Source organism: Kitasatospora sp. NBC_01246 (assembly GCF_036226505.1).
GTDB lineage: Bacteria > Actinomycetota > Actinomycetes > Streptomycetales > Streptomycetaceae > Kitasatospora.
Genome location: NZ_CP108484.1, coordinates 1311609 through 1368736 on the forward strand (window position 1 = coordinate 1311609; position 57128 = coordinate 1368736).

Below are 57128 nucleotides of genomic sequence, written 5' to 3' on the forward strand. Positions count from 1 at the left end.
CTTCTCGCTCGCCGAGCTCTTCCTCGGCGGCGCGCTGCGACCGCCGCGGCCGCACTGAGCCCTCCACCCCACCCACAGCACCTCGGACCACAGGCCCGCACCAGCGGCCGGAAACCGATACCCATGAGCAGCACCGTCCTCACCCGCCCCCGCCAGCGCTGGATCGGCCTCGCCGTCCTCGTCCTGGCCGTGACCCTGGTCGCCGTCGACGCGACCGTCCTGTCCCTCGCGATACCGTCGATCAGCGAGACGCTGCGCCCCAGCGGCACGCAGCTGCTCTGGATCGGCGACGCCTACTCCTTCGTGCTGGCCGGCCTGCTGGTCAGCATGGGTTCGCTGAGCGACCGGATCGGCCGCAAGAAGCTGCTGCTGGCCGGCTCCACCGCGTTCGGCGCCGCCTCGCTGCTGGCCGCCTACGCGCCCGGCGCCGGCTGGCTGATCCTGGCCCGCGCGCTGCTCGGCGTGGCCGGGGCGACCATCATGCCGTCCACCCTGTCGCTGATCCGCAGCCTCTTCCCGGACGACCGCGAGCGGGCCACCGCGATCGGCATCTGGGGCGCGGCCGCCACCGCCGGCGCCGCGCTCGGACCGGTGGTCGGCGGGGTGCTGCTGGAGCACTTCTGGTGGGGCTCGGTGTTCCTGCTGAACATCCCCGTCCTGGTGCTGCTGCTGGTCTTCGGGGCCTGGCTGCTGCCGGAGTCCAAGGACCCGAAGCCGGGCCGCTGGGACGTGCTGTCCGTGGTGCTCTCGCTGACCGGGGTGATCGCCGCCGTCTACGCGATCAAGGAGGCCGCCGCCCACGGCGTGGCGCGCTGGGACGTCCCGGTCGCGGCCGTGCTGGGCGCCGCCGCACTGACCGTCTTCGTCCGCCGCCAGCTGCGCCTGGCCACCCCGCTGCTGGACGTCCGGCTCTTCTCGGACCGGCGCTTCACCGCGGCGGTGCTGGCCTCGCTCACCGCGCTGGTCGGGCTCTCCGGCGTGGTCTTCGTGACCTCGCAGTACCTGCAGCTGGTGCGCGGCTACGAGCCGCTCAAGGCCGGTCTCGCCGAGCTGCCGGCCTTCGCCGGAGCCGTGGTCGGCGGTCTGCTGACCGCTCGGCTGGCGCGGCGGGCGGGAGCCCGGGCCACCCTGACGCTGGGCCTGCTGGCCATGGGCACCGGCATCGGCCTGCTCGGCTGGGTGCAGCAGGACTCCACCTACCTGGTGCTCGCCGCTGCCTTCCTGATCGTCGGCACCGCCGAGGGCGTGGTCTACACGCTCGGCGCCGACCTGGTGCTGGGCGCCGCGCCGGCCGACAAGTCCGGCGCCGCCTCGGCGGTCTCCGAGACGGCCTACGAGCTGGGGACGGCGCTCGGCATCGCCCTGGTGGGCTCGGTGGTCGGCTCGCTCTACGCGAGCGGGCTGACCGTGCCGGCCGGGGCGGGCCAGGCCGCCGCCACCCAGGCCGGCGAGTCGCTCGGCGGCGCGGTCGAGGTGGCGCACGGTCTGCCGCAGACGCTGGCCGGTCCGCTGCTGGACAGCGCCCGCGACTCCTTCGTGCACGGCATGAACATCGCCGCGATCCTGGCCGGCGGGCTGCTGCTGGCCGCCTCGGCGCTCGCCTGGCGCCTGCTGCGGGGCCTGCCGAAGGCCGCCGACCAGGACCGGGCCGAGGCGGCGGCGCGGCAGCCCGACCGCGAGACGGCGGCGCTCTGACCCCGGCCTGCCCCCGGGCCGCGCGCGGGACCTCGCATCCCTCCCCGGGGTGCGAGGTCCCGCGCGTCGGTGCGCTCAGCCGGTGCCGAACGGCAGCTCCAGCTCCGCCCAGACCACCTTGCCGTCCCTGGTCAGGCGGCTGCCCCAGCGCTGGGCCAGCTCGTTGACCAGGAACATCCCGCGGCCGCCCTCGTCCTGCTCGGCGAACGGGCGCAGCTGCGGCGTCTGGCCGCCGGAGTCGGCGACCTCCAGGGTGAGCACCCGGTCGCGGAAGAGCCGGAGCCGGCGCGGGGTGTCGGAGTACAGCAGGGCGTTCGTGACCAGCTCGCTGACCAGCAGCTCGGCGTAGTCGGAGAGCGCGGACAGGCCCCAGCCGTCCAGGGTCGCGCGGGTGAAGCGGCGGGCCGTGCCGGGCAGCCGGCCGCCGCCGGTGAGCGAGAGGGTGGCGATCCGGTCCGAGGGCAGCGGCAGCACCCGGGCCATGATCATCGCGATGTCGTCGTCGGTGCCGTCGGTGACCAGCGCGCCGAGGACGGCGTCGCAGTTCTCCTCCAGGGTGCGGCCGGGGCCGGAGAGCGTGCGGGCGAGCAGGTCGATGCCGTCGTCGAGGTCCTGGCCGCGCCGCTCGACCAGGCCGTCGGTGTAGAGGGCCAGCAGGCCGCCCTCGGGGAGGGTGAAGCCGATCGACTCGAAGGCCACGCCGCCGACCCCGAGCGGGGCGCCGGGCGGCACGTCGATCCGGCGGGCGGTGCCGTCCGGCGCGACCGAGACAGGGGGAAGATGGCCCGCCGAGGCCACCTGCACCGTCCGCTCCAGCGGGTCGTAGACGGCGCAGATGCAGGTGGCGAACTGGCCCTCGCCGATCCCCGAGGCGGTCTCGTCCAGCCGGGTCAGCACCTGCTCGGGCGGCATGTCCAGGGTGGCCAGGGTCCGGGCGACGGTGCGCAGCTGGCCCATCGTGGCGGCGGCCCGGATGCCGTGGCCCATCACGTCGCCGACCACCAGCGCGACCCGGCCGCAGGAGAGCGGGACGACGTCGAACCAGTCGCCGCCGACCTCGCTGGTCATGCTGCTGGGCAGGTACCGGTAGGCGATCTCCAGGCCGAGCGTGCGGTGGATCTCCTGCGGCAGCAGGCTGCGCTGGAGGGTCAGCGCGGTCTCGCGCTCGCGCCGGTAGAGCCGGGCGTTGTCGATCGCGATCGCGGTGCGGGCGACCAGTTCCTCGGCGAGCGCGACATCGGCGTCGGTGAACGGCTCGGGGTTGCGCATCCGGATGAACTCGGAGCCGCCGAGCACCATGCCCCGGGCGGTCAGCGGCACCATCAGGTACGAGTGGATGCCGGCGCCGATGCCCGGTGCGACCCGCTCCTCGGTGGCGACCAGGCCGCGCAGCACGTCCTCGTCCACCTGGGCGCGCAGCAGTGGGCGGCCGCTGCGCAGGCACTGGGTGTAGCTGCGGTCGGGGGCGTACTCGGAGACGTCGCCGACGGTGTCGACGGCGTGGGCCAGGCCGGACTCGTAGGACTCGCCGACGGCCACGGCGCGCAGCTGGACGGAGCGGTCCTCGGGGATCGCGGCGGGCTCGGCGCCGCGCAGCACCGGCTCCAGCAGGTCGACGGTGGCGAAGTCGGCGAACCGGGGGACGACGGCCTCGATCAGCTCCTCCGCGGTGCGCTGGAGGTCGAGCGTGGTGCCGATCCGGGCGGTGGCCTCGGCGATGGTGGTGAGGCGTTCCTGCGCGCGGGCGGCGCGGGCCTCGGCCTGGAACCGCTCGGTGACGTCGATGATGGACGAACAGACGCCGAAGACCCGGCCGGTGGAGTCCTCCAGCCGGAAGTAGGAGGCGGACCAGGCCCGGTCGCGGCGCGGGTCGCCGGGGACGCGGCCGTGCGAGCGGGCGTCGACCACGGGACGGCCGGTGGTGAGCACCTGTCTCATGGTCTGTTCGATCTCGGCGCTGTTGATGCCGGGCAGGACGCCGCTGATCCGGCGTCCGAGGTGGTCCTCGACGGGGACGCCGTTCATCCGGGCCAGCGCCAGGTTGAGCCGGACGTAGCGCAGGTCGGTGTCGTAGACGGCCATGCCTATCGGGGACTGGCCGAAGATCCCGTCGAGGACGGCGAGGTCGGCCTCGACCCGGTGCAGGGCCTGGGTGTCCGAGGCGGTGGCGAGCAGCAGCAGGGTGCCGCCGGGGCCGGCTATCGGGTAGGTGCGGAACTCCAGCTCGACCACGTGGCCGTCGCGGTGGCGGACCGGGAAGACGCCGGACCAGCCCTTGCCGCTCATGATGCGCTCGAACAGGGCGAGCACCTCGGGGCGGTCGGTGCGGCCGGTGAGCAGCTGGGCGGCGTAGCTTCCGACGGCCTCCTCCGAGGAGAAGCCGAGCAGCGCCTCGGCGTCCTCGCTCCAGTGGAGGATGAGGCCGTCCTCCTGGAGCAGCGCGGTGGCGAGCGGGACGAGGCGATGGCCGTCCAGGCGTACGGAGGCTCCGCCCGGTGCGGGGCCGGCGGCGTCGGTCTCGTCCCATTCGTGTCCGTGCATGATCAGCCAGCACCCCGCGTTCGGCTCGTGTCCGGCCGGGCGGGGCCTCGTGGTCCGTGCCGGCCGGGGTTCTTCTCCAGACTGCACGGACATCGGCCGCCCGGCGACCCCTTGGTCAGAGGTTCCTCGGACGGACCTGTCGTACGGGCGTCATGGGCGTACCGGCCGCAGCGTACCCTCCAGAAGGCCCGCCCACTGCCGGATCACTCCGGATCGTCTGGCGCTGTCGTCGGAGAGCAGGTCGGCCAGTCCGAGACCGCGTGCCATGTCGAGGGTCGCCTGCACCGTCTCGCGCACTCCGGGGCGGCTTTCGTCGGCGTCCAGGAACTCGACGGCGGCCCGGTGGGCCTCGCGGCCGACCCTGCCCTCAAGTGCGACGATCCGCGCACGCAGCGGTTCGTCGGTGGCGGCGGCGACCCACAGGTGCAGGGCCGCGCGGAACAGCGGACCGGTGTAGAGGCGCACGATCATGTCGACCACGGCCACGGTGCGGTCCGGTCCGGCGGCCGGCAGCTCGTCCGCGTGGGCGCGGACGGCTGCCAGCCGCTCGGCGGTGACGTGCTCGACGGCCGCGGTGAAGAGGTCCTCACGGGTCGGGAAGTGGTGCTGGGCGGCGCCGCGGGAGACTCCGGCCCGTTCGGCGACCACGGAGACGGTGGCGCCGTTCCAGCCGACCTCGGCCAGACAGTCGACGGCCGCCGCCAGCAGCCGCTGCCGGGTGGCGCGGCTGCGGTCCTGCTGGGGGGTACGGGCGGCGGGGTGGGCGGTCATCGGCGGCGACTGGTCCTGTCCGTGGGGGGTCCGGGCGGGGTCGATCCTCGCAGATCCGCCGCCCGCCTCAGCGGGCGGCCTCGCGGGCCCGCAGCTCCCGGCGCAGGATCTTGCCGGCGGCCGACTTGGGGACGGCGTCCAGGAACTCCACCGCCCGCACCTTCTTGTAGGGGGCGACCTCGGCCGCCACGAAGGAGGTGACGTCCTGCTCGGTGAGCGCGCTGCCGGGGGCGCGGACCACGAAGGCCTTGGGGTACTCGGTGCCGTCCGCGTCCACGACGCCGATCACCGCGGCGTCGGCGATCTGCGGGTGGCTGAGCAGCAGGGCCTCCAGCTCGGCGGGGGCGACCTGGTACCCCTTGTACTTGATCAGTTCCTTGACCCGGTCGACGACGTACAGGTAGCCGCGCCCGTCGACGTGGCCGACGTCGCCGGTGTGCAGCCAGCCGTCGGCGTCGATGGTGGCGGCGGTGTCGGAGGGCCGGCCGAAGTACCCCTTCATCACCTGCGGGCCGCGGAGCAGCAGCTCGCCCGGCTCGCCGGGGCCGAGGTCGGCTCCGCTGCCGTCCAGGGCGACCACCCGCAGTTCGGTCGAGGGCACCATCCGGCCGACCGAGCCCGGCGGGGGGTCGGTCTCGGTCGGGGAGACGACGTGCGAGACCGGGGACAGCTCGGTCATGCCGTAGCCCTGGAGGATGTGCGGCAGGCCGAGCCGCCGGGCGCAGGCGGCGGCCAGGTCCGGGTCCAGCGGGGCGGCCGCGCAGAGCAGGTACTCCACCGAGGAGAGGTCGAAGCGGTCGACCACCGGGTGCCTGGCCAGGGCGAGCGCGATCGGCGGTGCCACGATCAGGGCCTGGACGCGCTGCTCCTCGATGGTGCGGCAGAACTGCTCCAGCTCGAAGCGCGGCAGGACGACCACCGTGGCGCCGCACCGCAGCGGCTGGTTGAGCAGGGCGGCCAGGCCGTAGATGTGGAAGAAGGGGAGGACGGCGAGGATCCGCTCCCCCTCCCGCGGCCGGTACAGGGCGTCCGTCTGGGCGAGGTTGGTGGCGATCGAGCGGTGGGTGAGCATCACGCCCTTGGGCAGGCCGGTGGTGCCGCTGGAGTAGGGGAGGACGGCGAGGTCGCTGCCGGGGTCGATCGCCGGCTCGGGGTCGGGGCCGCCGGAGGCGAGCAGGTCGGCCAGCGAGCGGTGGCCCTCGGCGCCGTCCAGCACGATGATCTCGGCGAGCGCCCGGCCCTCGGCGGCGAGCTTCCCGGCGGCCTGCCGGGCGGTGTCCAGGAACGGCGAGACGGTGATCAGCCAGCGCGCGCCACTGTCGGCCAGCTGGCCGGCCAGCTCGCCCGGGGTGGCGAGGGAGGACACCGTGGTGACGGTGGCCCCGGCCCGGGTGGCGCCGTAGAAGGCCATCGGGTACGCGATCGTGTTGGGACTGAACAGTGCCACCACGTCGCCCCGGCGCACGCCGGCCTCGGCCAGCCCGGCGGCCGCCCGGCGGACGGCCGTGGCGAGCCGCGCGTGGCTGACCGACTCCCCCGTGATCCCGTCGATCAGGGCCGGCCGGTCGCCGTAGCGGGCGGCGGAGCCGAGCACCGCCTCGTGGATCGGCAGATCGACGATGCCGACGTCCGGGAACTCGCTGTGGAACACCAAGGCGTGCCTCCAAAGGGGTAGTTGACGCCCGGTCGAGGGGATCGGCGAGTGGTCCGGCCCGCCGGTCGGCCGAGCGCGCGCACAGGAGCATACGGACAGTGGCGGAGCGTTGCTCCATTGTGACGAAGGGCGGTGGGATCCCGTGCCGACCGGTCGCCGTGCCCGGCGCACCCGGTCCGCTCCGCCGGCCCGCTCCCGACCAGGGCACACGTCGCCGGGCGGCCCGCCGGGCCGGGGTGCCGGGCGGCGGGCGGCGGCGGGCCGCCGCCTCGCACAGACGGTGGCCCGCGCCGCCGGCGTCGCGCTGGAGTTCGGCGCCGGAGCGCTCCAGCCGGGCGCCCGCCCGGGCCCCGGGTCAGTACGACTTGGGCAGCCCGAGGGTGTGCTGGGCCACGAAGTTGAGCACCATCTCCCGGCTGACCGGGGCGACCCGGCCGACCCGGGTGGCGGCGAGCAGCGCGCCGAGCCCGTACTCCTGGGTCAGGCCGTTGCCGCCCAGGGTCTGGACGGCCTGGTCGACGGTGCGGGCGGCGGCCTCGCCGGCCGCGTACTTGGCCATGTTGGCGGCCTCGCCCGCCGCGAGGTCGTCGCCCCCGTCGTAGAGCAGCGCGGCCTTCTGCGTCATCAGCCGGGCGAGTTCGATCTCCACCGCGCACTGGGCGAGCGGGTGGGCCAGGCCCTGGTGGGCGCCGATCGGGGTCGACCAGACCGTCCGGGCCTTCGCGTACTCGACGGCCCGGCCGAGGGCCTGGCGGGCCAGGCCGAGCGAGAAGGCGGCGGTCATGATCCGCTCGGGGTTGAGGCCGGCGAAGAGTTGCAGCAGCCCGGCGCTCTCGTCGCCGACCAGGGCGTCGGCGGGCAGCCGGACGTCGTCCAGGAAGACCTGGAACTGCTTCTCCGGGGAGACGAGTTCCATCGGTATCGGGCGGTACTCGAACCCGGCCGTCTCGCGCGGGACGACGAAGAGCGCGGGCCGGAGCTTGCCGGTCCGGGCGTCCTCGGTGCGGGCGACGAACAGCACGGCGTCGCTGTGGTCGATGCCGGAGACGAACACCTTGCGGCCAGTGAGCAGCCAGTCCGCACCGTCGCGGCGCGCGACGGTGGAGATCCGGTGGGAGTTGGAGCCGGCGTCCGGCTCGGTGATGCCGAAGGCCATCCGCCGGGTGCCGTCGGCGAGGCCGGGCAGCCACTGCCGCTTCTGCTGCTCGGTGCCGTAGCGGGCGATCACCGTGCCGCAGATCGCCGGGGACACGATCAGCATCAGCAACGGGCAGCCGGCGGTGCCGAGTTCCTCCAGGACGATGGAGAGGTCGGCGATGCCGCCGCCTCCGCCGCCGTACTCGGCGGACAGGTTGACCCCGAGGTAGCCGGCCTTGCCGGCCTCGGCCCAGAGCTCGTCGGCGGGCAGGCCGGCCCGGGCCTTGCCCAGGTAGTACGCGGAGCCGTAGCGGCTGCCGAGGTCGGCCACGGCGCGGCGCAGGGTCTGGCGTTCGGGGCTCTCGATCAGCGGGCTGCCGGGGGTGGTGGTGCGCGGTGCGGACATGCGGTCGTCCTTCCGGGCGGATCGGGGCTGGCACGGGAATCGGGTGGGAGTCGGTGCTCTCCCGGGGGGTCGGGGGTGCCTTCTCGGGAGTCGGGCTCGGGAGGCTCGCTCAGGGCGCCGGCTGCACGACGGCGAGCAGGGCGCCGAGTTCGACCTGCTGGCCGGGGACGGCCCGGAGTTCGGTGAGCACGCCGTCGGCGGGGGCGGTGACCCGGTGCTCCATCTTCATCGCCTCCAGCCAGAGCAGCGGCTGGCCCGCGGTGACGGTGTCGCCGACCGCGACGGCGGTGCGCGCCACGGTGCCGGGCATCGGGGCGAGCAGGGCCCCCGGATCGACGTGGGCCGCCGGGTCGGGGAAGCGCTCCAGCGCGGTCAGCACGGTGGCGCCGGCCGGGGTGTCCAGGTGGACCCGGTCGCCGTGGCGCGCGATGTCGTAGCCGCTGCGGACGCCGTCGGTCTCCAGGACCACCCGGGTGGGCGTCGCCGAGACGAGCGTGGTGCCCGGGTGGTCCTCGGCGACCAGCCCGGCCCGGCCGAACCGGTAGCGGACCTCGTACACGGTGGCGTCGGCGGCGGCGTACCGCTTGCTCTGCGGCTGCGAGGGCAGGTTGCGCCAGCCGGAGGGCAGCGCCGAGCCGACGCGGCGTTCGGCGGCGTCGGCCAGCGCGGCGGCGAGGGCCGCCGCCGCGTCCCCGCCGGGGGCGGGGGCGAGACCGGCGGCGTGCTCGGCCAGGAAGGCGGTGTGCACCCGGCCGGCCAGGAAGGCGGGGTGGCGCAGCGCCGCGACGAGCAGGTCCCGGTTGGTGACCGGCCCGTGGATCCGGGCCCGGGTGAGCGCGTCGGCGAGCCGGCGGGCGGCGGCGGCCCTGGTCGGCGCCCAGGCGACGACCTTGGCGAGCATCGGGTCGTAGTGCGCGCCGATCACGCTGCCGGCCGCCACCCCGGAGTCCAGGCGCAGCCCGGTGTCACCGTCGGCGGTAGCGAACTCGACGGTGGTGCCGGGGAGTTCGAGACGGTGCAGAGTACCGGTCTGCGGCTGCCAGTCGCGCGCCGGGTCCTCGGCGTACAGGCGGGCCTCGATGGCGTGGCCGCGCGGGGCGGGCGGCGCCGGGGCGGGCAGCGGTTCGCCCTCGGCGACGCGCAGTTGGAGCGCGACCAGGTCGAGCCCGGTGACGCACTCGGTGACGGGGTGCTCGACCTGGAGGCGGGTGTTCATCTCCAGGAAGTGGAACCGGCCGTCGGGGGCGAGCAGGAACTCCGCCGTGCCGGCGCCGGTGTAGCCGATCGCCCGGGCGGCGGCGACGGCGGCCGCGTGCAGCGCGGTGCGCACCTCCTCGTCGAGGCCGGGGGCCGGGGCCTCCTCGATGACCTTCTGGTGGCGGCGCTGCAGCGAGCAGTCGCGTTCGCCGACCGCCCACACCGTGCCGTGCGTGTCGGCGAGCAGCTGGACCTCGACGTGCCGCCCGGTGGGCAGGTAGCGCTCGCAGAACACCTCGTCCGAGCCGAAGCTCCTGGCCGCCTCGGCGCGGGCCTCGGCCAGCCGGGGCGCGAGTTCGTCCAGCCGGTGGACCACCCGCATGCCGCGCCCGCCGCCGCCCGCGGCCGCCTTCACCAGCAGCGGCAGGTCGGCCTCGACGGGGTCGGTGAGGGCCTCCAGCACGGGCACGCCGGCGGCGGCCATCAGGCGCTTCGCGGCGGTCTTGGAGCCCATCGCGGCGATCGCGGCCGGGGGCGGGCCGATCCAGGTCAGGCCCGCGTCGAGCACCGCCTGCGCGAACTCCTCGTTCTCGGAGAGGAATCCGTAGCCGGGGTGGACGGCGTCGGCCCCGGCGGCCAGCGCGGCCTTGACGATCAGGTCGCCGCGCAGATACGTGTCGGCGGGTGCCGCACCGGGGAGCCGGACGGCGGCGTCGGCCTCCCGGGTGTGCGGGGCGTCGGCGTCCGGGTCGGCGTAGACGGCGGTGGTGGCGATGCCGAGGCTCCGGCAGGTGCGGAACACCCGGCGGGCGATCTCGCCCCGGTTGGCGACCAGCAGGTTGGCGATCACGTCGGTCCCTCTCAGAGTCGGATCACATGCGGAAGACGCCGTAGCCGCGCGCGCCCTCGACGGGCGCGTTGTGGATCGCGGAGAGGCACAGGCCGAGGACGGTCCGGGTGTCGCGGGGATCGATCACCCCGTCGTCGTAGAGCCGGCCGGAGAGGAAGGCGGGTAGCGACTCCGCCTCGATCTGCTGCTCGACCATCGCCCGGATCGCGGCGTCCGCGTCCTCGTCGTAGGGCTGCCCCTTGGCCGCCGCGGACTGCCGGGCCACGATCGACAGCACCCCGGCGAGCTGCTGCGGTCCCATCACGGCCGACTTGGCGCTCGGCCAGGCGAACAGGAACCGCGGCTCGTAGGCCCGCCCGCACATGCCGTAGTGGCCGGCCCCGTAGGAGGCGCCCATCAGCACCGACAGGTGCGGCACCGTGGAGTTGGCGACGGCGTTGATCATCATCGCGCCGTGCTTGATGATGCCGCCCTGCTCGTAGTCCCTGCCGACCATGTAGCCGGTGGTGTTGTGCAGGAACACCAGCGGGATGTCGCGCTGGTTGGCCAACTGGATGAACTGGGCGGCCTTCTGCGACTCCGGGCTGAACAGCACGCCCTGGGCGTTGGCGAGGATGCCGACCGGGTAACCGTGCAGCCTGGCCCAGCCGGTGGCGAGACTGGTGCCGTAGAGCGGCTTGAACTCGTCGAAGTCCGATCCGTCGACGATCCGGGCGATCACCTCGCGCGGGTCGAACGGGATCTTGAGGTCGCCCGGGACGATGCCGAGCAGTTCCTCCTCGGCGTACTTCGGCGGCTCGGCGAGCGGGTCGGCGCCGGGGCCGTGCCGGCGGTGGTTCAGCCGGGCGACGATCCGCCGCGCCAGCCGCAGCGCGTCCGGTTCGTCCACCGCGAAGTGGTCGGCCAGGCCGGAGGTGCGGGCGTGCATCTCGGCGCCGCCGAGCGACTCGTCGTCGGACTCCTCGCCGGTGGCCATCCTGACCAGCGGCGGGCCGCCCAGGAAGACCTTGGCCCGCTCCTTCACCATCACGGTGTGGTCGGACATCCCCGGCACGTAGGCGCCGCCGGCCGTGGAGTTGCCGAACACCACGGCCACGGTGGGGATGCCCGCCGCGGAGAGCCGGGTGAGGTCGCGGAAGAGCGCGCCCCCGGGGATGAAGATCTCCTTCTGGCTGGGCAGGTCGGCGCCGCCGGACTCGACCAGGTTGACCACCGGGAGCCGGTTCCGCAGCGCGATCTCGTTGGCGCGCAGGGCCTTGCGCAGCGTCCAGGGGTTGCTGGCCCCGCCGCGTACGGTGGGGTCGTTGGCCGTGATGAGGCACTCGACGCCCTCGATCACGCCGATCCCGGTGACGAGCGCCGCGCCGACCGGGTAGTCGCTGCCCCAGGCGGCGAGCGGGGAGAGCTCCAGGAACGGCGAGTCCTGGTCGATCAGCAGCTCGATCCGCTCGCGCGGCAGCAACTTGCCCCGGCCGCGGTGGCGTTCGACGTACTTGGGGCCGCCGCCGGCCAGTGCCCTGGCGTGTTCGGCGTCCAGTTCGGTGAGCTTGGCGAGCATCGCGGCCCGGTGCTCGGCGTAGTCGGCGCCGGCCGGGTCGAGGCGGGTGGGCAGGACGGTCACAGCAGCGCCTCCGGGATGTCGAGGTGGCGGGAGCGCAGCCACTCCCCCAGCGCCTTGGCCTGCGGGTCGAAGCGGTGCTGGGCGGCGACGCCCTCGCCGAGCAGGCCGGTGATGGTGAAGTTGACCGCGCGAAGATGCGGGAGGAGCTGTCGGCTGATCGGCAACCCGGCTGTCTCCGGCAGGAGTTCGCGCAGCAGATCGACGGTGAGGGTGTGCGCGAGCCAGCGCCAGCCGTCCGCGCCGCGGGCCCAGACCCCGAGGTTGGCGTCACCGCCCTTGTCGCCGCTGCGGGCGCCGGCCACCCGGCCGAGCGGTGCCCGCACGGTCGGGCCGGGCGGCAGCGGCTCCGGCAGGGCCGGGCCCGGCTCCGACGGCCGGGTCGACGGCTCCGCCGGGGCGGTGACCGGCGCGGGCGGTACGGCGACCCGCCGCCCGTCCGGCAGGACCGCAGTGTGCTCCACCGCCTTGGCGTCGACGTACGCGGCGGTGAACACCCCGTACGGCAATCCCGCCCCGGGCGGCGCGGTGAGATGGAAGCCGGGGTAACCGGCAAGCCCCAACTCCACGGCCGCCTTGCCGAGTTCGCGCCCGACCTTGGCCGGATCGCGGTCCCGGGCGGTGAGCCGCAGCAGCGCCGAGGCGCTCTCCTCGGTGGCGGCGTCGGGGTGGTCGGTGCGGGCGAGCGTCCACCGGAGTTCGGCGGGGCGGGCGTCCGACGGCAGGGCCTCGGCCAACTGCCGTTGGACCAGGGCGGCCTTGGCCTCGATGTCCAGGCCGGTCAGGACGAACACCACCTCGTTGCGGTGGCCGCCGAGCCGGTTCAGCCCGACCTTGAGGGTCGGCGGCGGCGCCTCGCCCCGCACGCCGTGGATCCGGACCCGGTCCGGCCCCTCCTCGGCGAGCCGCACGGTGTCCAGCCGGGCCGTGACGTCGGGGCCCAGGTAGCGCGCTTCGCCCGTCTCGTAGAGGAGTTGGGCGGTGACGGTACCGGTGGTGACGGCGCCGCCGGTGCCCGGATGCTTGGTGATGACGCTGGAGCCGTCCGCCGCCAGCTCGGCGATCGGGAAGCCGGGCCGGGTGACGTCGTGCTCGCGGAAGAACGCGTAGTTGCCGCCGGTCGCCTGCGCCCCGCACTCCAGCACGTGCCCGGCCACCACGGCGCCGGCCAGCTCGTCCAAGTCCCCGGGCCCCCAGCCGAACCGGGCGATCGCCGGGCCGACGACCAGCGCCGCGTCGGTGACCCGGCCGGTGACCACCAGGTCGGCCCCGGCGGTCAGGCACTCGGCGATCCCGAAGGCGCCGAGATAGGCGTTGGCGGCCAGCAGTCCTTCGGGAAGGCCGAGTTCGGCCCGCCGGGGCAGCAGGTCGTCCCCCTCGACATGGGCGACGGCGGGATCAAGCCCCTGGCGCCGCGCCAGTTCACGGATCGCGTCCGCGAGTCGGGCCGGGTTGAGGCCACCGGCGTTGACCACGATCCGCACCCCGCGCTCCAGCGCCAGGCCGAGGCATTCCTCCAACTGCCTCAGGAACGTCCTCGCGTAGCCGAGCGAGGGGTCCTTCAGCCGGTCCCGGGCCAGGATGAGCATGGTGAGCTCGGCCAGGTAGTCCCCGGTCAGGACGTCCAGCGGCCCGCCCGTGAGCATCTCGCGCACCGCCGAGAAACGGTCCCCGTAGAAGCCCGAGGCATTGCCGATCCGCAGTACCGCACGCGACCCCACAGGTGCGCCTCCCCTACCGGTGGCCCCGCACTCGCCACGCTTGCCGTCGGGCAGCAGCGTGGCACCGGCACGGAGAAAAAGCAATCATGCCTGCTTGTTTTTCGCCGACACCACCGCCCGATGGCGCGGTGACTGCCGGCGGTAGCGGCCTCGTTCTCCCGGGTGCGTCCCGAGGGCCACGAGATGCCCGCCGGGGCACGCGCTCCCGGTCTGCGGCACGGTCTCGGCAGGGCGTCAGGCGGAGTCCGGGAGCGCGGCCTCCTCGGGCCGGTCCCGCGTCGCGTGGGCCGGGTCGGGAGCCGGGCGGCGCGTGCGTTCGGCCCAGGCCGCCACCGGCGGGCCTGCCGCGCCCAGGGCCGCGAAGAACACGCCGAGCAGCAGCCAGCCCGCGTGCCCGAGGCCGAGGACCGCGGTCGTCAGGACCAGCGGAGCCAGCGCCTGCCCGGCGGCGAAGCCGATGCCGAGGAAGCCCTGGTACTGCCCCTGGGCGTGGTCGGGGGCCAGGCCGAAGCCGAGCGCGAAGCCGCCCGAGGACTCCCACACCTCGCCGAGGCTGTGCACCGCGACGGCGAGGAGGGCGAGCGCCGGCGCGACCCAGACCGGAACGTCCGCGGTCAGGGCCATCAAGGGGCAGCTGACCAGGAAGAGCAGCCCCGCCAGCCGGAACGCCCGGCCGCCCTGGCGCGGCGTCTCCACCCGGGAGCCGATCCTGCTCTGGAGCAGCACGCACACCCCGCTGTTGGCCGCGTAGACCGCCGCCACCGTCCAGCGCGGCGCGTCGGTGTGGGCGGAGAGCCAGATCGGCAGCAGCAGGGAGACGGTCTGGTACTGCAGGCCCATCGCACCGTAGAGCGCGACGAAGGACACGTACGGGCGGTCGGCCAGGACGGCCCAGCGGTGGTGCTCCTCGGGCCGGGGCAGCGGCCGGTAGTTCGGGACGCCGACCAGGGCGACGAGGCCGGCGCCGGCGAAGCTGGCGGCGTTGGCGAGGATGAGCGCGGTGTACGCCGCGCGGGTGTCGACCGAGACGGCGAAGGCCGCGCCCAGGGTGCCCAGGACCACGCCGAGGTTGACGAAGGTGCGGAGCCTCGCCCGGAAGGCGGCCGGGCGTTCCCCGCCGGTCCGGGCGATGAGCGCACCGCCCGCGGCGCCGCCCGCGGTTGCCGCCAGCCGGTCCAGGGTGGCGATGAGCGTGAAGGTGGCCCAGTCCTGGATGAACACGAAGGCGGCCATCGTCACGGCCTGCAGCGCGAGGGCCGTCAGCCAGACCGTGCGCGGGCCGTACCGGTCGGCCAGGTTCCCGGCCGGGATCCCGGCCAGCAGACCGACCAGACCGGCGACCGTGAGGCCGGCGCCGACCTGGGCGGCGGGCAGGTGCACCACCAGCGTGAAGTAGAGCACCGCGGCGGTGTTGAACAGCCCGTTGCCCACCCGGCTGACGAAGCTCGCGAGGATGAGGGCGCGCTGCGGGCGGCTCGACTCCGGCGCGGTGGACGTCCGTGGGCCGACACTCTTCCCGATGATCATGCGGACCAGGCTAACAGCGCCCCCACAAGCGCCTTTCGGACCGGTCGGACCGGTCGGACCCGGGAGCAGGGGGCGCTCCCGGGTCCGTCCCGCGTGCGGTCAGCGGGCTGTCAGCAGCGGATCGGCGGAGATCAACGCCCCTGGAGGGACTTGACGTTGTCGCCGAAGCTCCAGCCCTTCGAGCCGTCCCAGTTGACCGACCACGTCATGAGCCCCTTCAGCGAGCCGCTGAAGGCGTTCCACGACTGGCTGACCAGGCCCGGCGCCATGTAGCCGCCGCCCGCACCGGGCTGGGCCGGCAGACCGGGCACCTGCTTGTCGTAGGGCACCTTGATGGTGGTCCCCTGGATGGTCAGGCCGTTGTTCAGGCAGGTGGTCTGCGCGGTGAAGCCCTGGACGGTGCCCGCCTGGTAGGAGTCGCCGGAGCAGCCGTACATGCTGCCGTTGTAGTACTGCATGTTCAGCCACCAGAGGCGGCCGTTGTCGACGTACTTCTTGATGATCGGCAGGTAGGAGCCCCAGATCGACCCGTAGGTGACGCTTCCGCCGGTCACGTAGGCGGTCTCGGGGGCCATCGTCAGGCCGAAGCCCGCGGGCATCTGCGCCAGCACACCGTCGATGATGCGGATCAGGTTGGACTGGGAGGCGGACAGCGTGGTGATGCTGCCGCTGCCGGACAGGCCGGTCTCGATGTCGATGTCGATGCCGTCGAAGTTGTACTTCTTGAGGATCGGCACGACGGTCGCCACGAACTTGTCGGCGACGGTGCTGGAGCTCAGGTCGATGCCCGCGGTGGCGCCGCCGATCGACATCAGGAGCGTCGCGCCGGCGGCCTTGGCCTGGCACATCTCGGCGGGGGTCGAGACCTTCACGCCGGCGTCCATGCCGTCCTGCCACAGGACGGTGCCGTCCGAGAGGATCACCGGGAACGCGGCGTTGATGACGTTGTAGCCGTGTGCGGCGATCCGGCTGTCCGTGATGGGCACCCAGCCCATGCCCGGGTGGACGCCGTTCGCGGCACCGTCCCAGTTCTCCCAGTAGCCCTGGAGGACCTTGCCCGAGGGCTTCGGCTTCGTCGGGCAGGTGTCACCCGGCGGCGTCGTAGTCGGCGGGGTGGTGGTCGGCGGCGTCGTGGTCGGCGGAGCGGTGGTCGGCGGAGCGGTGGTCGGCGGCGTCGTGGTCGGCGGCGTCGTCGTCGGCGGCGTCGTCGTCGGCGGAGCGGTGGTCGGCGGCGCGGTCGTCGGGGTCGCGGTCGGCGTGGGGCTGCTGCCGCCGGGGCCGGCGAGCGACACGTCGTCCGCGTAGAACGCCGGCTGCCCGTACCACCCGTGCAGGTAGACGGTCACCGAGGTGGTGGTCGCCCCGGTGGTGAAGCCGACGCTGAGCTGGCTGTACGTCGCGCTGTTCGGCGTCCAGGTGGACGGCGCCGTGGTGATGCCGGAGCCGGTGGCGCCCAGGTAGACGTAGCTGCCCTGGACGTAGGCGCTCAGCGTGTACTGGGAGTTGGGCTGCACGCTGACGGTCTGGGTGCACTGGGCGTTGTCCAGGCCGGTCGGCGTGGCCTTGAGCGCGGAGGTGCCGGAGTGGACCGGACTGCCGACGGCCGCGCCGGAGCCGCCGGTGCAGGTCCAGTCGGAGAGTCCGTTCTCGAACCCGGGGTTGGCCACCAGGTTGGTGGTGGCCGCCCCGGCCGTGACGGAGCCGGTCAGGGCGAGGCCGGCCCCGAGGACGGCGGCGACGCTCACCCCGGCGAGGGAACGCATCATGACGGTCTGTCCGTGCCCGGGCCGCCCGGCCCGCGACGCGCGTGCCGCGGTCGCCCGCTGGAGGCCGGGAGCCCCGAGCGGCTCGCTCCCGGTCCGGTCGCCTCCGAGGCGGCCGTGGTCCTGGCTGGGTCGGGGCTCGCCCGACGGACGTGGCGTACGCGACCTTCGACGGAACATGCTGTGCTCCCTTTCCCGCCGAGCGTCATGGACATGACCGACGCGTGGGGGCGTGACGCCCGGCTCTGGGTGAGGTGGGGACATGTGGGGCTGTGCCGAACCGGATCGTAGGAGGGGCGACAAGGCCCGTCAATAGGTCTGGACCAATTGCCCGGTGACGGCGGAACACCAGCTCTCCGACTTTCGACAGAGCCGCAGCTCATCCCCAGGTCGCACAAGGACCCGCGGCACCGCCCCCGACAATGGGCCGATGGCCCCCCTCTCCCGAAATCCGTTCACGGCCCCCGGCGAACCGGGCCGGGGGCTGTGGCGCGCCCTCGCGGAGACGACCGGCGGCGCGGCGCTGATGCTCCTCACCCAGCTGATCCTGGGCGGCCGCGGCCCGGCCGGCGAGATCCAGCTCCTCCTCGGTACCGTCGTCCTCGTCCTGCTCGCCGTCCGCCGCCGCTTCCCCGTTCTGAGCCTGCTGGGCACCTCCGTCGTCGTCGGGCTGCTGCCCCCCGCCGGGCTGCCGGCCGCCGTGACCGCGTACACCTCGGCCAAGCACCTGACCGCCCCCCGGCGCCGGAGCACCGTGCTGCTCGCCTCCGCCGTGCTGGCGGCGCTGGTCTGCGCCCTCCTCGCCCCGGCCATCGGGCTCGGCGGCCACGCGTTCGGGCTCGCGCTCGGCGCCGTACTCGCGGCGACCACCCTGGTGGTGCCGGGGCTCCTCGGCGGCTCGGGCGGGCAGGAGGACCGGCTGCTGCGGGCGCTCCGGGAGCGGGCCGCCGCCGCGGAGGCGGCCCGCCGGCTCGCGGAGAGCGAGTCCCGGATCCACGAGCGCTCCCGGATCGCCGCCGAGATGCACGACCTGGTCGGCCACCGGCTCAGCCTGATCTCGCTGCACGCGGGCGGCCTGGAGATGGCCCTGCGGAAGGAGGCGCCGGACCTGCGGGACGAGGCGGCCCTGGTCCGCCGGGCCACCGGGGACGCGATGCGGGAGCTGCGCGAAGTACTCGGCGTCCTGGGCCCGTTGGGCCGGGACACCGGGACGGACGCGCTGACCGACAGCACCGGGACCAGATCCGACGTCGAGGCGCTGGCCGCGGAGTCCCGCACCGGCGGCATACCCGTCGAGCTCACCTGGGACGGCCCCGACCTGCACGAGCGCGCCGCCCAGGTGCGGCGGGCGGTGCACCGCGTGGTACGCGAGTCGCTGACCAATGTGCACCGCTACGCCGCCGGGGCCCGCGTCACCGTGGCGGTCACGCACACCGAGGACCGGGTGGAGGTGCTCGTGCGCAACGGCCTTCCGCCAGTGGCCCCCGAGGCGGCGACCGGCCTGGGCACCGGGCGCGGACTGGTCGGGCTGCGGGAACGGGTGGCGCTGCTCGGCGGCACCCTGGAGGCGGGCCCGACGCCGGCCGGGGGCTTCGCGGTCACCGCGCGGATCCCGGCCCGCCCCGACCCGGGAGCGAGTCTCACCGCCGCGGGCGCCCCGCCGCGCGAGGCGCCCTCCGAGCCGCACGCCGACCACCCGCCCGCCGGTCTCCGACGCCGCGTCGTGGACGCCCTCAGCGGGTTCCTCGGCCTCGCGGGCGTCGGCGTGCTGATGATGTGCGGTCTCCTGCTGGTCTCCCAGGCGTCCCCGGATCCCGCCCCCCGCGATCCCGAGCCGCCCAGGATCGGGATGTCCCGCGCGATGGTGGAGCGGGCCGTCTACGGGGACGACCCGGCGGTGCGCGCGGCGGCGACGGGCCGGGAGCCGGCCCGCGCGGAGTCCGTGACGAGCTGCATCTACCCGACGTTCCGCTACGCCGACCCGACACCGCCGGCCCCGGCTGCCGAGGGCACCCCCACGGACGAGGCCGCCCCGCAGGGCGGCGACCGGCTCACCATCACCCGGCTCTGCTTCCGTGGCGATACGTTGGCCACGATCGACCGCTTCACCGTGCCCATGGTGTCGCGCACACCACCGTGGGAGTCCCCGTGACCGAGTTCCCCCCTGCCGTCCACCACCCGATCCGGGTCCTGCTCGCCGACGACGAGGAACTGATCCGGCACGGCGTCCGGCTGATCCTGCGCCACGCCGAGGGCATCGAGGTGGTCGGCGAGGCGGCGAACGGCGAGGAGGCCGTCCGGGTCGCCGCCGAGACCCGCCCGGACGTGGCCCTGATCGACATCCGGATGCCCGTGCTCGACGGGCTCGCCACCATCGAGCGGCTCCTCGCCCTGGACCCCGGGCCGCAGGTCGTCATGCTCACCACCTTCGGCGACGAGCAGAACGTGACGCGCGCGCTGCGCTCCGGCGCCACCGGCTTCCTCCTCAAGGACGAGGGCCCGCAGGAGCTGATCAGCGCGGTCCGGGCCGCCGCCGGCGGCGACGCCGTCCTCTCGCCCAAGGTCACCCGGAGCGTCATCGACCGCATGCTCGACACCGGTGCCGGTACGCCGGCCGCCCCGGCCCCTGGCGCCGTCCCCGACCAGCGACTGGCGGCGCTCACCGGCCGCGAGCGCGACGTCCTCGCGCTGCTCGGCCTGGGTCTCGCCAACGCGGAGATCGGCCGCCGACTGGGCATCGGCGTGGGCACGGTGAAGACCCACGTCAGCGCCGTCCTGGTGAAGACCGGCACGGACAGCCGCGTCCAGGCGGCGGTCCTCGCCCATCGGGCGGGGCTGCTGTCCTGAGCACCGGCCGGTACGCCGTCTCTGCCGGACGACAGAGACGGCCGTCCGCCGCGGGGAGGAGGCACCACCCCGGGCCCGACCTTCGGCAGACGCCCCGGTCACACCCTGAGGCCGACGGTCGGGCGCCGCGGCGCGCCGAGGATGAGAGTCAGTCACCGACCCTCTCCCCGTAGCCCGGAGCCGACATGTCACCGCAGGAAGCCGTACCCGCCCCCGTCTCCCCCGGCCCCGCCGCCGCCCGGGCCACCGGACTGAGCAAGGTCTACGGCCGGGGCGAGGCCCGGGTGGTCGCGCTGGACTCGGTCTCGGTCGAGTTCGAACGCGGCCGGTTCACGGCGATCATGGGGCCGTCCGGCTCCGGCAAGTCGACGCTGATGCACTGCATGGCCGGTCTCGACGCGGTCAGCGCGGGCTCCACGCGGATCGGTGACACCGAACTGTCCGGCCTGAGCGACCGGCAGCTCACCCGGCTGCGCCGGGACAGCGTCGGTTTCGTCTTCCAGGCGTTCAACCTGCTCCCCACCCTGACGGCGCTGGAGAACATCACGCTGCCGATGGCCATCGCGGGCCGCCGGCCGGACCGGAAGTGGCTGGAGACCGTCGTGGCGACCGTCGGCCTCGCCGGGCGGCTGGGCCACCGCCCCGCCCAGCTGTCCGGCGGCCAGCAGCAGCGGGTCGCCGTGGCCCGCGCCCTCGCCGCCCGGCCGGAGATCGTCTTCGCCGACGAACCGACCGGCAACCTGGACTCCCGCGCCGGCTCCGAGATCCTCGGCTTCCTGCGGGAGTCCGTACGGGAGTTGGGCCAGACCGTGGTGATGGTCACCCACGACCCGGCGGCCGCCGCGCACGCCGACCGCGTGGTCTTCCTCGCCGACGGCCGGCTCACCGACGAGCTGCTCGCCCCGACCGCCGAGACCGTCCTGGACCGGATGCGGCGCTTCGACACCGGCGCCCGCACGAGCTGACCCGGCTCCCCGCGCCCCACCCGCCCCCTCGCACCTCCGAACTGGGACCACCGCCATGCTGCGAACAGCCCTGCGCAACGTCTTCGCCCACCGAGCCCGCCTGATCATGACCGCCCTCGCGATCACCCTCGGCGTCGCCTTCGTCTCCGGCACCCTCGTCTTCGGCGACACCGTCGCGGAGGCCCTGCGCGGCGCCTCCGCCAGGAGCCTCAAGGACGTCGCCGTCTCCGTCCAGGCCGAGGCCCGGCGCGGCTCCGACACCGGCGCGGACGACACCGTGTCCACCGCGCTCACCGGCGAACTCGCCGACAGGGTCCGCACCGTGCCCGGCGTCACCTCCGTGCGCCCCACCGTCAACGGCACCGCCACCCTGGCCGCCAAGGACGGCCGGCCGCTCGACGCCGACACCAGCTGGCAGAACCTGGCGACCAACTACGCACCGGACGCGGCCCACGGCGACCGGGACGCCCGGTTCCCGCTCAGCGCCGGCCGCGGCCCCGTCGACAGCGGTGAACTGGCCCTGGACCGCGGGACCGCCGAGCGGGCCGGCTACCGCGTCGGCGACACCGTCCGCTTCGCCACCCGGGGCCCCGCGCTGACCAAGAAGCTGGTCGGCACCGTCGACACCGACGACCCCCGGGTGCGGGCCGGCGGCAGCCTCGCGCTCTTCGACACCAGGACCGCCCAGCAGCTCTTCCTCCAGGACGGCCGCTTCGACGAGCTGGCCGTCGGCTCCGCGCCCGGCACCGACGCCGAGGAACTCACCGGCAGGATCCGCGCGCTGCTGCCCGCCGAGGGCATCACGGTCACCAGCGGAGCCCGGCTCGCGCGCGAGCAGGCCGCGCAGATCGCCGAGAGCACCAAGGAACTCACCCGGATGCTCCTCGCCTTCGCCGGGATCGCCCTGTTCGTCGGCGCCTTCATCATCGCCAACACCTTCACCATGCTGATCGCCCAGCGCACCCGGGAGACCGCGCTGCTGCGCGCCGTCGGGGCCTCGCGCCGCCAGGTCGTCCGCGCCGTCCTCGCCGAGGCCGCGCTCCTCGGCCTCGGCGCCTCGGCGGCCGGCATCGCGCTCGGGACCGGTATCGCGACCGCCGTGCGGCCGATCCTCGACGCGGCCGGCGCGGGCCTGCCGGACGGCCCCCTGGTGATCTCCGCGGACACCCTCCTGCGCTCCCTCCTGACCGGCGTCGGCGTCACCGTGCTCGCCGCCTGGCTGCCGTCCCGCAGGGCCGCGAAGACCGCCCCGGTGGAGGCGCTGAGCACCGTCGACCAGGCACCGCCCCGGCGCGGCATGCTCCTGCGCAACAGCCTCGGCGGGCTGCTCACCGGCCTCGGCCTGCTCACCCTGCTGTACGTCTCCACCCGGAGGGACGGCGCCGACGCCAACCTCCAGGCCGCCGCCCTGGGTTCGCTGCTCACCCTGACCGGCCTGATCGTGATCGCCCCGCTGCTGTCCCACCCGCTGATCCGGCTCGCGGGCACGGTCACCACCCGGCTCTTCGGCGTCAGCGGCAGGCTCGCCGAGGAGAACGCGCTGCGCGATCCGCGCCGCACCGCCGCCACCGCCTCGGCCCTGATGATCGGGCTGGCCCTGATCACCGGCCTGAGCGTGACCGGCGGTTCCACCGACGCCGCCCTCCAGGACGCGGCCGTGCGCGGCCTGACCGCCGACTACAAGGTGTCCAACGCCGGGTACGGCGGCATCGACCCCGCGCTCGCCGGCAAGGTCGCCGACGTCCCCGGCGTCGCGCGGGCGGTGCCCGTCGCCTCCTCGACCCTGGGCGTGCGGGGCCGGGCCGCCACGTTCACCGGCGCGGACCCGCGGCAGCTCGCCGCGGTCTCCGACCTGGAGTTCAGCAGCGGCTCGCTCGCGGACCTCGGCCCCGGCAGGGTCGCGCTCTCGGACCAGCTGGCCGACGAGACCGGCCTGTCGAAGGGCGACACCTTCCCGGGCACGCTGGGCTTCGGCCGCGAGACCAGGGAGCTGACCGTCGCCGGTGTCTACCGCCGGACCCGCACCGTGGGCGGCGCCGTGGGCACCCTGGGCGACGTCCTGCCGTACGCCGTCGGCGGCCGGCTCGACAGCGTCCTGGTCGAGGCCGCGGCCGACGGGCGCACCCGCGGCCTCGACCAGCGGATCCGCGAGGCCCTCGGCAACAGCCCGCTCCTCCAGGTGCAGGACCGGGCGCAGTTGACGAAGGCGCAGTCCGGCGAGATCGACACGATGCTCACCATGATGTACGGCCTGCTCGGCATGACGGTCGTGATCGCCGTCTTCGGCGTCGTCAACACCCTGGCCATGTCCGTCTTCGAGCGGACCAGGGAGATCGGGCTGCTGCGCGCGATCGGCCTGGACGACCGGGGCGTCAGGCGGATGGTGCGGCTGGAGTCGGTGGTGATCTCGCTGTTCGGCGCCGTTCTCGGCATCGGCACCGGGATCTTCCTGGCCTGGGCCTGCGGCAGCCTGGCCCGGGCCTCGCTCCCGCAGTACCGGATCGTGCTGCCGTGGGCGCGGCTCGGCCTGTTCCTGCTGCTCGGCCCGGCGATCGGGGTGCTGGCGGCGGTCTGGCCGGCCCGGCGGGCGGCCCGCCTGAACACCCTGCGGGCGATCAACGCCCAGTAGCGCCCGGCCGGCGCGGGTACGCGCCGCCCGCCGTCCTGTCAGCCCCGCCGGTTCGGCCGCGCCCCGGTCGCCGCACCCGGCCGGGGCGCGAGAGCATCGAGGAGGCCCCGGGCGCGGGCACCGTCGAACCGGGGCGGTGCCGCGGATCGTTCCTCCTGCCGTACGCCCCCGCGGACCGTGACCGGTCGGGCGGCGACGGCGCCCGGCCGGGTGCCGCCCCGCCACGCGGCGGCAGAACCGAACCGAACCGAACCGAACCGAACCGACAGGCTGGAGTCCCCGTGCGCGTCAGCGTCTGCATCCTGCCCGACCGGCCGTTCCCCGAGGCGGCCCCGCTCTGGCGGCGCGCCGAGGAGCTGGGCTTCCATGCCGCCTACTCCTACGACCACCTCACCTGGGGCGGCCTGCCGGACGGCGCCTGGTACGGCGCCGTGCCCACCCTGGCGGCCGCCGCCGGGGCCACCTCCCGGATCCGCCTCGGCACGCTGGTCTCCTCGGCGAACTTCCGCCACCCCGTACCGCTCGCGCAGGACGTCATGACGCTGGACACCATCAGCGGCGGCCGGTTCGTCCTCGGCTACGGCGCCGGCGCGCCCGACGCCGACGGCATCGTGCTCGGCCAGGGCGCGCCGGACACGGGCTGGTCGGTGAAGGAACGCGGCGGCCGGTTCCGCGAATCGGTGGAACTGCTGGACCGGCTGCTCACCGGGGCGCCCGAGGGCCGGCCGCGGACCACCTTCCGCGGCCGCTACTTCGACGCGATCGACGCCCGGCTGGAGCCCGGGTGCGTCCAGCGGCCCCGGGTGCCGTTCCTGCTGGCGGCGACCGGACCGCTCGGCATGCGCACCGTGGCGCGGTACGGCGCGTCCTGGGCCGTCACCGACGACGCGGAGCTGCCGAAGGACACCCTCACCGAGGCCTCGGCCTGGGCCGGCCTCGCCCAGCGGCTGGAGAGTCTCGACGCGGCCTGCGAGCGGGAGGGCCGCGACCCGAAGTCACTCGGCCGCACCCTGCTGACCGGGTTCTCGCCGCTGCCCACCATGCGCTCGGCGGCGGCCTTCGAGGAGGTCGCGGGGCGCTGCGCGGAGCTCGGCTTCACGGAGCTGGTGGTCCACTACCCGCGCGAGTCCGGGCCGTTCGCCACGCCCGCGCACGTCCTGGAGGAGATCGCGCCCGCCCACCGCGGCGCCGCCCGGCTGCCCTGACCGCGGACCCGCTCCACGGCTACCGCAACGACGCCATCCAGGCCTCGACCTCGTCCGCCTGGCGCGGCAGGCCCGAGGACAGCCACTGCGCGCCGTCGGTAGTGATCAGGAAGTCGTCCTCGATCCGGACGCCGATCCCGCGCAGTTCCTCGGGGACGGTCAGATCGTCGGGCTGGAAGTACAGTCCGGGCTCGACGGTCAGCACCTGGCCGGCCTCCAGGACGCCGTCCAGGTAGGCCTGGCCGCGGGCACCGGCGCAGTCGTGGCAGTCCAGGCCCAGCATGTGCCCCGAGCCGCAGACGGTGAAGCGGCGGTACCGGCCGGACTCGGCGAGGGACGGCCCGCCGTCCGGTGCCAGGCCCCAGGCGTCGAGCCCGTCCGCGATCACGCGCATCGCCGCGTCGTGGAAGGCCCCGTAGCGGGCGCCGGGCCGCAGGGCCGCGATCCCCGCCGACTGGGCGGCGAAGACGAGGTCGTACACCCGGCGCTGGACGTCGGTGTAGCGGCCGGAGACCGGCAGCGTCCGGGTGACGTCGCCGGTGTAGAAGGAGTCGGCCTCGACCCCGGCGTCCAGCAGGAGGAGGTCGCCGTCCCGCACCGGGCCGTCGTTGTGCATCCAGTGCAGGACGCAGGCGTGCGCGCCGGCCGCCGCGATGGTCTCGAAGCCCAGGCCGTAGCCGTCCAGCCGGGCGCGGCGGTTGAAGGTGCCCTCGATCCAGCGCTCGCCCCGCGCGAGGCCCGTGGCATGGCGCAGCTCGCCGACCACGTCGTGGAACCCGGCCACCGTGGACCGGACGGCCGTGCGCAGCTGCTCGACCTCCCAGGCGTCCTTGACCAGCCGTGACTCCGCGAGGAAGGTCAGCAGTTCGGCCTCCGCCCGGTCGGCCGGCCGGACCAGTGCGTCGACGAGCGCGTCCTCGCCGCGCACCACCCGGGTCGGGACGTGTCCGGCGAGGGCCCGCTCCAGGTCGTCCCGGGCGGCGGCCCGGACACCGATCGCGTCGGCGGTCTCCGACAGCGTCCGGCGCCGGCCGACCCAGAACTCGCCGTGCCGGCGGCTGCTGTGGAACTCGGCGCCGTTCGGCCCGCCGTCGCGCGGCGACCGCGGCCGGGTGAACAGGGTGACCTCGTGCCCGGTCCCGGTGGGCTCGAAGAGGAGGACGCTGTCGGGGACGGCACTCGTGCCCTGCTCCGCGGTGAGGTGGACGAACGCGGAGTGCGGCCGGAAGGTGTGGTCGAAGTCGTTGCTGCGGACCTTGAGCCCGCCCGAGGGGACGACGATCCGCTCTCCGGGGAACCGCTCGGAGAGCGCCGCGCGCCGCGCGGCGGCGAAGGCCGCACCGGGCAGGAGCGGCAGTGTCGTCCCGGTGTCGGCCCAGCCGTGGTGGAACCACTCGGCCTGCGCGGCCGGCGCCGCACGGTCCTGCGCCCCGGCTCCGCGTGCCCCGCCCTGCTGCTCCACCCGTCGTCTCCGCTCACCGTAGTCCGCCGCATGCCCGCTGCACGTCGGCCACATGTCGGCCGCACGGGGAAACTACCATTTCACATGTCACACATCCACACCCCGCACAGAAACCCCCGGTACCCCGAGGAGGCACCCGGCACTACGCGGGCGTCTCGCGGCCGGACTGGACGGTCGGAATCCGCTGGGTGAAGAACAGCGCCACGACGGCGGTGAGGGCGAGGATCGCGAGGGCCGCCCGCAGACCGTCCAGCCGAGCGGCCGCGTTGGCGTCGAGCGCCGCCCGCGCGACCTCCGGGCTCGTGCCCGCCTCGTCCAGCGCCGCCGTGAGCTGGACGTCCGACAGGAAGGGCGCGCCGCTCTCCAGTTGGACGGCCGCCCGGTCCGCGACCTCGGCCGGAACCGCCGGGTTCTGCTCCACGGCGGTCAGGAACGAGGCCGTCAGGGCGGCGATCATGATCGACCCGGCGAGCGCGGTGCCGATCGAGGACCCGAGGTTGGTCACGGCGTTCTGGATGCCGCCGACCTCCGCGCTCTGCTCGTCCGGGACGGCCGACACGGTGACCGCGCCGAGCTGCGAGGCCATCGCGCCCATCCCGAGGCCGATCAGCAACAGGGGCAGGGTGACGATCTCCGCACCCGCGTCCGCGTCGAGCGCGGCAAGCAGGGTGACGGCGCCCGCGAGCAGGGCCAGCGTCCCCAGCCGCACCACCCGGCGCGGTGAGACGTCCGGGAACAGGCGCGGGATCAGGACCGCGGCGGCCAGCAGCGTCAGCGAGAGCGGCAGCAGCCAGACGCCGGTCCGCAGGGCGGACAGGCCGAGGGCGACGGACAGGTAGAGCGGGACGACGAAGAACACGCCCATCTGGATGAAGTACTGGAAGAAGAACATCGTCAGACCGCCGGTGAGCCGGCGGTTGCCGAGCAGGTCCGGGTCGATGAGCGGCTCCCCGCCGCGCTCCACGACGCGCGTCTCCCAGTACAGGAAGAGCCGGATCAGCAGCACACCGGCCAGCAGCAGCCACACGGTGAGCGAGATGCCGAGCCAGCCGGGCGCACCCGGCTTGGGCACGAACCACCCCCAGGAGCTGGAGCGCAGCACCCCGAACACGAAGACCCCGAGCCCGAGCGCGGACAGCAGGGCGCCGACCAGGTCGAGCCCGGCCCGGTCGGCGGGCGGGGCGTCGGCGAGCCGGCGGGCGAACACCAGGATGGCGAGGACGATGACAACCTCGCCGGCGAAGACCCAGCGCCAGGAGAAGTACGTCGTCGCGACACCGCCGATGAGCGGCCCCAGCGCGATCGCCACCGCCCCCGCCGCGGCGACGAACCCGTAGGCGGCCGGTCGGCGCCCGGCGGCGAAGTTGCCGGCCACCAGCGCCACGATCGCCGGGAGGATGAGGGCCGCCCCGACCCCCTCCAGGAAGGACCAGCCGAACAGCAGAACAGCCAGGTTGGGGGCGAGCGAGGTGGTCAGGGAACCGCAGCCGTAGATGACGCAGCCGATCATGAACGCCCGTCGCCGGCCGATGAGCTTCCCGACCTTGCCGCCCGGGATCATGAACATCGCCATCACGAGCGTGTACGCCGTGATGGCGCCCTGGATCCCGGCCACCGTCGTCCCGACGTCGTCGGCCACCGTCGCGATGGAGACGTTCATGACGGAGCTGTCGAGCGCCATCAGGAACTGGCCGGCCGCGAGGGTCGGCAGGACGAACCCGCCGACCGCGGAGGAAGTGCCTGCGCTGGGTGTCATGGGCCGCATCGTCGCAGCGGCGGCGGGACGCGGCCACCCGGGAGTCGGCCGGTCGGAGCGGGTCTGCGGTGCGGCGCGCCGGGCGCGCCGCACCCGGGGTCAGACCACGTCCCGCCCGCGCAGCGTCCCCGCGCACAGGGCCCAGATGATGAAGATGTTCACGGCGATCAGCACGATGGCCCAGAAGGGGTAGTACGGCAGCCAGAGGAAGTTGGCGATCAGGCTGAACCCCGCCAGGACGACGCCGACGGCTCTCGCCCACACGGCTCCGGTGAACACCATGACCCCGGCCAGCACGACGAGGAGGCCGAGGATGAGGTGGATCCAGCCCCAGCCGGTCAGGTTGAAGCGGAACACGTAGTCGTTCGTCCGGACGAACAGATCGTCCTTGGCGATGGCCGCGATCCCCTCGAAGATCGCCATCGTCCCGCCGAAGACCATCAGGATCCCCGCGAGCACGATCCACCCGGATCGCAGCAGGTGCCCCGAGGAGCCCGCGGGCGGTGCCGGATCGGCACCGGTGGGCGGGGGCGGATTGAGATTGCCGGCCATGAGGGCCTCCGAACTCTCGGGGAGCCGGCAGGCCCATGGGTCCGGACCCGGCGGCGGCTCCACGTTCCAGCGTTCCACACCCCCGCCGCGGGCGCGCCCCGTGCCGGAGCCCCCGGCCGCCACCCGTACGGCCGTTCCCGCTGGTGGGCCGGGGCGTGTGCGGCTCTGCTGGGGAGGAGCTGTCACCACGTGCGCTCCCCGGCGGGGCAAGCGTCCGACCCCAGGGAGAGTGCGATGGCCCCGACGGATTCCGGAGCGGATCCCGCAGGAGCGAACGGCGCCGAACCGCCCGGCGACCGGCCCCCGCACCCTGCTCCGCCGCCGGCTGCCTCCGCCCCGGAGCCACCGACGCGGCCCGCGGTGGAACCACCACCGAGGCCCGCGCCGCAACCGCCGGACGAGGTCGAGCACCTGAAGGCCCGGATCGCCGCGCTGGAGCGCACCGCCCCACCCCGCCACCGGGAACACCACCGGCTGCGGACCTCCGGATCCGTGGTGGTCATCGTCATCGCGTCGCTGCTCTCGCTGATCTCCGTCCTCGCGGTCTGGACGAGCGACATCGTCGGCAACACCGACCGCTACGTCTCCACGGTCGCGCCACTGGCCACCGATCCGGCGGTGCAGGACGCCGTCACCACCCGGGTCACCCAGGTCGTCCTGGACCAGATCGACGTGAACGGGCTGGTCAAGCAGCTCTCCGACGCGGCCGCCGAACAGGGCGTGCCGGCCCCGCTCGCGACCCTGATCGGCGGTCTGAGCGGGCCCATCACCAGCGGCCTCAACGACCTGGTGCACACCACCGTCGACCGGGTGGTGACCAGCAGTGCCTTCGAGTCGATCTGGGTCGACGCCAACCGGCTGATCCACACCGCCCTCGACAAGGCCCTCACCGGCAAGGGCGGCGGTGCGGTGACGCTGACCAACAATCAGGTCGGCATCGACATCGCGCCGATCGTGGCGAAGGTGAAGACCGAGCTGGTGGACGCCGGACTCGGGATCGCTTCCAAGATCCCGGAGGTCCACACCGACTTCGTGGTCTTCCAGTCCGAGGACATCGGCAAGGTCAAGACGTACTTCCGGCTGCTGGAGATCATGGGCTCCTGGCTCCCGGTGGTGACCGTCCTGGTGGCCGCCGGCGGCGTCTTCCTCGCCTCCAACCGGCGCCGCGGCCTGGTCGGCGCGGCCGTCGGCGTGGCACTCGCCATGCTGCTGCTCGGCATCGTCCTGACCGTCTTCCGCGCGTACTACCTCGACCGCCTGCCACCGGGTGCGAACCAGGCCGCCGCGGGCGCCGTCTACGACACCCTGATCCGGTTCATGCGCGCGAGCATCCGGGTGGTCTTCGCAGTGGCCGTCGTCACCGCCCTGGGCGCGCTCCTGATCGGGCCGTCCCGCGCCGCCGTCGCGATCCGCACCGCCTGCCGCCGGATGGTCGACGCCCTGCGCGAGGTGCTGTTCGGCATCGGGATGCGGCTGGGCCCGGTCGGCCCGTTCGTCCACCGTTTCAAGCGGTGGATCGGCGCCCTGATCCTCGCCGTGGCGGCGGTCGTCCTGGCCACCTGGAACTACCCGACCACGGCGGTGGTCCTGTGGATCACCCTGGTGGTCCTGCTCGCCTTCCTGATCCGGGAGTTCCTCGACACCGGCCCGGGCCCGGGCACCGTCACCGGCCCGGACGGAGCCCCGGGCCCCGGGCCCGGCACCGTCTCCGGTACCGGGCCGCCGACCCACGCCTGAGCGCCCGCCGCCCGGCTCCCGGGCCGCCCCGCCGGGCCGGGATGCGCGGTGCGGCGGGCACTGCTGGAATGGCAGGAGCGGGCACCGCGCGCCGCCCTCCCGGGCGCGTACCGCCACGGCATCGGCCGACAGCCTCCGCCCGGCCGACCGGAGAGGACCCGACATGAGCGACGAGCTGAACGAGCTGAACGAGACCGGACCGATCGACTACATCGTCGTCGAGTTCCCTGGCAGCCGGATGAACGGGGAAGGACTGCCACTGCTGGTCGACCTGGTCGACCGGGGCATCATCCGGATCCTCGACCTGACCTTCGTCCGCAAGGAGACGGACGGCTCGGTCACCGGCCTGGAACTCGCCGACCTCACCGGTGACGGCCTGCTCGACCTCGCCGTCTTCGACGGCGTCTCCTCCGGCCTGCTCGACGAGGAGGACCTCGCCGACGCCGCCGCCGTCCTGGAGCCGGGCAGCTCCGCCGCCGTCCTCGTCTACGAGAACGTCTGGGCCGGCCCGCTGGCCGCCGCCCTCCGGCGCAGCGGGGCGCGGCTGGTCGCGGACGGCCGCATCCCCGTCCAGGCGATCCTCGCCTCCCTCGAAGCGGCCGAGGGCAAGGACGGACGCTGAACCCGCCCTGCCCGTCCGCTCGCCCCACCCCGAAGGTCAAGGAGGTTTCGCCATGCCAGGACTCCTTCGCGGCGTCGCCCGAACCGCCGTCGTCGCCGGAACGGCGACCGCCGTCTCCAACCGCGTCTCCCGGCGGCAGGCCGGCCGCTGGGCCCAGCAGGAGGCACCGCAGGCCCAGGCCCAGCCCGCCGCACCGCAGGCGGCACCCGCCGCGCCCGTCGCGCCCGCCGCCGAGCCCGACGACATGGCCACCCGGCTCGACCAGCTCAAGCAGCTGGCCGAGCTCAAGAACCAGGGCGTGCTCACCGACGCCGAGTTCGCGGCACAGAAGTCCCGTCTGCTCGGCTCCTGACCGGCGGCGCCGGCCCGCACCCCGGGCCGGCGGCCACGGCGAGGGCGCCTTCGCCCCGGCCGGTGCCCCGACGCAGCCGGTGAACACCGGTCTGCCGCGACAGGGAGGCGGTCCCATGAGCCGCGAGTACCACTTCCACTGCGAGTACGCCGGCTGCTCGGTCACCGTCGGCATCCACCTGGGCGGCACCCGGGCGGTGGAGCTGCTGGTCGACGGCAAGGAGGTCGCCGCCGAGCGGATCCCCGGCCACCACGCCCAGGTGTGCCCGCTCAGCACCACGCTGCCCACCACCCCGCCGCGCCCGGTCACCGTCGAGGCCGAACTGCCCGGCGCGGTCCGCGGCGCCCCGTCCGCCACCCTGGTCGACGGCGACACCCGGCTGCCGATGCCCGAACGCGAGGTGCCGCGCCGGGCCGGACCGACCGAGGTCTCCTGGTACGGCTGACGGCGTCGACGGCCGGCGTCGGGCCAGGTCGGAGGCGCTCCCCCGGCGGAAGTTAGGGTTCGGATGCGGGTGGCGGACCACCGCCGCCGCGCCCGGACCGCCGAAGGGACCCCGCCCATGCCGACCGCACCCGCCACCGGACCAGCCGCCGCACCGTCACTCGCGCGGTTCGGCCTGGGCACCGCCGCCGTCGGGCGGCCCGGCTACATCACGCTCGGGCGCGAGCTCGACCTGCCGGCCGGGCGCACCGTCGAGGCTATGCGGGAGCGGACGCACGACCTGCTCGACGCCGCCTACGCGGCGGGGGTGCGCTATTTCGACACCGCCCGCTCCTACGGCCGCGCCGAGGAGTTCGTCGGCGGGTGGCTCGCCGCCCGGCCGCGGCTCGCGCCCGAGGTCGTGATCGGCAGCAAGTGGGGTTACACCTACACCGCCGACTGGCGGGCCTCCGGGGTGCCGGTGCACGAGGTCAAGGAGCACTCGACGGCGGTGTTCGACCGTCAGATCGAGGAGACCAGGCAGCTGTTGGGTGGCCTGCCGCAGGTGTACCTGGTGCACTCGGTCACCCCCGACAGCCCGGCGCTCGGCGACCGGGCGCTGCACGAGCGGCTGGCGGCGCTGGCCGCCGAGGGCGTCCGGGTCGGCCTGTCCACCAGCGGACCGGCGCAGGCCGCCACCGTCCGGGCGGCCCTGGAGGTGACCGTGGCCGGGCGGCCGCTGTTCGCCGCCGTCCAGTCCACCTGGAACCTGCTGGAGCCGTCCGCCGGCCCCGCCCTGGCCGAGGCGCACGCGGCGGGCTGGCTGGTGGTGGTCAAGGAGGGCATGGCCAACGGCCGGCTCGCCGACCGCAACGCGACCGGGCCCGGGACAGTCGCGCTGCGCGAGCTGGCCGCCCGCACCGGCGCCTCCTGCGACGCGCTCGCCCTCGCCGCGGCCGCCGCCCGGCCCTGGGCCGACATCGTGCTCTCCGGCGCGGCCACCGCGGAGCAGCTGGCCTCCAACCTCACCGCGGCCGGGCTCGACCTCGCCGCCGCGGACCTCGCCGCGCTCACCGTGCTCGCCGAGCCCGCGGAGGCGTACTGGCGCAGCCGCGCCGCGCTGCCCTGGGAGTGAGCCCGGGCCGGACGGCCCGCCGCAGCCGGCTGGGGCCCGCGGCCGGTCAGACGCGGGTGTCCTCCACCACCGGGACGACGCGGTCCGACGCGCCGCCGCCGGCCGCGGCCGGCGCGGTCCGGGCCGCCGGGGCGGCGGGCCGCTCTCCGCAGAAGGCCGGCTCCAGCACGCTCATCAGCCCCGTCGTGACGGCCCCGTTGTTGGAGGCGTTGGCGAACACCACCACGCTGCGCCGACCGTCGGGGGTGACGAAGCTCTGGGTCTGGAAGCCCTGGACGATGCCTCCGTGGCCGAGGACGGTCCCGCAGGAGAGCGCGATCTGGCGGACCCCGAGTCCGTAGCCGACCTTCGCCGTGGGCGTGGGGAGGACGGCGGTCAGCTGCCGCAGCGAGTCGTCCGAGACGAGCCCGCCGGCGCGGCCCGCGACCAGCGCGGTGAGGAAGCGGTCCATGTCGGCGGCGGAGGAGATGACGCCGCCGGCGCTCCACAGCCAGGACGCGGTCTGCTCGGTGGAGTCCAGCAGCGGCTTGGCGCGGTCGTCGTTGGTCAGGTAGCCGGTGATGTGCGGGCCCGCGATGCGCTTCTCGGGCACCACGAAGGAGGTCTGCCGCAGCTTCAGCGGCTCGATGATCTGCTCGCGCAGCACGTCGGCGTAGGCCCGGCCGGTGAGGTACTCGACCGCCATTCCCATCAGGACGTAGTCCGTGTTGGAGTACGCGTACGCCGCCCCCGGGGCGCTCCGCACCCCGTGCTTGACGGAGAGCGCCACCAAGTCCCGCGGTGTGTAGACGGTGTTGCGGATGCGTGCCTCGAAGGCGCTCGTGGTCTCCTCGCCGTTCTGTTCGAGCAGGTCGTCGGTGTGGTCGTAGATGCCCGCGCGGTGCTGCATCACCTGGCGGCCGGTCATCGTCCAGCCCTCGGGCAGGGTGCCCTGGGGCAGGTAGTCGCGCAGCGGCCTGTCCAGGTCGACGAGCCCCTGTTCGGCCAGGCGCATCACGAGCACGGCGGCGAACATCTTGCTGTTGCTGCCCACCCGGAACTGCCGGTCCGCCCTCATCGAGGCGCCGCCGAGGTCGGCCTTGCCCATCGTCAGCGACCATTCGCGCTCGCCCGGGCCGTGGTCCCTGATCACCGCGAAGGCGCCGGGGGCGCCCGCGTCCAGGGTGTTCCGCAGTGCGGCCCGCACCGCGGTGGTGTCCGGGAGGGGCGGTGCGGCGGCCCGCGGCGCCGCGGTGGCCGCCCCCGTCCCGAAGGCGGTCGTCATCAGCGCGGCGGCGGCCGCCAGCGCTCCGGCGCGCGTGAGCCCGATCGTCACCATCGACAAGTCCCCTGTCTCGTTGGCATCCCGCGCGGCGGGTCCGCGCAGACCAAGATCATATCTCCTCTGCGTGACAGATGTTGACTGTCCGTCACCGCTCGGGTCGCGCACCGGACCATGTGGACCGACCCTCGGTCGACGGTCGGTGACGATGCCATGACAGCGCACCGCCCACCCTGCGGGCACACTCCGGAGCGCGGGGGCACCCGCCTTGCCCGAACGGGCAAACCTAACGTTCGGTCGGCCCTCCGTACGCGGCGGACCGCCCTCGCCCCGCCGGGCGCCGGACGCCCCCCGTTCACCCGGCCGCCACCCGGAACAGCGCCGCGACCTGCGCGGAAGCCCGGCCGCCCCCGCCGCGCAACTTCTCCGATGGGCACGATCCGCCCAAGTCGGACCATTCCGCCCCTTCCGTCGGCAATCGGCAGCAGTCGGCCGTGAAACCCACCGGCCCGCCGGAGCGGCGAGTGAGCTGCGTCACTTGACGCTCTATTGGCCCCGGGCTTGACTTCGGAGCGACGAGAAAGCGGATCGCGGAATTCAGCGAGTAATCACCGCAAACCCGTCGAGCCTTTGCATGATTCGTCCTGTTCACCGCCAGACGGAGGTACTGCCATGAAGCTCGTCCACTTCGTGAAGAAGGTCATGCCGGAGAAGAGCCTGAAGGCCTACGCGTGGTACGGCTGGATCTAGTCGGGTAGTTCGTCTACCGGGCGCGGGCCCGGTGAGCAGTCGTCTCACCGGGCCCGCGCCTTTCACCCTTGGAGTTCACCGATGCCCATGTCCAGTACCGGCAGGAGCGCCCGGGCCACCGTCTTCGCACCGCGGATCGAGGAACTTCTCCGCAGGTACCGCGGGGCGGACCTCTTCCGTCTGGAGCACGACACCATCGGGGTCGCCGGCGCCGACCTGATGGACAGCCTGCTCCGCAGCCGGCCCGCGAACGACTCCGAGCGCCCGACCTTCAAGCCCGTCCAGGGCCGGTCCGTCACCCGGACGGACGCGTCGGCGCTCATGCAGGCCGTCTCCGCCGACGTCCGCGCGGCGCTGAAGAAGCCCCTCGGCGACGAGGTCGACCTCACCGGGAAATGGCCGCACGTCGCGCACGTCTATCTCCGGGATCTCGTCTTCGGCCGGGAGAGTTTCCGTTTCCGCGTCCTGGTGGACCGCCGCCTGGAACTCACACCGAAATTGACCTGGGCGGCCGTCGCGGCCGGCACCGCCATGCTCGGAAAGCCCGGCACGGAAATCCCGCTGTCCAATCTGGCGGCCCGCGTGCTGGACGCCGAGAGCTATGACGACCGCCGGTATGCGATGTACCTCTACCGGCGGGTCGCCGCCCCGATCTGTTTCACCGTGTCCGCCCTCGTGACGAATGCGCTCTGGCTCGGTTCGCCTTTCGAGGACGGCGTGTCGAACCGGGACGTCCTGCTGGAGTCCCTCCGGCTGCTGCCGCCGTCCTGGAACATCCTGCGGATGGCCTCCCCCGAGTTCACCGCGGTGGACGACCGGATCGGGGCCAAGGACGACCTGCTGATCCTCCCGCTGGTGAGCCACCGCGACCCGCGGCTCTGGGAGGACCCGGACAGCTACCGCCCTGAGCGCTGGGCCGACCTCGACCCCGACGACCACCCCGGGTACCTCCCGTTCGGCCATGTGAACGAGCGCTGCTGGGGCCGGCACATGGTGATGCCGCTGGCCGAACGGCTCCTCGACATCGTGCGCCGGGACGGTCTCGTGGTGAACCCTGAGCAGACCGTCGGCAAGGTCGAACTCGACGGCCTGCTCGAAGTCTCCGACGTCCGGCTGGTCCGGCGCTGAGCCGTGCCGTCCGGGCCCGGCCCCTCCCGGTCCCGGACGGCACGGGCCGCCCGCCTCAGCCCAGGGGCGCGCCGGCCAGGAACCGGTGCAGCGAGGCCGTCAGGGCGGTGGCGAAGGCCTCCCGGACCGGTTCGGCCACGCGGTCCAGCGACAGGTAGGGGTTGAGGTCCTCCAGCTCGACCAGCAGCAGTTCCCCCTCCGGGGCACGGCAGGCGTCCACCCGCTGGATCCCGTGGTCGAGCGTGTTCCAGTCGATGAACCCCCGGGCGAAGGCGAGGTCCGCGTCGGTGGGGTGGTACGGCTCCAGGATCCAGCGCCGCTCGGGATCCGGCGCGTACAGCGCGTACTGGAAGGTGTCGTCGACGAAGTAGAACGACACCTCGTAGCGGAAGTCGACGCGCGGCTGGACGAGGATGTCGCCGTACGCGAGGCCGGACAGCCCGTCCGGGTCGACGAAGGCCAGGCCGATGGAGTCCGCACCGGCCTTCGGCTTGACGGCGTACTGGGCGCAGCCGGGCAGGCGGTCCAGGTCCTCGGGCCGGTCGACGGTGGGGATCACCGGGTGCCCGGCCTCGGTGAGGTCCAGCAGGTACTGCTTGCCGGCCATGTCACCGCGCCCGGTGAGCGGGTTGTAGACCCGGGTGCCGCGTGCTTCCGCCGCGGCCCGGAAGGCCTCGTACCGCTCCTGGTAGTGCAGGACGGGGCCGCTGTTGCGGACCAGCACGGCGTCGAAGCCGTCCATCAGCGCGGCCGCGTCCAAGGGGTGGCAGAGCGCGATGTCGAAGTCGACCCGGAGCCGGGCGGAGAGCCGGATGTCCTCGTCGCAGTACCGCCGGCCCCGGGCCTGGTAGGCGAGGTCGGTCACGAACAGAACGCTGGGGCGGGCGGGCACGTGGCGGCTCCTCGGTCGGTGGCGGCCCAACATACCCACCGGCCGGTCCGGGCCCGGCCGGGGCCCCGGGCACCGGTGGCAGCCCGACTCCTTGACGAATCCATGACAGCGGCGCACCATCGTGCTGGCGCGCGCCGCACCTCCTCCCCGTTCCGTCCCTACGGACCCCCCACAGGAGGACAGTCATGCGACTGCCCCGCCGAGGGAAGCCCGCCGCGGTCGCCGCCGCCGTGCTGGCTCTCGCGCTCGCCTCCCCGCTCACCACCCAGGTCGCCGCCCAGCCGGTCACCGCCGGCCCGGCCGCGGCCCCCGACTCCGCCCGGCAGTACGTCCTCGACGGCCCCCGCACCGTCGCCGAACGCACCGCCGTCGCCGCCACCGGCGCGTCCGTCGACGCCGTGCGCTCCGATTCCGTGGTGGTCACCGCGACCACCGCCGAGGCCGACCGGCTGCGGGCGCTCGGCTGGTCCCCCAGCCCGCTGCCGGAGCCGGTGTACGGCGACGGGGCCGGCACACCGGGCGCCGGCGCCGCGGTGTACGACTTCCCGTCCGCCGACTCCGGGTACCACAACTACGCGGAGGCCACCGCCGACATCGACGCCGTCGTGGCGGCGCACCCCGACATCATGAGCAAGCGGGTCATCGGCACCTCGTACGAGGGCCGGCCGATCGTCGCCGTCAAGATCAGCGACAACGTCGGCACCGACGAGAACGAACCCGAAGTGCTGTTCACCGCCCACCAGCACGCCCGCGAGCACCTCACCGTCGAGATGTCGCTGTACCTGCTCCACGAGTTCGGCGACAAGTACGCCACCGACGGCCGGATCGCCAACGCCGTCAACAGCCGGGAGATCTGGGTGATCCCCGACCTCAACCCGGACGGCGGCGAGTACGACATCGCCACCGGCCGCTACCGCAGCTGGCGCAAGGACCGCCAGCCCAACGCGGGCAGCAGCAGCGTGGGCACCGACCTGAACCGCAACTGGGACTACAAGTGGGGCTGCTGCGGCGGCTCCTCCGGCTCCACCTCCAACGAGACCTACCGGGGCGCCGCCCCGGAGTCCGCCAAGGAGACCAAGGTGGTCGCCGACTTCGTCCGCACCCGCGTGGTCGGCGGCAAGCAGCAGATCACCGCCGCCATCGACTTCCACACCTACAGCCAGCTGGTGCTCTGGCCGTTCGGCTGGACCACGGCCAACACCGCCACCGGGATGACGGCCGACGAGTACAACACCTTCGCGACCTTCGGCCGGGCCATGGCCGGCACCAACGGCTACACCCCCGAGCAGTCGAGCGACCTGTACATCACCGACGGCTCGATCGACGACTGGCTGTGGGGCACCCAGCGGGTCTTCGCCTACACCTTCGAGATGTACCCCGGCCCGAACGGCAGCAGCGGCTTCTACCCGCCCGACGAGGTGATCGGGCGCGAGACCAGCCGCAACCGCGAGGCGGTGCTGCGCCTGGTGGAGACCGCCGACTGCATGTACCGCGCGATCGGCAAGCAGCAGCAGTACTGCGGCATCGCCTCCTGAACCGCGGACGCCGCACCGGCCGGGGCCTCACGGACCCGGCCGGTGCGGCGTCCCGGCGTCGGCGGGAGCGGTTCCGGGACCCCCGCGCTGACGGTGCGCGTTCCGGACGAACGTCCTCCATGCCAACTCGTCGTCTCCCGTTCAATTTGACGATGCCTCAGTTCAAGGAGCATAGTGCAATATCACATTGCAACGAGCTCCTGGACCGCCCAGGAGCCCCCTTCACACAGGAGAAGGCTTCCCATGACTCGCAAGATCCTGACGACGGCCGCCGCAGCGGTCGCCCTGGGTACGGTTCCGGTCGTCGCGGCTCCGGCCGGTGCGGCAGCCGTCGCCGACGCCCCCACGGTGATCTGCGACAACTACGGTCTGCAGGCCGGTCTGGCGACCAAGGTGTGCGCCACCGTGAGCGGCGACAGCATCGAGTTCTCCGGCCACATCGGCCTGGCCGGCCCGCCGAGCCCCGGCAGCCCGCTCCCCCGGCCGACGGAGGTCGAGGCGGTCCTGACCGGCAGCGTCGCCGGCGGGATCACCCTCGGGACGACGCGGCAGACGCTGACCTTCCAGAGCCGGTCGGTGCTGGTCGAGGGCGTGCGCGGCACGGTGCCGTGCGGCTCCACCGTGCGCGCCTCGTTCGCGGTCTCGTCCGCCGGCTGGCCCGCCAGGCCCGTCACCACCGAGGTCCCGGTCACCTGCTGACGGTGCGGCAGCCGGCCGGATCGGTGGGGGCCCACCGGCGGGTGGGCCCCCACCGGTCCGGCCCTTCGCCGGTGCGCCCGGCGGACATGACCGGGCCCGGCCGGGCGCACACCCGGCCGGGCCCGCCGAGCCTGGCCGGAGCGAGCCAGGCCAGCCCTCAGGACCTAACAGATGCGCGGCAGTTGCTCGCCCATCGGCAGGTCGACCACCCGGGTGCCGCCGAGCGCCGTGCGGGCGACGACCATGCCGGGGTGCTCCGCCACGCACTCGCCGATCACGGTCGCTCCCGCGCCCAGCGGGTGCGCCCGCATCGCGGCGAGCACCGCGTCCGCCTGCTCGCGCGGCACGAAGGCCACCAGCTTGCCCTCGTTGGCGACGTACATCGGGTCGAGGCCCAGCACCGCACAGGCGTTGGCGACCTGCGGCGGCACCGGCACGGCACGTTCGCCGATCCTGACGCCCACCCCGGCCGCCGCCGCGATCTCGTTGAGCGCCGCGGCCAGGCCGCCCCGGGTGGGGTCGCGCAGCACGTGCAGGTCCGGGGTGACCGCCAGCATCGCGTCCACCAGGCCGCCGAGCGCGGCGCAGTCGCTCTCGATCTCCACGCCGAACTCCAGGCCCTCGCGCACGCTCATGATCGCGACCCCGTGCAGCCCGATCTCCCCGCTGACGATCACCACGTCCCCGGGGGCGGCCCGCTGCGGCCTGATGTCCACCCCGGCCGGGACGAGGCCGATGCCGGCGGTGTTGAGGTAGACGCCGTCGCCGTGACCGGCCTCGACGACCTTGGTGTCACCGGTGGCGACCTCCACCCCGGCCAGTCGCGCGGCAGCCCCGAGCGCCCGGGCGACCCGGTCCACCACGGCCATCTCCACGCCCTCCTCCAGGATGAACCCGCAGGACAGGTAGGCCGCCCGGGCCCCGCTCATCGCGAGGTCGTTGACCGTCCCGTTGACGGCGAGGTCCCCGATGCTGCCGCCGGGGAAGAACAGCGGCCGCACGACGTAGGAGTCGGTGGAGAAGGCGAGCCTCGCTCCGCCGAGTTCCAGCACGGCGGAGTCCCCGAGGGCGGCGAGCGCGGCGCCGCCGAAGGCCGGGGCGAAGATGTTCTCCACCAGCTCGGCCGACATCGCGCCGCCGCCGCCGTGCCCCATCACCACCCGGGGGTGGTCGCGCAGGGGCAGCGGGCAGCTCCACCCGGAGAAGTCCGGCGCCTCGGACGGCGCCTCGGAGGGCACGGCCACCGGCACGGCGCCCGACCCGGTCAGAACCTCGGCCTCAGCCAACGGGGCTCGCCTCCCGGGGAACGGCCGGCGTGCTCAGCCGGCGGTAGAGGTAGTACGCGGCGCAGGCCCCCTCGCTGGACACCATGGTGGCGCCGAGCGGGGTGCGCGGAGTGCAGGTGGTGCCGAAGGCCTCGCACTGGTCGGGCTTCAGCAGCCCCTGGAGGACCTCCCCGCTGCGGCACTGCGCCGGCTCGCGGGTGGTGATGCCGGTGACGTCGAAGCGGTACTCGGCGTCGTGGTCGCGGTAGCGCGGGGAGAGCCGCCAGCCGCTCCGCGGGATCACCCCGATCCCGCGCCAGGCCCGGTCGGCCACCTCGAAGACGTCCTCCAGCATGGCCCGGGCCGCCGGGTTGCCCTCCGGGCGCACAGCCCGGGCGTAGGCGTTCTCCACGGTGTGCTCGCCGCGCTCCAACTGCCGCACGGTGCGCCGGATCCCCTCCAGGATGTCGAGCGGCTCGAAGCCGGTGACCACGATCGGCACCCGGTGGCGCTCGGCCAGTTCGGGGTACTCGCCGGTGCCCATCACGCTGCAGACGTGCCCGGCGGCCAGGAAGCCCTGCACCCGGCAGTCCGGCGAGGTCATGATGGCCTCGATGGCCGGGGGCACCCGGACGTGCGAGACGAGCATGCTGAAGTTGCGCAGCCCCTGCTTCCGGGCCTGGTGGACGGCCATCGCGTTGGGCGGAGCGGTGGTCTCGAAGCCGATGCCGAAGAAGACGACCTCGCGGTGCGGGTTCTCCCGGGCGACCTTCAGCGCGTCGAGCGGCGAGTAGACCACCCGGACGTCACCGCCCTCGCTCCGGACCCGGAAGAGGTCGCGGTCGCTGCCCGGCACCCGGAGCATGTCGCCGAACGAGCAGAAGATCACCTCGGGCCGGGCCGCGATCGCCAGCGCCCGGTCGATCACCTCCAGCGGGGTGACACAGACCGGGCAGCCCGGCCCGTGGATCAACTCGACCTCTTCCGGGAGGAGTTGGTCGATCCCCTGCCGGATGATGGTGTGCGTCTGCCCGCCGCACACCTCCATCAGCGCCCACGGCCTGGTGACCGTCGCCCTGATGTCCGCGAGCAGGCCGGCCGCCAGCTCCGGGTTCTGGAAGTCCTCCAGGTACTTCACTGCTGCTCCTCCCGTACGGCCGCGGCCGCCGCTTCCCACGGATCGCCGAACTCCTCCTGCAGCAGGCCGATCTCGGCGAAGAGATCCAGCGTCCGGCGGGCCGACTCCTCGTCCAGGCGCTGCAGCGCGAACCCGACGTGCACGATGGCGTACTCACCCACCCGCAGGTCCGGCAGGTACTCCAGGCACACGTCCTTGACGACTCCGCCGAAGTCGACGACCGCCATCCTGGCTCCGTCGCGTTCCGCGATCTCCACCACTCTTCCGGGCACCGCCAGACACATCCGGGTCTCTCCTCTCAGATGGCGGCCGGGCCGGCGGCCCGGGCGGCCACCATCAGCTGCCCGAGCGCCAGTCCTCCGTCGTTGGGCGGCACCCGGCGGTGCCGCAACACGGTGAATCCGTCCGCCCGCAGGCCCTCCGCGCAGGCCGAGGACAGCAGCGCGTTGGCGAAGACCCCGCCGGTCAGCGCGACCGTCCCGGTCCCGTGCTCCTCCCGGGCCACCGCGCAGACCCGGCGGACCAGCCCCGCGACCGCGTCGTGGAAGCGCGCCGCGATCAGGCCGGCCGGGGCGCCGGCGGCCAGGTCGGCCACCACCGCGGCCAGCACCGGCGCCGGGTCTGCGACCAGCGTCCCGTCCACCGGCCGCAGCCCGAAGGCGTAGGCCCCCTCGGCCGGGCCGTGCGCCAGCGCCGCGCCCTCCAGCTCGATCGCCGCCTGCGCCTCGTACTCGACCCGCTGGCAGATCCCGGCGAGGGCGGACACCGCGTCGAACAGCCGCCCCATGCTGGAGGTCGGCGCACAGTTCAGCGAGCGCTCCAACTGCCGCTTCAGTACCAGCCGTTCGTTCTCCGGGCAGGCCAGGACGGGTGGCAGCTCGGGCGCCCACGGGAGCCCGGCCGCGAACAGCTGGGCGAGCGCCGTCCGGTAGGGCCGCGCCACCGCGGCGTCCCCGCCCGGCAGCGGGACGTAGGCGAGGTGGGCGAGGCGGCGGTAGCCGTCGTAGTCGGCCAGCAGGACCTCGCCGCCCCACACCGCACCGTCGTCACCGAAGCCGGTGCCGTCGAAGGCGACCCCCAGAACGGGCCGGCCGCCGTCGAGGCCGTGTTCGGCCATCACCGAGGCGACGTGCGCGTGGTGGTGCTGCACCGTCCGCACCTCCCGCCCGCCGGCGGTGCTCCGGGCGTGCCGCACGGACCGGTAGCCGGGGTGGCGGTCCACCGCCAGCAGCTCGGGCCGGACGCCGGTGACCGCGCCGAGATGGGCCACCGCACGGTCGAAGGCCTCCAGGGTGGCGAGGTCGTCCATGTCCCCGATGTGGCCGGACAGCCAGGCGTAGCCGTCCTGGGCCAGCGCGAAGGTGTTCTTGAGGTCGCCGCCGACGGCCAGCACGGGCCGGACGGGGGCCGGGAGCGGCAGCGGCAGCGGTGCGTGGCCGCGCGAGCGCCGGATCGGCAGTTGCTCGCCGTCCACCACCCGCACCACCGAGTCCTCGCACGGGACGTGGATCGGCCGGTCGTGCGTCAGCCAGGCGTCGACCAGCGGTGCCAGCCGGGCGAACGCGTCCCGGTCCTCCGTCACGACCGGTTCGCCGGAGAGGTTGGCGCTGGTCATCACGAGCAGCCCGGGGCCGGGCGGGGCGATCAGCAGCTGGTGCAGGGGGGTGTAGGGGAGCATCACCCCGAGGTCGGGGCTGCGCGGCGCCACCGCCTCCAGCGCCGCCGGCAGCGGCCCCCGGCGGCGCAGCAGGACGATCGGCCGGACGGCGCCGGTGAGCAGTTCCTCCTCGACCGGGTCGGGGCGGAGCAGCCGCGCGATCTCGGCGAGGTCGCGCGCCATCAGGGCGAAGGGCTTGGCGCCGCGCCGCTTGCGCCGGCGCAGCCGGGCCACGCTCCGCTCGTTCAGCGCGTCGCAGGCCAGGTGGTAGCCGCCGATGCCCTTGACGGCCAGGATCGCGCCGTCGGCGAGCAGCCGCCGGGCCTCGGTGAGCGCCGCCTCGCCGTCGAGCGACGGCAGCCCGGGCACGACCAGGGCGAGCCTCGGTCCGCACGCGTGGCAGCAGAGCGGCTGGGCGTGGAAGCGCCGGTCGGCCGGGTCGGTGTACTCCCGCTCGCAGTCCGGGCAGAGCGGGAAGCCGGCCATCGTGGTGTTGGCCCGGTCGTACGGCAGACCGGTCACGATGGTGTGCCGGGGACCGCAGTTGGTGCAGCTGATGAACGGGTGCCGGTAGCGGCGGTCGCCGGGGTCGGCGAGTTCGGCGAGGCAGTCCGCGCAGGTCGCGGTGTCGGGCGGGATCAGTGTGCGGCGGGTGCCGTCGGTCCTGGAGGGGGTGATGGCGAACCCGGCCGCGCCGGTGAGGGCCAGCGCCTCGTGCTCGACCGAGGCGACCCGCGCCAGCGGCGGCGCGTCGGTGGCGACCCGGCGGCAGAACGCGTCCACCGACTCCGGCGGCCCCTCGACCTCGGCCAGCACGCCGTCCCCGGTGTTGGTGACGGTGCCGGCCAGGCCGAGCTCGGCGGCGAGCGTGAAGACGAACGGCCGGAACCCGACGCCCTGGACGAGGCCGCGGACGGCGACCCGGCGCCGCTGCGGCCCGGCCGCCGGCCGACCGGCCGTCACGACCGTTCCGCCACCGGGGCGTGCGGATGCGCGTGCGCGCCGTCGTCCCCGTGGTGGTGCCCCTCACCCGGCCCGTGCGCGTGCGGGTGTCCGGGGGAGTGCCCGTGCCCCGGGGCGCCGGCCATCACCGGCCGGTGGGCCTCGGCACCGTCCAGCACCGCGAGCGCCCGGTCCAGCAGCACCCCTGCCCCCTGCCCGGTCCGGACGGAGGTGAACAGCACCTCCACCCCTGGGTTGACCCGCGCGACGCTCGCCAGGAACGCGGCTTCGTCGAACTCCGCCGCCACCGCGAGGTCGGCCTTGGTCACCAGCACCAGGTTCGCCAGCCCGAAGGCCGTCGGATACTTGAGCGGCTTGTCCTCCCCCTCCGTGACGGAGGCGAGCACCACCCGCAGGGATTCGCCGAGGTCGTAGGAGGCCGGGCAGACCAGGTTGCCGACGTTCTCGACGAAGAGCAGCCGGGTGTCCGGCGGCAGCCAGCCCGCCAGGTGCTCGCGGAGCATCGCCGTCTCCAGGTGGCACAGCCCGTCGGTGAGCACCTGCTTCACCGGCGCGCCCGAACGGGCCAGCCGCCGGGCGTCGTTCTCGGTGGCGAGGTCCGCGGTGAGCGCGGCCACCGGCACGCCGCGGGCCCGGGCCAGCCCGAGTTCGGCCTCCAGCAGCGCCGTCTTCCCGCTACCGGGGCTGGACAGCAGGTTCACCACGACGGTGCCGCGCGCGGCGAGCTCGGCGCGCAGCTCGCGGGCGCCGTCGTCGTTGCGGGCGAGGACCGCCTGCCGGAGTTCCACCGTGCGACACATCGGTTTCAGCCTTCCTGGTCGGCCGACGCGCCCACCGGGCGCTCGGCCCACTGGACGCCGAGGATCTGCAACTCCCGGCCCGCGAGCAGCTCGACCCGGGCGCCGCCACAGCGCGGACACCCGAGGTCGGGCGGCATGCCCACGGCCCACTCGACGCCGCACGGGGTGCACCTGGCACGCGCCGCGACGGCCTCGGTCTCCAGCTTCGCGCCCTCCACCAGCGTTCCGGCGCAGGCCAGTTCGAAGCAGAAGTCCAGCGCGGAGGGCACCACCCCGGCGAGTTCGCCGACCTGGAGGCGCACCTTCTCCACCGCGACCGCCCCGTGGTCCCGGGCTGCCGCGTCCACCTGCTCGACGACGGCCGTCGCGATCGACATCTCGTGCATCGGGCCCACTCCCTCCCCTCGCCGGAGGCGACAGGCTTCATTACAAGGGCGCGGTGGCGGCCTCGGCCGCAGCCGCGCCGCCACCGCGCCCGGAGTACACCGTTCGCCGCAATCCGGCCTCACATCCGCAGGATCCGCAGGTAGCGCTTCAGGTCGGGCAGGCTCTGCCAGACCAGGGTCACGACCGCGGCCGCGACGGCCGCGCACAGCAGGTTCTTCAGCATGGTGACGCCTCTCTCTGCGCCTGCGCGTCCGATCCGACGATCCGCAGGACCACTTCGACCGCCTCCTCGACGGCTGCGGCCACCGGGGCACTGAGCCCGATGCCCTCCTCCAGCGACTCCGGCTCGCACCCCACCACGAGCACCCGTTCGGGCGCGGATCCGCCCGTCCCGGCGGCCAGCGTGGCGAGCAGCGCGAGCACGGCGTCCGGCCCCATCCGGTGCCCGTCCATGACGGGCGCCTCCACCGGGCCGGCGTCCGCCTCGATCAGGTACACCGTGCCCGGCTCGCCTCCGCGCGCGGTGGCGTCGACCAGCACGAGCGTCCGGTAGCCGTCCAGCAGCTGGTAGGCCAGGTGCACTCCGCGCACCCCGATGTCCACCAGCTCGACGTCGGCCGGCAGCGGGTGCCCGGCCAGCCGCCGGACCGTCTCCACCCCGAACCCGTCGTCACCGAGGAAGATGTTGCCCACCCCGGCCACCAGCACCCGGCCCGTGCTCACGAGTCCTCCAGCGGGGTGACCTCGTCCGGCTGGAAGTACCGGAACCGGCCCTGGGCGCGCCACAGGTCCGCGCCCGGGTCGTCCTCGACCGTGACGGCGAGGTGCACCGAGCCGTCGACGTCGTGCAGCACGGCCTCGACCACGGCGGTCCGCCCGTGCAGGAAGAGGTCCTGGGCGTCGGTGCGCCGCCGGCCGGGCCGGAGCAGGACGCGGCTGCCGGCCCCGACCTCGCGGCCGTCGACCACCACCCGGTCCCGGTCCGGGTCCACCTCCGGGTCGTTGCCAGGGTCCCACCAGGGCTGCTCGGCGGTGGACCCGGTGATCTCGCGCAGGCCCCGGACGGCGCCGTGCAGCCGCTCCAGGACCTCCGGGGGCATCGACTCGGCGAGGTCGATCACGGCGCCCGCCCGCTCGTCCGTGCCCCGGGCCTCGCGCTTCTCGCGCTCGGTCAGCGCCGCCGTCCGCAGGGCGAGGATCTCGTCGATCTCGGTCGCGTCGTAGAGCGCGCCGAGGCTCTCCGGGGCGACCAGCGGATGGTCCTCCAGGATGATCGGCGAGGAGAGCAGCACCTGGTCGCGCCCGGGCGGGCCGGCCAGCACGGGCCAGGTGTGCTCGTTGCGGCACTCGGCCACGGCCGCCTTCGCCCATTCGGGCGGGTCGGTCACCGACAGGAAGGTGCCCCGGTCGAGGCCGAGCAGCAGGTGTGCCGAGACCAGTGCGCGGGGCAGCGCCGCCTCCCGCCGGTCGCCCGGCCCCGGCTGCCACGGCGCGGTGTTCTCCACCACGACCGCGAGCCTGCGCACCTCGTACGGTCCGGGGACGTCCCGGGCGGTCAGCCGCAGGAGGCCGTCGGCCTGTTCGCGCCGGCGCAGCAGCCGGCCGACCGTCACGCCGTCCTCGCGGAGCAGTTCCATCTCCTCGCAGGCCGGCAGCCGGAACGGCCGGACGATCCCGTCGCCGGCCAGCTCGTCGACGGGGAGGACGAGTTCCACGCGCTCCTCGACGCCCTCGTCCCACGGGACGAGCACCCGGTCGGCCAGCTCCAGCTCGTCGACCGGCTCGAAGCCGCCGCCCGGGGTGGCGCGCTGGACGGTCCGCCGCTGCGCGCGGAGGAACCGCAGCTCCACCGCCAGCCGGTCGCCGGGGCGCGGCTCGATCAGGCACTCGGTGCGCTGGTGGGAGTGCTCACCGCTGTCCTCGCCGTAGCCGGGCGGGACGAGGACGCCGAACTGCCAGCGCAGCCGGTTCTTGGCCGCCGAGGCCCGGTAGGGATAGAGCACGTAGCCCTCGAAGAGGACGGCGTCGGCGATCTGCCGGGCCTGCGCGAACCGGCTCTCGGTCTCGGCCGTGAAGGCGTTCGCGTTCACCGGGCGACCTCCTCGGTCCGGACCGCGTCGAGCAGCTCGCGCACGGTCGCGTCCCAGGACGGCAGGGCCCGCCGGGAACGGTAGGCGAGCAGTTCCGCCATCAGTTCGGCCGGCAGCCGCAGCCACCCGCAGCCCGGGAAGTGCTGCTCGATCATCTCCCGCCACACCCGCACGGGCATCCGCACCGTCGCCTCCCGGTCCCAGGGCACCGGGGCCACCTGGAAGCCGCCCGGGCCGGTGAACGCGGTGCCGGAGAAGAGCAGCAGCAGCGGGACGTCACCGCCGTCCAGCGCCGCGAGGTAGCGGGCGGAGGCCACGTCCATGTCGTAGGTGCACGGGACGGGCAGGTCCACCTCGGTCTCCCCGGTGAAGCCGGGCACCATCAGCGGCACCTGGGCGAACTGCACCGGGTGCAGCGTGCCGCCCCAGCGGGAGCGCTCGCCGAACAGGTCGGCCAGCCGCTCGCCCTCGGCCTCGCCGTAGGAGCGCCGCGCGGGTTCGATCCGCAGCTGGCAGCGGAGCGCCAGGGCGTGCACCCTGGTCCCTTCGGGGGCGGTGATCCGCAGCCGCAGGACCAGCGTCGGCCCGGCCGCGTGGGGGTCGGGCCGCACGCCGGTGCAGGCGAAGGACAGCGCGGTCACGAGGCCCCCTCCGGTTGGAGCGCGCGGGCCCGGGCGGCCACCCGGGCGAAGAAGGCGTCGAGTTCGGCCCGGGCCTCGGCCCCGCCGTCGAAGCCCTTCCAGCACCGCCGCAGCCGGCCGACCAGCTCGTAGCAGACGTCGATCGGCACCAGGAAGCACTGGACCGGGCTCGCCGCCGGGTGCCGCAGCAGCAACGCCTCGACGTCGGGCTCCAGTTCGGCGGCGAGCCGGCTCGCGCCGAGCGCGGCCCGCCAGTCGGCCTCGTCCGGTTCGCTCTCGGTCGCACCGCCCGGGCCGGGGTAGAGCAGCACCAGCCGGTCCTGCCGGGCGTTGCGGAACAGGAACGCCGTCTCGACCGGGATGCCGAGCGCCGCCCACTGCTCCTCGCCGAACCGGTGGTCCGGCTCGGCGAGGTAGCGGTCGGGCACGCCGCGGTAGCGGCCGCCGGCCGCGCCGGGCTGCTGGAACAGCAGCCCGCAGGCCGTGCAGACACAGGTGAGGGACTGCTCCTCGGTGTCCACCAGGTGCCGGTGCTCCCGCGGGAGCTGCTGGCCGCAGAAGGTGCAGCGCTCCGGCTGCGGGGGTGCGGGCTCGCGCAGCCGGCGCAGCAGGGCGGCGCCGGGGCGGGAGAGCTGACGGGCGCTCACCGCACCTCCGCCGAGGCCGGCGGCCGGGTGCCGATCTGCAGCAGCTGCGGCGCGCGTTCCAGCTCCACGGCCGTCACCTCGGGGGCGTGACAGGCCAGCACGGCCTCGACGTCCTGCTCCCCGCAGCCGCAACCGCTCCTGCTCCGGCGCAGCCGCAGCGTGCCGGTCGCGGGGTCGAAGCCGAGCAGTTCGACCGGCTCGGGCAGCGCGGCGAGCGCGCGGGCGATCCGGGCGGTGACGTCCTCGGGGTGCAGGTCGTGCAGGACGAGCAGCCCGGCCACCGCCTGGTCGTCCAGCAGCTGCCGCAGCGTCTGCGGCGGCAGGGCGCGGACGAGCCGGGTGAGGCCGTCCCCGTAGAAGGCCATCAGCTCGCGGACCAGCTGCTCGCCGGCCCCCTGCCCGTCGCCGCCGGCCAGCTGGTCCAGCGCCTCCTGGATCCGCAGCCCGGTCTCCTCCGCCGTCATGCGGTGAGCCCGCTCAGGCCGGTGGGGACGTGCATCTTCTGCACGGTCCGGCCGCCGCCGACGTACATGTGGACGCCGCAGGGCAGACAGGGGTCGAAGCTGCGCACGGCCCGCATGATGTCGATGCCCTTGAAGTTCTCCGGCGAGTTCTCCTCGAAGATCGGCGTGTTCTGCACCGCGTCCTCGTACGGGCCGGGCGTGCCGTAGCTGTCGCGGACGCTGGCGTTCCACGGCGTCGGCGGGTACGGGTGGTAGTTGGCGATCTTGCCGTCGCGGATCACCATGTGGTGCGACAGCACGCCGCGCACGGCCTCGGTGAAGCCGCAGCCGATCGACTCGTCCGGCACCTCGAAGCGCTCCCAGGTCTGGCTGCGCCCGGCCCGGACCTCGGCGAGGGCCTTCTCCGCGAAGTGCAGGGCCGCCGCGGCCGCGTAGGCCTGGAAGTACGTCCGGGCGCGGTTGCGCTCGATGGCGTTGCTCCAGCGCGGGATCTTCCATTCGAAGGTGGTCTCCGGCTTGGTCATCGAGCGCGGCAGGTTGATCTGCACGCTGTGGCCGGTGGCCTTGATGTAGCCGATGTCGACCAGCCCGGAGAGCGCGGTGGACCAGAGGCGGGCGATCGGGCCGCCGCCGGTGTCGAGCGCGAGGTGGTCCTTGCCGTCGAACCAGCGGGGGGACATCACCCAGCTGTACTTGTCGTCGAAGTCGCGCTTCTGCGGCGCGGGGACGGTGTGCTGGTTCCAGGGGTGCCTGGGGTCGACCGGGTTGCCCAGCGGGTCGTGGGTGACGAAGAGCTCCTTGCCCTCCCAGTCCTCGTAGTAGGAGCTGCCGAGCAGGATGCGGATGCCGAGGTTGATCTCGGTCAGGTCGTTGGTGACCAGCTTGCCGTCGACGACCACGCCCGGGGTGACGAACATCTTCCGGCCCCAGTCGGTCATGTTCCGGTACGTGAAGTCGCAGTGGTCCGGGTCGTTGAGGCTCCCCCAGCAGCCGAGCAGGATGCGGCGCCGGCCGACCTCCTCGTAGCCGGGCAGCGCCTCGTAGAAGAAGTCGAAGAGGTCGTCGTGGAGCGGCACGACCTTCTTCATGAACTCCACGTACCGCATCAGCCGGGTCAGGTAGTCGGTGAAGAGCTGGACCGTCGCCACCGTGCCGACGCCGCCCGGGTAGAGCGTGGAGGGGTGCACGTGGCGGCCCTCCATGAGGCAGAACATCTCCCGGGTGTAGCGGCTGACCTGCAGCGCCTCGCGGTAGAACTCGCCCTCGATCGGGTTGAGCGAGCGCATGATGTCGGCGATCGTCCGGTACCCGTGGTCGCCGGCGTGCGGGGCCGCGGTGCGCTCGGCCAGCTCCAGGACGCCGGGGTTGGTCTCGCGGACCATCTTCTCGCAGTAGTCGACCCCGACCAGGTTCTCCTGGAAGATGTTGTGGTCGAACATGTACTCGGCGGCCTCGCCGAGGTTGATGATCCACTCACCGAGGTGCGGCGGCTTCACCCCGTACGCCATGTTCTGCGCGTAGACGGAGCAGGTGGCGTGGTTGTCGCCGCAGATGCCGCAGATGCGGCTGGTGATGAAGTGCGCGTCGCGCGGATCCTTGCCCCGCATGAAGACGCTGTAGCCGCGGAAGACCGACGAGGTGCTGTAGCACTCCGCCACCTTCTTCTGCTTGAAGTCGATCTTCGTGTGGATGCCGAGGCTGCCCACGATCCGGGTGATCGGGTCCCAGGACATCTCCACCAGGCCGCTGCCGTCGCCGGCTGCCTTCGTCGTCGGTGCCATCGTGTCTGTCGTGCCCTTCTGGAAGCGGGGAGGGTCAGCGGCGGAGCGGGCCGCCGCACGGGGGTGCGGCGGCCCGCCTGGTCACCCCGGTGTGCGGTAACCGGTCGTCAGCGTGCGCCCCGGGTGGCGCCACTTCGGTTCCTTGTCGAGGGTCTTCATGGTGATCGAGCGCAGTCGCCGGATCACCGCGCCGTACGCGGAGCTGGCGTTGGCCGAGATGTGCGAGCCCGGCGGCGGGTCCATGAAGGGCATGAACTTGTCCGGGAAGCCGGGCATCGTGCAGGCGATGCAGATGCCGCCCACGTTGGGACAGCCGCCGATGCCGTTGATCCAGCCGCGCTTGGTGACGTTGCACTTGACGACCGGGCCCCAACAGCCCAGCCGCACCAGGCACTCCGGGGTGCCGTACTCGGTGGCGAACTGGCCCTGCTCGTAGTAGCCGCCGCGGTCGCAGCCCTCGTGCACGGTGGCGCCGAACAGCCAGGTCGGGCGCAGCTTGTCGTCCAGCGGGATCATCGGCGCGGAGCCGGCCAGCTGGTAGAGCAGGTAGGTCAGGGTCTCGGAGAAGTTGTCGGGCTGGATGGGGCAGCCCGGCACGCAGACGATGGGCAGGCCGGCCTTGGACTTCCAGTCCCAGCCCAGGTAGTCGGGAACGCCCATGGCGCCGGTCGGGTTGCCGGCCATGGCGTGGATGCCGCCGTAGGTGGCGCAGGTGCCGATCGCGACGACCGCCGTGGCCTTGGGCGCGAGCCGGTCCAGCCACTCACTGGTGGTGATCGGCTGACCGGTCCGCGGATCGTCGCCGAAACCGCACCAGTAGCCCTCCTCCTTGATGCTCTCGTTCGGGATGGATCCCTCGACGACCAGGACGAACGGGTCGAGTTCCCCGCGGTCCGCCTTGAAGAACCACTCCACGAAGTTGTCCGCGCCCTGGACCGGCCCGCACTCGAAGTCGATCAGCGGCCAGTGGACGGCGATCTTCGGCAGGCCCGGCAGCGCGCCGGTGACGATCTCCTCGATGCTCGGCTGCATGGCCGCGGTCAGGGAGACCGAGTCACCGTCGCAGCTCAGGCCCGCGTTGATCCAGAGAATGTGCACCACGTCAGCGTCGGTGGCGCTCGTTGCTGCAGCACCCATGAGGATGCCTCCTCGGAACTGGGAGCCGGACAAAAAGGCTCAAACCAGTCATAGCAGCGGTTGCGGCAGCCCGCCGGTCCGCAGGGCCGGGCGAGCACCCGGACGGAGCGCAAGCCGGGAGGGCCGTTCGGAGCAGCCGGGCGGTCACCCTGCGGGCGGCATGGAGGGCGGCGCGGGAGGCGGTACGGAGCGGGCCGGAGGCCGTCCGGGCGGCCGCGCCCCGGCATCGGGGCGGCGCCGGCGAATTTGACATGACTGAACCAGGCCCCGAGCGGGCATACCGTCAGTAGCCCGCCGAAGGGCCCCGGTTGAAGCTCCCCCACGAGCGCAACCGAGGCCCCGGCCGGCGACCGGGCCTGGACGTGACTCCCCCCACGGAGCGGCGGCCAGGCCCGCATGCTGTACAACCAGCGATACGCAGCGTACATGTCATATCCACGTACCGCTACCGGGCGGACGTCCGGAGGTCGACCGACGGCCCGTCAGGGCGCCGCCGCCGCGCCTCCGCGACCGGTCGGCGCCCTGGTCAGCGGCGCCCACCACAGATGGAACGGCCGGTGCCCCGGGAATGGTTCCCGGGGCACCGGCCGTTCGGGTCCGCGGCCCCGGGCCGCCGGACTCAGGCGGGAAGCGGACGCTCCACCGGGGCGTGCCAGTCCGGGACGCTCGCGCCCGGCTCGGTGAAGGCGGCGAAGTCCGTGGTGCCGGTGAACGGCTTCCGCTGGTAGAGATCGCGGGCGTAGGCCCACAGGTGCGGGTACGCGGCCAGACCGGGGTTCACCGCGCGCGCGTGGTTGGGCCCGACGTCGTAGCGCACCAGCGTCACCCAGAGCCGCACATCGGCCTCGGTCAGCCGGTCGCCCAGCAGGTAGCGGCTGGTGGCCAGCCGGGCGTCCAGCTCCGCGAAGGTCTCCAGCAGCAGGGCGCGGGCCGCGAGCGCGACGTCCCCGGTGCCGGCCGCCGCGCCCGCGCCGTGGTTCACGGCCGGGCCCAGCCGGGCGTCCAGCGCGTCGATCTCGGCCCGGAGGTCCTCCGGGTAGGTGTCGGCGCCGTTGCTCCACCGGCCGAACTGGGTCGCCAGGTCGATGCCTATGGTCCGGAAGTCGTTGCTGACCACCCGACCGGTCCGGCGGTCCCAGAGCGTCGGCACCGAGATGTGCCCGTCGAAACCGGGCTCGGTCCGCTCGTACGCGTCGCGCAGCAGGGTGAACCCGTTCACCGGGTCCGGCCCGTAGGTCTCCCGGAAGGCCCAGCCGCGGCCGTCACGGCGGCCGTCGACGTAGGACACCGAGACGACGTCCTCCAGCCCGTTGAGAGCGCGCTGGATGGTGGTGCGCTGCGCCCAGGGGCAGAACCAGCCGGCGTAGATGTGGTAGCGGCCGGGCTCGGCGGCGAAGCCGCTGCTCCCGTCGGCGGTGATCCGCCCGGTGAAGCGGTACAGCGGGCGCTCGTCGCCGGGAGCCCTGGTGATCCGGTACTCGCCGTGGACGGCGGTGTCGGCGGGGCTGGCGTAGGGCACGTTCTGACTCACATCGAACTCCTCGGACTCCTCGGAAAGGTGGAACGGTGCGGCTCGGCGGGTGGTCTCGGTGCGGAGGCGGGGCGCCGGGGATTCGTCACGCGCCCGGGCCCCCGCCGGGCGTCCGCAGGCCCAGGAAGGTGACGTGCCGGCGCAGCCGGAACCCCAGCGACTCGTAGAGCCGGATCGCGGTGGTGTTCTCGGCGGAGGTGTGCAGGAACGGCGTGTCGCCCCGCTCACGGATCCCGGCCGCGACCGCCCGGACCAGCCGGGAGCCGAGCCCCCGGCCCCGGTGGGACTCGGCCGTGCAGACGGCGCTGATCTCGGTCCAGCCCGGCGGGCGCAGGCGCTCCCCCGCCATCGCGACCAGCGCGCCGCCGCGGCGGATGCCCAGGTAGCCGCCGAGTTCGATGGTCCGGGGCAGGAACGGGCCGGGCCGGGCGTGCTCCACCAGCGCCAGCATCTCCGGTACGTCGGCGGGGCCCAGCCGGACGGCCTCCTCGTCGGGCCGGGCCCGGACGCCGTCGTCCACCAGCTGGACTCCCCGGCCCCGCAGCAGGATCTCCCAGTCGGCCGGTACGGCGTCCGGGGAGCCGGTGGCGGCGACGACGGCGCCCGGGCCGTACAGCGCCGCGACGTCCCGCCAGGTCTCCCGGTCGGGCCGGTCGGGGAGGGCGACGAACGGCGACACGTCGGCCGGGTAGCGCAGCACCTCGCCGCTTCGCTCGGCCAGGTGGGCGTGCGGGCCGAGCAGGGCGGCGCGGGCCGGGTTGTCCAGGGGGTGGCGCCGCTCGGCGGTGTCCGGGGCGTCGTCGGGGATGAGCACGGGGTACTGGGGCATGCGGGAGCCGTTCCTCGATCTCGGTCTTCTCGGTCGCTTCGGCCCGGGGCGTCGCCGACCGGGGGCAGGACCTCGGGCGGCTGCCGGGGGCCGGGCAGCCGGGACGGGCCACGGCGGAGCGGGGCTGCCGGGCGTAACGGGGCGCCGGGCACGCGTGACGACGGGCGGTTACGGGCGGTTACGAGCGGTTACGGGCGACAGAGGCCGGTCGGGGAGCCGACCCCGTCGATCCAGCGGCGCCGCACCAGCCGGGCACCACCGGTCCGGGTGCCGGGGGTCCGGGTGCCGGCGGCCGCGTGGGCTCCGGCCTGCGGGCGGAACGCCGCGCGCGGCCGCAGCGGGTGTCCGAAGACCACCCGCCCGCCCCGCAGTTGGCGTGCGTGCATCGCCCGTCCGTTTCGCGTCCGGCAACCGTGAAGGTCCACAGTACCGCTCGACCGGCCCGGGACCAGGGGCAATCCCGAATCGCCGGACGCCGACGCCGGGCCGAAACAGTGCCGTCGCACCGTGCTCACAGCGCGTTCACTGCAGGATGTTGATCGCCCGGGCGACGACCAGGGCGCCCAGCGCGAGGGAGGTCGCCGCCTGCGCCATCATCAGCAGCTTGGCCCAGCGTCTGACCGCCGAGACGTCGGTGGGGCTGAAGGCCGTGGCGGTCCAGAACGAGAGCGTCAGGTAGTCGGCGAACCGCGGCACCCAGGCGGCCGGCGCGTGGTCCGGGTACTGCATCTCGGGGAACACGAACGCCGGGTTCGCGAAGGGCCGGTGGGCGCGGGCGGCGGCGCCGCCGCGGTCCAGGCTCCAGTACCAGAGCGCGAAGGCCACCACGTTCGTCACCCAGACCACGCCGCCGGTCGCCAGCAGCCCGACGGCGTTGTTCGCGAACAGCTTGTTGTCGGTCAGGATGTCCACCACCAGATGGACGCCCGCGAACACGTTGGCCACCGTGATGGCGCCGATCAGCAGCTGGGTGACGAGCCGGAGCCAGGCCTTCTGCCGGTCGATCCGGCCCGGGTCGCCGATGATCAGCACCGCCAGCAACGAGCCCACGGCGACCGGCAGCACCCAGGCGGGGTCGACCCGGTAGCGGGCCGGCAGCGTCACGTGGAGCATCGCGACGACCGCGACCGCCAGCACCACCGGCCACCAGTGCTCGCCGTTCACCGCGGCCCGGTCCGGCGTCACCCGCCGCGGATCCGTCGGGTGGGGGCTGGAGGGCATGCCCCATTGTCACCTCGCGGCCCGGATCGCGGCCGCAGGCTCACCAGCCAGGGCCGGGGCGGGGCGGCTCCTACCGGGTGGCGGCCGTCGCCGTTCCCTCCAGGCGCCCGACGATCAGCTCGCAGAGCTCATGGGTGCGCAGGGCGTCGTGGGCGTCGATCGTCTTTCCGGTCCGGACGGCGTCGAGGAAGGCGAGGACGACCTGCTCGATGCCGCGCTGGCGGGCCACCGGGACCCAGTCGCCGCGACGGCGGATCGTGGGCTGGCCGCGGTGGTCGATCACGTCGGCGAGGTTGTGGACCTCGCGCTTGGAGTCCCCGCCGGAGACCTGGAGGATCTCCTCGGTGGAGCCGGAGACGCGGTTCATGATGCCCAGGGCGGTGAAGCCCTCACCGGAGAGGGTGAGGACGACGTGCTCGACGAGGCCGTCGCGCACCCGGGAGCGGACGTCGACCTGCTCGATCTCACCGGGCGCCAGGAAGCGCAGCAGGTCCACCACGTGGATGAAGTCGTCGAAGACCATCGAGCGGGGCGCCTCGGGCAGGCCCTCGCGGTTCTTCTGCAGGACGATCAGGTCGCGCGGCCGCTCCTTCGCCTGCACGTAGCCGGGCGCGTAGCGGCGGTTGAAACCGACCATCAGCGAGCGGCCCGTGCGGTCGGCGAGGTCGACCAGCCGGCGGGACCCGTCCAGGGTCTGGTCGAGCGGCTTGTCCACGTAGACGTCGACCCCGGCCGTCAGCAACTGCTCGACGATCGGGACGTGCTGGTCGGTGGCGGCGTGCACGAAGGCGGCCCGGATGCCGCTGCCGATCAGCGCGCCGAGGTCGGTGAACCGGTGCTCGGGCGCGATCCGGTGGGCCTCGCCGATCCGGTCCAGCTTGGCCCGGTCCCGGGTCATCAGGCGCAGGTCGAGGCCGGGCAGCGTGCCGAGGACCGGGAGGTAGGCCTTCTGGGCGATGTCGCCGAGCCCGATCACCCCGACGGGGAGGAGAGCGTCGGGGGCGGAGGTCAGGCTCATCGGTGCTCCAGTGGTCCGGACGATCATCGGCCCGGCCCACCCTACTCGCCGCTCCCCCGGCGGCCGGCGGGGTGGCCCGGCGCACCCGGCGGACGGGTGCGGCGGTGCCGGCGCGGTGGGGCCCCGGCCACCGGTCGGGGCCCCACCGTCCCCCGCTCAGTCGACGTCGAGCGCCCGCGTCAGCGTGCGCTCCGCCATGTGGCGGCCGGCCGAGACGGTGGACCCGCCGGGCCGGGCCGCCCAGGCGCGCGCGGCGGTGTCCCGGGTCCGCACCGCCCGGGGCGGGGTGCTCACCCGGGCGGTCCGCCGGCCGAGGCCGACCGCCTCGCCGGCGGGCAGCGACCACAGGTCGGCCCCGCTCAGCAGGGCGGCCTCGGCGGTGAGGTCCAGTCGCGCGAGGGCGGCCTCGACGGCGGCCGCGCGCCTGGCGTCGGCGGTCACGGCGAACTCCTCGTCCTCGTCATGGTTCAGATCCAGCCGTCGAGCGCGGCCAGGAAACCGTCGTGATCGTCCCGGTGGACGGTGTGGCCGGCGCCGGGCACGGTGCGCACCTCGAAGCCCCGGGCGCGCAGCAGTTCGGCGTCCTCGGCGTTCACCAGGAAGCTCCGGTCGGCCAGGAGCACCAGCGAGGGCACGGCCGGTGCGGCCGGCAAGCCGCACTCCTGGCCGGACAGGGCGAGCGCGGACTCCTCGTCCCAGGCCGCGAGGGTGGCGAGTTCGACGTCCACG

At 74.2% G+C, this 57128-nt stretch carries 51 protein-coding genes (2 of these 51 cut by a window edge); 16 read left to right on the forward strand and 35 right to left on the reverse strand.

The annotated features are described in order from the left end of the window. Positions 1 to 58: the 3' portion of a TetR/AcrR family transcriptional regulator gene (locus tag OG618_RS05935; protein WP_329486141.1), read on the forward strand. It extends 497 nt beyond the left edge of the window; the window shows 58 of its 555 coding nt (coding positions 498–555); its start codon lies off the left edge, out of view; it ends in the stop codon at positions 56 to 58. A 65-nt stretch (positions 59 to 123) separates the two neighbouring features. After that, positions 124 to 1695 carry an MFS transporter gene (locus OG618_RS05940; protein WP_329486142.1) on the forward strand — a complete coding sequence of 524 codons (1572 nt, stop codon included), beginning with the start codon at positions 124 to 126 and terminating at the stop codon, positions 1693 to 1695. A 75-nt stretch (positions 1696 to 1770) separates the two neighbouring features. Here OG618_RS05940 and OG618_RS05945 read toward each other — a convergent pair whose 3' ends face one another. The 9 genes from OG618_RS05945 to OG618_RS05985 all read right to left on the reverse strand — a co-directional run bounded on the left by OG618_RS05945 (position 1771) and on the right by OG618_RS05985 (position 16883). Then, positions 1771 to 4236 carry a SpoIIE family protein phosphatase gene (locus OG618_RS05945; RefSeq protein WP_329486143.1) on the reverse strand — a complete coding sequence of 822 codons (2466 nt, stop codon included), beginning with the start codon at positions 4234 to 4236 and terminating at the stop codon, positions 1771 to 1773. Positions 4237 to 4386: 150 nt separating this feature from the next. Next, the gene (locus OG618_RS05950; protein ID WP_329486144.1) at positions 4387 to 5007 is read right to left on the reverse strand and encodes a TetR/AcrR family transcriptional regulator; all 621 of its coding nucleotides are present in this window, start codon (positions 5005 to 5007) and stop codon (positions 4387 to 4389) included. 67 nt (positions 5008 to 5074) lie between these two features. Further along, entirely contained in the window at positions 5075 to 6661 is a 1587-nt protein-coding gene (locus tag OG618_RS05955) for a 4-coumarate--CoA ligase family protein (RefSeq protein WP_329486145.1), read from the reverse strand. A gap of 355 nt (positions 6662 to 7016) precedes the next feature. Beyond that, positions 7017 to 8204 (reverse strand): acyl-CoA dehydrogenase family protein, encoded by a 1188-nt coding sequence (locus OG618_RS05960; RefSeq protein ID WP_329486146.1) that lies wholly within the window; start codon positions 8202 to 8204, stop codon positions 7017 to 7019. A 109-nt stretch (positions 8205 to 8313) separates the two neighbouring features. Beyond that, positions 8314 to 10251 carry an acetyl/propionyl/methylcrotonyl-CoA carboxylase subunit alpha gene (locus tag OG618_RS05965; RefSeq protein ID WP_329486147.1) on the reverse strand — a complete coding sequence of 646 codons (1938 nt, stop codon included), beginning with the start codon at positions 10249 to 10251 and terminating at the stop codon, positions 8314 to 8316. Between the two features lie 22 nt (positions 10252 to 10273). After that, positions 10274 to 11872, reverse strand: coding sequence for an acyl-CoA carboxylase subunit beta (locus tag OG618_RS05970; RefSeq protein ID WP_329486148.1), 1599 nt, complete (start codon positions 11870 to 11872; stop codon positions 10274 to 10276). Further along, positions 11869 to 13590, reverse strand: a complete 1722-nt coding sequence (locus OG618_RS05975) for an acyclic terpene utilization AtuA family protein (RefSeq protein ID WP_329486150.1) — start codon at positions 13588 to 13590, stop codon at positions 11869 to 11871. The genes OG618_RS05970 and OG618_RS05975 overlap by 4 nt, the downstream gene beginning before the upstream one ends. 234 nt (positions 13591 to 13824) lie before the next feature. After that, entirely contained in the window at positions 13825 to 15117 is a 1293-nt protein-coding gene (locus OG618_RS05980; RefSeq protein ID WP_329486151.1) for an MFS transporter, read from the reverse strand. Between the two features lie 131 nt (positions 15118 to 15248). Beyond that, positions 15249 to 16883, reverse strand: a complete 1635-nt coding sequence (locus tag OG618_RS05985; protein WP_329486152.1) for a carbohydrate binding domain-containing protein — start codon at positions 16881 to 16883, stop codon at positions 15249 to 15251. A gap of 427 nt (positions 16884 to 17310) precedes the next feature. Between OG618_RS05985 and OG618_RS05990 the strand changes: the two genes are divergently transcribed. The 5 genes from OG618_RS05990 (at position 17311) to OG618_RS06010 (ending at position 24526) form a co-directional block, all read left to right on the forward strand. Further along, positions 17311 to 19032: a sensor histidine kinase gene (locus OG618_RS05990; protein WP_329486153.1), complete on the forward strand. Its 1722-nt coding sequence runs from the start codon at positions 17311 to 17313 to the stop codon at positions 19030 to 19032. Next, positions 19029 to 19727 carry a response regulator transcription factor gene (locus tag OG618_RS05995; protein WP_329486154.1) on the forward strand — a complete coding sequence of 233 codons (699 nt, stop codon included), beginning with the start codon at positions 19029 to 19031 and terminating at the stop codon, positions 19725 to 19727. The genes OG618_RS05990 and OG618_RS05995 overlap by 4 nt, the downstream gene beginning before the upstream one ends. A gap of 185 nt (positions 19728 to 19912) precedes the next feature. Beyond that, complete coding sequence (locus OG618_RS06000; RefSeq protein ID WP_329486155.1) at positions 19913 to 20692, forward strand: ABC transporter ATP-binding protein; 780 nt, start codon at positions 19913 to 19915, stop codon at positions 20690 to 20692. 55 nt (positions 20693 to 20747) lie between these two features. After that, positions 20748 to 23321 (forward strand): ABC transporter permease, encoded by a 2574-nt coding sequence (locus OG618_RS06005; RefSeq protein WP_329486156.1) that lies wholly within the window; start codon positions 20748 to 20750, stop codon positions 23319 to 23321. Between the two features lie 281 nt (positions 23322 to 23602). Further along, complete coding sequence (locus OG618_RS06010; protein WP_329486157.1) at positions 23603 to 24526, forward strand: LLM class flavin-dependent oxidoreductase; 924 nt, start codon at positions 23603 to 23605, stop codon at positions 24524 to 24526. Between the two features lie 19 nt (positions 24527 to 24545). On the opposite strand, the gene OG618_RS06015 is transcribed toward OG618_RS06010, so the two are convergent. The 3 genes from OG618_RS06015 to OG618_RS06025 form a co-directional block, all read right to left on the reverse strand. Continuing rightward, positions 24546 to 26042, reverse strand: coding sequence for an aminopeptidase P family protein (locus OG618_RS06015; protein ID WP_442906764.1), 1497 nt, complete (start codon positions 26040 to 26042; stop codon positions 24546 to 24548). Between the two features lie 88 nt (positions 26043 to 26130). Then, on the reverse strand, positions 26131 to 27744 hold the full coding sequence (locus OG618_RS06020) for an MFS transporter (RefSeq protein ID WP_329486158.1): 1614 nt from the start codon (positions 27742 to 27744) through the stop codon (positions 26131 to 26133). A 99-nt stretch (positions 27745 to 27843) separates the two neighbouring features. Continuing rightward, positions 27844 to 28296 (reverse strand): DUF7144 family membrane protein, encoded by a 453-nt coding sequence (locus tag OG618_RS06025; RefSeq protein ID WP_442906765.1) that lies wholly within the window; start codon positions 28294 to 28296, stop codon positions 27844 to 27846. Between the two features lie 360 nt (positions 28297 to 28656). Between OG618_RS06025 and OG618_RS06030 the strand changes: the two genes are divergently transcribed. The 5 genes from OG618_RS06030 (at position 28657) to OG618_RS06050 (ending at position 32565) form a co-directional block, all read left to right on the forward strand. Beyond that, a complete protein-coding gene (locus OG618_RS06030) occupies positions 28657 to 30033 on the forward strand; it encodes a hypothetical protein (RefSeq protein WP_329486159.1) in 1377 nt (458 codons plus the stop codon). Positions 30034 to 30196: 163 nt separating this feature from the next. Further along, positions 30197 to 30655: a DUF6325 family protein gene (locus OG618_RS06035; RefSeq protein WP_329486160.1), complete on the forward strand. Its 459-nt coding sequence runs from the start codon at positions 30197 to 30199 to the stop codon at positions 30653 to 30655. Between the two features lie 52 nt (positions 30656 to 30707). Beyond that, a complete protein-coding gene (locus OG618_RS06040) occupies positions 30708 to 31007 on the forward strand; it encodes an SHOCT domain-containing protein (RefSeq protein WP_329486161.1) in 300 nt (99 codons plus the stop codon). A gap of 115 nt (positions 31008 to 31122) precedes the next feature. Continuing rightward, positions 31123 to 31452, forward strand: a complete 330-nt coding sequence (locus OG618_RS06045; protein WP_329486162.1) for a hypothetical protein — start codon at positions 31123 to 31125, stop codon at positions 31450 to 31452. A gap of 117 nt (positions 31453 to 31569) precedes the next feature. Continuing rightward, positions 31570 to 32565, forward strand: coding sequence for an aldo/keto reductase (locus OG618_RS06050; RefSeq protein ID WP_329486163.1), 996 nt, complete (start codon positions 31570 to 31572; stop codon positions 32563 to 32565). Between the two features lie 46 nt (positions 32566 to 32611). Here the strand turns inward: OG618_RS06050 and OG618_RS06055 are convergent, their stop codons facing one another. Then, entirely contained in the window at positions 32612 to 33883 is a 1272-nt protein-coding gene (locus OG618_RS06055) for a serine hydrolase domain-containing protein (protein WP_329486166.1), read from the reverse strand. 615 nt (positions 33884 to 34498) lie between these two features. Here OG618_RS06055 and OG618_RS37995 point away from each other — a divergent pair. Further along, entirely contained in the window at positions 34499 to 34576 is a 78-nt protein-coding gene (locus OG618_RS37995) for a tryptorubin family RiPP precursor (RefSeq protein WP_350540985.1), read from the forward strand. An 81-nt stretch (positions 34577 to 34657) separates the two neighbouring features. Continuing rightward, positions 34658 to 35704, forward strand: coding sequence for a cytochrome P450 (locus OG618_RS06060; RefSeq protein ID WP_329486168.1), 1047 nt, complete (start codon positions 34658 to 34660; stop codon positions 35702 to 35704). A gap of 55 nt (positions 35705 to 35759) precedes the next feature. On the opposite strand, the gene OG618_RS06065 is transcribed toward OG618_RS06060, so the two are convergent. Next, a complete protein-coding gene (locus OG618_RS06065) occupies positions 35760 to 36596 on the reverse strand; it encodes a hypothetical protein (RefSeq protein WP_329486169.1) in 837 nt (278 codons plus the stop codon). 185 nt (positions 36597 to 36781) lie between these two features. Here OG618_RS06065 and OG618_RS06070 point away from each other — a divergent pair, with 185 nt between their 5' ends. Both OG618_RS06070 and OG618_RS06075 read left to right on the forward strand, forming a co-directional pair. After that, entirely contained in the window at positions 36782 to 38131 is a 1350-nt protein-coding gene (locus OG618_RS06070; protein ID WP_329486170.1) for a M14 family metallopeptidase, read from the forward strand. 243 nt (positions 38132 to 38374) lie between these two features. Further along, the gene (locus tag OG618_RS06075; RefSeq protein ID WP_329486171.1) at positions 38375 to 38830 is read left to right on the forward strand and encodes a hypothetical protein; all 456 of its coding nucleotides are present in this window, start codon (positions 38375 to 38377) and stop codon (positions 38828 to 38830) included. A 164-nt stretch (positions 38831 to 38994) separates the two neighbouring features. Here the strand turns inward: OG618_RS06075 and hypE are convergent, their stop codons facing one another. The 21 genes from hypE to OG618_RS06175 all read right to left on the reverse strand — a co-directional run. Further along, positions 38995 to 40068 carry a hydrogenase expression/formation protein HypE gene (gene hypE / locus OG618_RS06080; protein WP_442906934.1) on the reverse strand — a complete coding sequence of 358 codons (1074 nt, stop codon included), beginning with the start codon at positions 40066 to 40068 and terminating at the stop codon, positions 38995 to 38997. Between the two features lie 40 nt (positions 40069 to 40108). Continuing rightward, positions 40109 to 41233 carry a hydrogenase formation protein HypD gene (gene hypD, locus OG618_RS06085; RefSeq protein WP_329486173.1) on the reverse strand — a complete coding sequence of 375 codons (1125 nt, stop codon included), beginning with the start codon at positions 41231 to 41233 and terminating at the stop codon, positions 40109 to 40111. Next, on the reverse strand, positions 41230 to 41517 hold the full coding sequence (locus tag OG618_RS06090) for a HypC/HybG/HupF family hydrogenase formation chaperone (protein WP_329486174.1): 288 nt from the start codon (positions 41515 to 41517) through the stop codon (positions 41230 to 41232). Before OG618_RS06090 ends, hypD begins: the two co-directional genes overlap by 4 nt. 14 nt (positions 41518 to 41531) lie before the next feature. After that, on the reverse strand, positions 41532 to 43853 hold the full coding sequence (hypF, locus tag OG618_RS06095; RefSeq protein ID WP_329486175.1) for a carbamoyltransferase HypF: 2322 nt from the start codon (positions 43851 to 43853) through the stop codon (positions 41532 to 41534). After that, on the reverse strand, positions 43850 to 44653 hold the full coding sequence (gene hypB, locus OG618_RS06100) for a hydrogenase nickel incorporation protein HypB (RefSeq protein ID WP_329486176.1): 804 nt from the start codon (positions 44651 to 44653) through the stop codon (positions 43850 to 43852). The genes hypF and hypB overlap by 4 nt, the downstream gene beginning before the upstream one ends. 5 nt (positions 44654 to 44658) lie before the next feature. Next, on the reverse strand, positions 44659 to 45039 hold the full coding sequence (gene hypA / locus OG618_RS06105; RefSeq protein ID WP_329486177.1) for a hydrogenase maturation nickel metallochaperone HypA: 381 nt from the start codon (positions 45037 to 45039) through the stop codon (positions 44659 to 44661). A 119-nt stretch (positions 45040 to 45158) separates the two neighbouring features. Next, entirely contained in the window at positions 45159 to 45263 is a 105-nt protein-coding gene (locus OG618_RS38000; protein WP_396486495.1) for a DUF6893 family small protein, read from the reverse strand. After that, the gene (locus OG618_RS06110) at positions 45257 to 45763 is read right to left on the reverse strand and encodes a hydrogenase maturation protease (RefSeq protein WP_329486178.1); all 507 of its coding nucleotides are present in this window, start codon (positions 45761 to 45763) and stop codon (positions 45257 to 45259) included. Before OG618_RS06110 ends, OG618_RS38000 begins: the two co-directional genes overlap by 7 nt. Continuing rightward, complete coding sequence (locus tag OG618_RS06115; protein WP_329486179.1) at positions 45760 to 47130, reverse strand: hypothetical protein; 1371 nt, start codon at positions 47128 to 47130, stop codon at positions 45760 to 45762. The genes OG618_RS06110 and OG618_RS06115 overlap by 4 nt, the downstream gene beginning before the upstream one ends. Next, the gene (locus OG618_RS06120; RefSeq protein ID WP_329486180.1) at positions 47127 to 47771 is read right to left on the reverse strand and encodes a DUF6084 family protein; all 645 of its coding nucleotides are present in this window, start codon (positions 47769 to 47771) and stop codon (positions 47127 to 47129) included. The genes OG618_RS06115 and OG618_RS06120 overlap by 4 nt, the downstream gene beginning before the upstream one ends. Next, positions 47768 to 48418, reverse strand: coding sequence for a DUF5947 family protein (locus OG618_RS06125; RefSeq protein ID WP_329486181.1), 651 nt, complete (start codon positions 48416 to 48418; stop codon positions 47768 to 47770). Before OG618_RS06125 ends, OG618_RS06120 begins: the two co-directional genes overlap by 4 nt. Further along, positions 48415 to 48882 (reverse strand): thioredoxin, encoded by a 468-nt coding sequence (locus OG618_RS06130; RefSeq protein WP_329486182.1) that lies wholly within the window; start codon positions 48880 to 48882, stop codon positions 48415 to 48417. The genes OG618_RS06125 and OG618_RS06130 overlap by 4 nt, the downstream gene beginning before the upstream one ends. Then, positions 48879 to 50663, reverse strand: coding sequence for a nickel-dependent hydrogenase large subunit (locus OG618_RS06135; protein WP_329486183.1), 1785 nt, complete (start codon positions 50661 to 50663; stop codon positions 48879 to 48881). Before OG618_RS06135 ends, OG618_RS06130 begins: the two co-directional genes overlap by 4 nt. A gap of 81 nt (positions 50664 to 50744) precedes the next feature. Next, positions 50745 to 51800 carry a hydrogenase expression protein HypE gene (locus tag OG618_RS06140; protein ID WP_329486184.1) on the reverse strand — a complete coding sequence of 352 codons (1056 nt, stop codon included), beginning with the start codon at positions 51798 to 51800 and terminating at the stop codon, positions 50745 to 50747. A 619-nt stretch (positions 51801 to 52419) separates the two neighbouring features. After that, entirely contained in the window at positions 52420 to 53331 is a 912-nt protein-coding gene (locus tag OG618_RS06145; protein WP_329486185.1) for a glutathione S-transferase C-terminal domain-containing protein, read from the reverse strand. A gap of 85 nt (positions 53332 to 53416) precedes the next feature. Then, on the reverse strand, positions 53417 to 54160 hold the full coding sequence (locus OG618_RS06150; protein ID WP_329486186.1) for a GNAT family N-acetyltransferase: 744 nt from the start codon (positions 54158 to 54160) through the stop codon (positions 53417 to 53419). A gap of 188 nt (positions 54161 to 54348) precedes the next feature. Continuing rightward, complete coding sequence (locus OG618_RS06155) at positions 54349 to 54546, reverse strand: hypothetical protein (RefSeq protein ID WP_329486187.1); 198 nt, start codon at positions 54544 to 54546, stop codon at positions 54349 to 54351. 136 nt (positions 54547 to 54682) lie between these two features. Then, complete coding sequence (locus OG618_RS06160) at positions 54683 to 55381, reverse strand: hypothetical protein (protein ID WP_329486188.1); 699 nt, start codon at positions 55379 to 55381, stop codon at positions 54683 to 54685. 70 nt (positions 55382 to 55451) lie between these two features. Next, positions 55452 to 56399, reverse strand: a complete 948-nt coding sequence (locus tag OG618_RS06165) for a Gfo/Idh/MocA family protein (RefSeq protein WP_329486190.1) — start codon at positions 56397 to 56399, stop codon at positions 55452 to 55454. Positions 56400 to 56555: 156 nt separating this feature from the next. Continuing rightward, complete coding sequence (locus OG618_RS06170) at positions 56556 to 56840, reverse strand: hypothetical protein (RefSeq protein WP_329486191.1); 285 nt, start codon at positions 56838 to 56840, stop codon at positions 56556 to 56558. A gap of 26 nt (positions 56841 to 56866) precedes the next feature. Further along, positions 56867 to 57128 carry the end of an alpha/beta fold hydrolase gene (locus OG618_RS06175; RefSeq protein WP_329486193.1) on the reverse strand. Its footprint extends 446 nt past the window's final position, so the window shows 262 of its 708 coding nt (coding positions 447–708); its start codon lies beyond the right edge, outside the window; it ends in the stop codon at positions 56867 to 56869.

Excerpts from the sequence above, each read along its gene's own strand:
- OG618_RS05940 (WP_329486142.1), top strand. The coding sequence starts at position 124 with ATGAGCAGCACCGTCCTCACCCGCCCCCGCCAGCGCTGGATCGGCCTC.
- OG618_RS05945 (WP_329486143.1), bottom strand. The coding sequence starts at position 4,236 with ATGCACGGACACGAATGGGACGAGACCGACGCCGCCGGCCCCGCACCG.
- OG618_RS05950 (WP_329486144.1), bottom strand. The coding sequence starts at position 5,007 with ATGACCGCCCACCCCGCCGCCCGTACCCCCCAGCAGGACCGCAGCCGC.
- OG618_RS05960 (WP_329486146.1), bottom strand. The coding sequence starts at position 8,204 with ATGTCCGCACCGCGCACCACCACCCCCGGCAGCCCGCTGATCGAGAGC.
- OG618_RS05980 (WP_329486151.1), bottom strand. The coding sequence starts at position 15,117 with ATGATCATCGGGAAGAGTGTCGGCCCACGGACGTCCACCGCGCCGGAG.
- OG618_RS05985 (WP_329486152.1), bottom strand. The coding sequence starts at position 16,883 with ATGATGCGTTCCCTCGCCGGGGTGAGCGTCGCCGCCGTCCTCGGGGCC.
- OG618_RS05990 (WP_329486153.1), top strand. The coding sequence starts at position 17,311 with ATGGCCCCCCTCTCCCGAAATCCGTTCACGGCCCCCGGCGAACCGGGC.
- OG618_RS06000 (WP_329486155.1), top strand. The coding sequence starts at position 19,913 with ATGTCACCGCAGGAAGCCGTACCCGCCCCCGTCTCCCCCGGCCCCGCC.
- OG618_RS06005 (WP_329486156.1), top strand. The coding sequence starts at position 20,748 with ATGCTGCGAACAGCCCTGCGCAACGTCTTCGCCCACCGAGCCCGCCTG.
- OG618_RS06015 (WP_442906764.1), bottom strand. The coding sequence starts at position 26,042 with ATGTGGCCGACGTGCAGCGGGCATGCGGCGGACTACGGTGAGCGGAGA.
- OG618_RS06020 (WP_329486158.1), bottom strand. The coding sequence starts at position 27,744 with ATGACACCCAGCGCAGGCACTTCCTCCGCGGTCGGCGGGTTCGTCCTG.
- OG618_RS06025 (WP_442906765.1), bottom strand. The coding sequence starts at position 28,296 with ATGGCCGGCAATCTCAATCCGCCCCCGCCCACCGGTGCCGATCCGGCA.
- OG618_RS06035 (WP_329486160.1), top strand. The coding sequence starts at position 30,197 with ATGAGCGACGAGCTGAACGAGCTGAACGAGACCGGACCGATCGACTAC.
- OG618_RS06040 (WP_329486161.1), top strand. The coding sequence starts at position 30,708 with ATGCCAGGACTCCTTCGCGGCGTCGCCCGAACCGCCGTCGTCGCCGGA.
- OG618_RS06045 (WP_329486162.1), top strand. The coding sequence starts at position 31,123 with ATGAGCCGCGAGTACCACTTCCACTGCGAGTACGCCGGCTGCTCGGTC.
- OG618_RS06050 (WP_329486163.1), top strand. The coding sequence starts at position 31,570 with ATGCCGACCGCACCCGCCACCGGACCAGCCGCCGCACCGTCACTCGCG.
- OG618_RS06055 (WP_329486166.1), bottom strand. The coding sequence starts at position 33,883 with ATGGTGACGATCGGGCTCACGCGCGCCGGAGCGCTGGCGGCCGCCGCC.
- OG618_RS37995 (WP_350540985.1), top strand. The coding sequence starts at position 34,499 with ATGAAGCTCGTCCACTTCGTGAAGAAGGTCATGCCGGAGAAGAGCCTG.
- OG618_RS06060 (WP_329486168.1), top strand. The coding sequence starts at position 34,658 with ATGCCCATGTCCAGTACCGGCAGGAGCGCCCGGGCCACCGTCTTCGCA.
- OG618_RS06070 (WP_329486170.1), top strand. The coding sequence starts at position 36,782 with ATGCGACTGCCCCGCCGAGGGAAGCCCGCCGCGGTCGCCGCCGCCGTG.
- OG618_RS06075 (WP_329486171.1), top strand. The coding sequence starts at position 38,375 with ATGACTCGCAAGATCCTGACGACGGCCGCCGCAGCGGTCGCCCTGGGT.
- OG618_RS06090 (WP_329486174.1), bottom strand. The coding sequence starts at position 41,517 with ATGTGTCTGGCGGTGCCCGGAAGAGTGGTGGAGATCGCGGAACGCGAC.
- hypB (WP_329486176.1), bottom strand. The coding sequence starts at position 44,653 with ATGTGTCGCACGGTGGAACTCCGGCAGGCGGTCCTCGCCCGCAACGAC.
- hypA (WP_329486177.1), bottom strand. The coding sequence starts at position 45,039 with ATGCACGAGATGTCGATCGCGACGGCCGTCGTCGAGCAGGTGGACGCG.
- OG618_RS38000 (WP_396486495.1), bottom strand. The coding sequence starts at position 45,263 with ATGCTGAAGAACCTGCTGTGCGCGGCCGTCGCGGCCGCGGTCGTGACC.
- OG618_RS06130 (WP_329486182.1), bottom strand. The coding sequence starts at position 48,882 with ATGACGGCGGAGGAGACCGGGCTGCGGATCCAGGAGGCGCTGGACCAG.
- OG618_RS06135 (WP_329486183.1), bottom strand. The coding sequence starts at position 50,663 with ATGGCACCGACGACGAAGGCAGCCGGCGACGGCAGCGGCCTGGTGGAG.
- OG618_RS06140 (WP_329486184.1), bottom strand. The coding sequence starts at position 51,800 with ATGGGTGCTGCAGCAACGAGCGCCACCGACGCTGACGTGGTGCACATT.
- OG618_RS06150 (WP_329486186.1), bottom strand. The coding sequence starts at position 54,160 with ATGCCCCAGTACCCCGTGCTCATCCCCGACGACGCCCCGGACACCGCC.
- OG618_RS06155 (WP_329486187.1), bottom strand. The coding sequence starts at position 54,546 with ATGCACGCACGCCAACTGCGGGGCGGGCGGGTGGTCTTCGGACACCCG.
- OG618_RS06160 (WP_329486188.1), bottom strand. The coding sequence starts at position 55,381 with ATGCCCTCCAGCCCCCACCCGACGGATCCGCGGCGGGTGACGCCGGAC.
- OG618_RS06165 (WP_329486190.1), bottom strand. The coding sequence starts at position 56,399 with ATGAGCCTGACCTCCGCCCCCGACGCTCTCCTCCCCGTCGGGGTGATC.